At 59.0% G+C, this 55,771-nt stretch carries 53 protein-coding genes, 1 tRNA gene and 3 pseudogenes; 27 read left to right on the forward strand and 30 right to left on the reverse strand.

Annotated elements, in window-relative coordinates:
- Positions 1 to 1,795, reverse strand: a 1,795-nt coding sequence (locus ACPYOJ_RS17485; RefSeq protein ID WP_481417371.1) for a homocysteine S-methyltransferase family protein, incomplete at its 3' end; no start/stop codon positions are given.
- A gap of 171 nt (positions 1,796 to 1,966) precedes the next feature.
- Here ACPYOJ_RS17485 and ACPYOJ_RS17490 point away from each other — a divergent pair.
- Positions 1,967 to 3,226: an AGE family epimerase/isomerase gene (locus ACPYOJ_RS17490; protein WP_481417372.1), complete on the forward strand. Its 1,260-nt coding sequence runs from the start codon at positions 1,967 to 1,969 to the stop codon at positions 3,224 to 3,226.
- A 35-nt stretch (positions 3,227 to 3,261) separates the two neighbouring features.
- On the opposite strand, the gene ACPYOJ_RS17495 is transcribed toward ACPYOJ_RS17490, so the two are convergent.
- From ACPYOJ_RS17495 to ACPYOJ_RS17510, 4 genes are all read right to left on the reverse strand, one after another.
- The gene (locus ACPYOJ_RS17495) at positions 3,262 to 3,750 is read right to left on the reverse strand and encodes a heme-degrading domain-containing protein (protein ID WP_168830622.1); all 489 of its coding nucleotides are present in this window, start codon (positions 3,748 to 3,750) and stop codon (positions 3,262 to 3,264) included.
- 89 nt (positions 3,751 to 3,839) lie between these two features.
- Positions 3,840 to 4,241 (reverse strand): DUF4174 domain-containing protein, encoded by a 402-nt coding sequence (locus ACPYOJ_RS17500; RefSeq protein ID WP_481417373.1) that lies wholly within the window; start codon positions 4,239 to 4,241, stop codon positions 3,840 to 3,842.
- Between the two features lie 100 nt (positions 4,242 to 4,341).
- Positions 4,342 to 4,725 carry a BRA0787 family protein gene (locus ACPYOJ_RS17505; RefSeq protein ID WP_481417374.1) on the reverse strand — a complete coding sequence of 128 codons (384 nt, stop codon included), beginning with the start codon at positions 4,723 to 4,725 and terminating at the stop codon, positions 4,342 to 4,344.
- A gap of 235 nt (positions 4,726 to 4,960) precedes the next feature.
- On the reverse strand, positions 4,961 to 5,704 hold the full coding sequence (locus tag ACPYOJ_RS17510) for an SIMPL domain-containing protein (protein WP_481417375.1): 744 nt from the start codon (positions 5,702 to 5,704) through the stop codon (positions 4,961 to 4,963).
- Between the two features lie 154 nt (positions 5,705 to 5,858).
- On the opposite strand from ACPYOJ_RS17510, the gene ACPYOJ_RS17515 reads away from it, so the two are divergent.
- Together ACPYOJ_RS17515 and ACPYOJ_RS17520 are read left to right on the forward strand one after the other, a co-directional pair.
- Positions 5,859 to 5,934: transfer RNA gene (locus tag ACPYOJ_RS17515), tRNA-Ile, on the forward strand.
- A 346-nt stretch (positions 5,935 to 6,280) separates the two neighbouring features.
- Positions 6,281 to 6,460 (forward strand): hypothetical protein, encoded by a 180-nt coding sequence (locus ACPYOJ_RS17520; protein WP_481417376.1) that lies wholly within the window; start codon positions 6,281 to 6,283, stop codon positions 6,458 to 6,460.
- 27 nt (positions 6,461 to 6,487) lie between these two features.
- Here the strand turns inward: ACPYOJ_RS17520 and ACPYOJ_RS17525 are convergent.
- The 4 genes and pseudogenes from ACPYOJ_RS17525 to ACPYOJ_RS17540 form a co-directional block, all read right to left on the reverse strand.
- A pseudogene (locus ACPYOJ_RS17525) lies at positions 6,488 to 6,922 on the reverse strand (recombinase family protein); the annotation flags it as partial.
- Positions 6,923 to 6,937: 15 nt separating this feature from the next.
- Positions 6,938 to 7,471 (reverse strand): recombinase family protein, encoded by a 534-nt coding sequence (locus ACPYOJ_RS17530; RefSeq protein WP_481417377.1) that lies wholly within the window; start codon positions 7,469 to 7,471, stop codon positions 6,938 to 6,940.
- Positions 7,472 to 7,640: 169 nt separating this feature from the next.
- A complete protein-coding gene (locus tag ACPYOJ_RS17535) occupies positions 7,641 to 7,820 on the reverse strand; it encodes a hypothetical protein (RefSeq protein WP_481417378.1) in 180 nt (59 codons plus the stop codon).
- Positions 7,817 to 8,185 (reverse strand): hypothetical protein, encoded by a 369-nt coding sequence (locus ACPYOJ_RS17540; protein WP_481417379.1) that lies wholly within the window; start codon positions 8,183 to 8,185, stop codon positions 7,817 to 7,819. Before ACPYOJ_RS17540 ends, ACPYOJ_RS17535 begins: the two co-directional genes overlap by 4 nt.
- Before the next feature lie 888 nt (positions 8,186 to 9,073).
- On the opposite strand from ACPYOJ_RS17540, the gene ACPYOJ_RS17545 reads away from it, so the two are divergent.
- Positions 9,074 to 9,667 carry a type I restriction enzyme endonuclease domain-containing protein gene (locus tag ACPYOJ_RS17545; RefSeq protein ID WP_481417380.1) on the forward strand — a complete coding sequence of 198 codons (594 nt, stop codon included), beginning with the start codon at positions 9,074 to 9,076 and terminating at the stop codon, positions 9,665 to 9,667.
- Between the two features lie 19 nt (positions 9,668 to 9,686).
- Positions 9,687 to 9,812 (forward strand): hypothetical protein, encoded by a 126-nt coding sequence (locus ACPYOJ_RS17550; protein ID WP_481417381.1) that lies wholly within the window; start codon positions 9,687 to 9,689, stop codon positions 9,810 to 9,812.
- Between the two features lie 205 nt (positions 9,813 to 10,017).
- Here ACPYOJ_RS17550 and ACPYOJ_RS17555 read toward each other — a convergent pair whose 3' ends face one another.
- The gene (locus ACPYOJ_RS17555) at positions 10,018 to 10,323 is read right to left on the reverse strand and encodes an N-acetyltransferase family protein (protein ID WP_481417382.1); all 306 of its coding nucleotides are present in this window, start codon (positions 10,321 to 10,323) and stop codon (positions 10,018 to 10,020) included.
- Here ACPYOJ_RS17555 and ACPYOJ_RS17560 point away from each other — a divergent pair.
- The 3 genes from ACPYOJ_RS17560 to ACPYOJ_RS17570 all read left to right on the forward strand — a co-directional run bounded on the left by ACPYOJ_RS17560 (position 10,262) and on the right by ACPYOJ_RS17570 (position 13,050).
- Complete coding sequence (locus ACPYOJ_RS17560) at positions 10,262 to 10,648, forward strand: inositol monophosphatase family protein (protein WP_481417383.1); 387 nt, start codon at positions 10,262 to 10,264, stop codon at positions 10,646 to 10,648. The genes ACPYOJ_RS17555 and ACPYOJ_RS17560 overlap by 62 nt on opposite strands.
- Positions 10,649 to 11,080: 432 nt before the next feature.
- On the forward strand, positions 11,081 to 12,247 hold the full coding sequence (locus ACPYOJ_RS17565; protein ID WP_481417384.1) for an MFS transporter: 1,167 nt from the start codon (positions 11,081 to 11,083) through the stop codon (positions 12,245 to 12,247).
- A 263-nt stretch (positions 12,248 to 12,510) separates the two neighbouring features.
- Positions 12,511 to 13,050: a 3'-5' exonuclease gene (locus ACPYOJ_RS17570; RefSeq protein WP_481417385.1), complete on the forward strand. Its 540-nt coding sequence runs from the start codon at positions 12,511 to 12,513 to the stop codon at positions 13,048 to 13,050.
- A 554-nt stretch (positions 13,051 to 13,604) separates the two neighbouring features.
- Here the strand turns inward: ACPYOJ_RS17570 and ACPYOJ_RS17575 are convergent.
- Positions 13,605 to 13,790, reverse strand: a complete 186-nt coding sequence (locus ACPYOJ_RS17575) for a hypothetical protein (RefSeq protein ID WP_481417386.1) — start codon at positions 13,788 to 13,790, stop codon at positions 13,605 to 13,607.
- Between the two features lie 127 nt (positions 13,791 to 13,917).
- Between ACPYOJ_RS17575 and ACPYOJ_RS17580 the strand changes: the two genes are divergently transcribed.
- Positions 13,918 to 14,460 (forward strand): chloramphenicol phosphotransferase CPT family protein, encoded by a 543-nt coding sequence (locus ACPYOJ_RS17580; RefSeq protein WP_481417387.1) that lies wholly within the window; start codon positions 13,918 to 13,920, stop codon positions 14,458 to 14,460.
- Positions 14,461 to 14,537: 77 nt separating this feature from the next.
- Here the strand turns inward: ACPYOJ_RS17580 and pdxR are convergent, their stop codons facing one another.
- Positions 14,538 to 16,046: a MocR-like pyridoxine biosynthesis transcription factor PdxR gene (pdxR, locus tag ACPYOJ_RS17585; protein ID WP_481417388.1), complete on the reverse strand. Its 1,509-nt coding sequence runs from the start codon at positions 16,044 to 16,046 to the stop codon at positions 14,538 to 14,540.
- Between the two features lie 137 nt (positions 16,047 to 16,183).
- Between pdxR and ACPYOJ_RS17590 the strand changes: the two are divergent.
- From ACPYOJ_RS17590 to ACPYOJ_RS17610, 5 genes and pseudogenes are all read left to right on the forward strand, one after another.
- A pseudogene (locus ACPYOJ_RS17590) lies at positions 16,184 to 16,803 on the forward strand (hypothetical protein).
- A 31-nt stretch (positions 16,804 to 16,834) separates the two neighbouring features.
- A complete protein-coding gene (locus ACPYOJ_RS17595; RefSeq protein ID WP_481417389.1) occupies positions 16,835 to 17,902 on the forward strand; it encodes a D-alanine--D-alanine ligase family protein in 1,068 nt (355 codons plus the stop codon).
- Between the two features lie 188 nt (positions 17,903 to 18,090).
- Positions 18,091 to 18,609: an N-acetyltransferase family protein gene (locus ACPYOJ_RS17600; protein WP_481417390.1), complete on the forward strand. Its 519-nt coding sequence runs from the start codon at positions 18,091 to 18,093 to the stop codon at positions 18,607 to 18,609.
- A gap of 116 nt (positions 18,610 to 18,725) precedes the next feature.
- Complete coding sequence (locus ACPYOJ_RS17605; protein WP_481417391.1) at positions 18,726 to 19,223, forward strand: dihydrofolate reductase; 498 nt, start codon at positions 18,726 to 18,728, stop codon at positions 19,221 to 19,223.
- 426 nt (positions 19,224 to 19,649) lie between these two features.
- Positions 19,650 to 20,816 carry a sulfite oxidase gene (locus ACPYOJ_RS17610; RefSeq protein WP_481417392.1) on the forward strand — a complete coding sequence of 389 codons (1,167 nt, stop codon included), beginning with the start codon at positions 19,650 to 19,652 and terminating at the stop codon, positions 20,814 to 20,816.
- A 322-nt stretch (positions 20,817 to 21,138) separates the two neighbouring features.
- On the opposite strand, the gene ACPYOJ_RS17615 is transcribed toward ACPYOJ_RS17610, so the two are convergent.
- Positions 21,139 to 21,570 (reverse strand): hypothetical protein, encoded by a 432-nt coding sequence (locus ACPYOJ_RS17615; protein ID WP_481417393.1) that lies wholly within the window; start codon positions 21,568 to 21,570, stop codon positions 21,139 to 21,141.
- Positions 21,571 to 22,186: 616 nt separating this feature from the next.
- Between ACPYOJ_RS17615 and ACPYOJ_RS17620 the strand changes: the two genes are divergently transcribed.
- The 3 genes from ACPYOJ_RS17620 to ACPYOJ_RS17630 all read left to right on the forward strand — a co-directional run bounded on the left by ACPYOJ_RS17620 (position 22,187) and on the right by ACPYOJ_RS17630 (position 28,908).
- Positions 22,187 to 25,525: an adenylate/guanylate cyclase domain-containing protein gene (locus ACPYOJ_RS17620; protein ID WP_481417394.1), complete on the forward strand. Its 3,339-nt coding sequence runs from the start codon at positions 22,187 to 22,189 to the stop codon at positions 25,523 to 25,525.
- Positions 25,526 to 25,762: 237 nt separating this feature from the next.
- Entirely contained in the window at positions 25,763 to 27,973 is a 2,211-nt protein-coding gene (locus ACPYOJ_RS17625) for an adenylate/guanylate cyclase domain-containing protein (protein WP_481417395.1), read from the forward strand.
- A 200-nt stretch (positions 27,974 to 28,173) separates the two neighbouring features.
- Positions 28,174 to 28,908, forward strand: a complete 735-nt coding sequence (locus ACPYOJ_RS17630) for a class I SAM-dependent methyltransferase (protein WP_481417396.1) — start codon at positions 28,174 to 28,176, stop codon at positions 28,906 to 28,908.
- Between the two features lie 58 nt (positions 28,909 to 28,966).
- Here ACPYOJ_RS17630 and gcvA read toward each other — a convergent pair whose 3' ends face one another.
- Complete coding sequence (gcvA, locus tag ACPYOJ_RS17635) at positions 28,967 to 29,887, reverse strand: transcriptional regulator GcvA (RefSeq protein WP_481417397.1); 921 nt, start codon at positions 29,885 to 29,887, stop codon at positions 28,967 to 28,969.
- A 116-nt stretch (positions 29,888 to 30,003) separates the two neighbouring features.
- Between gcvA and ACPYOJ_RS17640 the strand changes: the two genes are divergently transcribed.
- Positions 30,004 to 30,927 (forward strand): DMT family transporter, encoded by a 924-nt coding sequence (locus ACPYOJ_RS17640; protein ID WP_481417398.1) that lies wholly within the window; start codon positions 30,004 to 30,006, stop codon positions 30,925 to 30,927.
- Positions 30,928 to 31,027: 100 nt separating this feature from the next.
- On the opposite strand, the gene ACPYOJ_RS17645 is transcribed toward ACPYOJ_RS17640, so the two are convergent.
- From ACPYOJ_RS17645 to ACPYOJ_RS17655, 3 genes and pseudogenes are all read right to left on the reverse strand, one after another.
- A complete protein-coding gene (locus tag ACPYOJ_RS17645) occupies positions 31,028 to 32,191 on the reverse strand; it encodes a M20 aminoacylase family protein (protein WP_481417399.1) in 1,164 nt (387 codons plus the stop codon).
- Positions 32,188 to 33,431: pseudogene (locus ACPYOJ_RS17650) on the reverse strand (allantoate amidohydrolase). The gene ACPYOJ_RS17645 and the pseudogene ACPYOJ_RS17650 overlap by 4 nt, the downstream one beginning before the upstream one ends.
- On the reverse strand, positions 33,428 to 34,639 hold the full coding sequence (locus ACPYOJ_RS17655; RefSeq protein WP_481417400.1) for a diaminopropionate ammonia-lyase: 1,212 nt from the start codon (positions 34,637 to 34,639) through the stop codon (positions 33,428 to 33,430). Before ACPYOJ_RS17655 ends, ACPYOJ_RS17650 begins: the two are co-directional and overlap by 4 nt.
- A gap of 106 nt (positions 34,640 to 34,745) precedes the next feature.
- Here ACPYOJ_RS17655 and ACPYOJ_RS17660 point away from each other — a divergent pair, with 106 nt between their 5' ends.
- A complete protein-coding gene (locus ACPYOJ_RS17660; protein ID WP_481417401.1) occupies positions 34,746 to 35,231 on the forward strand; it encodes an Lrp/AsnC family transcriptional regulator in 486 nt (161 codons plus the stop codon).
- Positions 35,232 to 35,454: 223 nt separating this feature from the next.
- Positions 35,455 to 35,832 carry a hypothetical protein gene (locus ACPYOJ_RS17665; protein ID WP_481417402.1) on the forward strand — a complete coding sequence of 126 codons (378 nt, stop codon included), beginning with the start codon at positions 35,455 to 35,457 and terminating at the stop codon, positions 35,830 to 35,832.
- 610 nt (positions 35,833 to 36,442) lie between these two features.
- Here ACPYOJ_RS17665 and ACPYOJ_RS17670 read toward each other — a convergent pair.
- Positions 36,443 to 36,583 (reverse strand): hypothetical protein, encoded by a 141-nt coding sequence (locus ACPYOJ_RS17670; RefSeq protein WP_481417403.1) that lies wholly within the window; start codon positions 36,581 to 36,583, stop codon positions 36,443 to 36,445.
- Between the two features lie 176 nt (positions 36,584 to 36,759).
- Positions 36,760 to 36,912 carry a hypothetical protein gene (locus ACPYOJ_RS17675; protein WP_481417404.1) on the reverse strand — a complete coding sequence of 51 codons (153 nt, stop codon included), beginning with the start codon at positions 36,910 to 36,912 and terminating at the stop codon, positions 36,760 to 36,762.
- A gap of 75 nt (positions 36,913 to 36,987) precedes the next feature.
- Between ACPYOJ_RS17675 and ACPYOJ_RS17680 the strand changes: the two genes are divergently transcribed.
- From ACPYOJ_RS17680 to ACPYOJ_RS17690, 3 genes are all read left to right on the forward strand, one after another.
- Positions 36,988 to 38,880: an acyltransferase family protein gene (locus ACPYOJ_RS17680; RefSeq protein ID WP_481417405.1), complete on the forward strand. Its 1,893-nt coding sequence runs from the start codon at positions 36,988 to 36,990 to the stop codon at positions 38,878 to 38,880.
- Between the two features lie 178 nt (positions 38,881 to 39,058).
- Positions 39,059 to 40,321, forward strand: coding sequence for a hypothetical protein (locus ACPYOJ_RS17685; protein WP_481417406.1), 1,263 nt, complete (start codon positions 39,059 to 39,061; stop codon positions 40,319 to 40,321).
- Positions 40,322 to 40,383: 62 nt separating this feature from the next.
- The gene (locus ACPYOJ_RS17690) at positions 40,384 to 41,121 is read left to right on the forward strand and encodes a hypothetical protein (RefSeq protein ID WP_481417407.1); all 738 of its coding nucleotides are present in this window, start codon (positions 40,384 to 40,386) and stop codon (positions 41,119 to 41,121) included.
- Positions 41,122 to 41,293: 172 nt separating this feature from the next.
- Here ACPYOJ_RS17690 and ACPYOJ_RS17695 read toward each other — a convergent pair whose 3' ends face one another.
- The 7 genes from ACPYOJ_RS17695 to pobA all read right to left on the reverse strand — a co-directional run bounded on the left by ACPYOJ_RS17695 (position 41,294) and on the right by pobA (position 48,499).
- Complete coding sequence (locus ACPYOJ_RS17695; RefSeq protein ID WP_481417408.1) at positions 41,294 to 41,680, reverse strand: hypothetical protein; 387 nt, start codon at positions 41,678 to 41,680, stop codon at positions 41,294 to 41,296.
- Between the two features lie 828 nt (positions 41,681 to 42,508).
- Positions 42,509 to 43,225, reverse strand: coding sequence for an ABC transporter ATP-binding protein (locus ACPYOJ_RS17700; protein WP_481417409.1), 717 nt, complete (start codon positions 43,223 to 43,225; stop codon positions 42,509 to 42,511).
- A complete protein-coding gene (locus tag ACPYOJ_RS17705) occupies positions 43,206 to 43,970 on the reverse strand; it encodes an ABC transporter ATP-binding protein (RefSeq protein WP_481417410.1) in 765 nt (254 codons plus the stop codon). The genes ACPYOJ_RS17700 and ACPYOJ_RS17705 overlap by 20 nt, the downstream gene beginning before the upstream one ends.
- A complete protein-coding gene (locus tag ACPYOJ_RS17710) occupies positions 43,967 to 44,971 on the reverse strand; it encodes a branched-chain amino acid ABC transporter permease (protein ID WP_481417411.1) in 1,005 nt (334 codons plus the stop codon). The genes ACPYOJ_RS17705 and ACPYOJ_RS17710 overlap by 4 nt, the downstream gene beginning before the upstream one ends.
- Position 44,972: 1 nt before the next feature.
- Entirely contained in the window at positions 44,973 to 45,836 is an 864-nt protein-coding gene (locus ACPYOJ_RS17715; protein WP_481417412.1) for a branched-chain amino acid ABC transporter permease, read from the reverse strand.
- Between the two features lie 97 nt (positions 45,837 to 45,933).
- A complete protein-coding gene (locus tag ACPYOJ_RS17720) occupies positions 45,934 to 47,106 on the reverse strand; it encodes an ABC transporter substrate-binding protein (RefSeq protein WP_481417413.1) in 1,173 nt (390 codons plus the stop codon).
- Between the two features lie 220 nt (positions 47,107 to 47,326).
- On the reverse strand, positions 47,327 to 48,499 hold the full coding sequence (gene pobA, locus ACPYOJ_RS17725) for a 4-hydroxybenzoate 3-monooxygenase (RefSeq protein ID WP_481417414.1): 1,173 nt from the start codon (positions 48,497 to 48,499) through the stop codon (positions 47,327 to 47,329).
- 117 nt (positions 48,500 to 48,616) lie between these two features.
- Between pobA and ACPYOJ_RS17730 the strand changes: the two genes are divergently transcribed.
- Complete coding sequence (locus ACPYOJ_RS17730; protein ID WP_481417415.1) at positions 48,617 to 49,507, forward strand: helix-turn-helix domain-containing protein; 891 nt, start codon at positions 48,617 to 48,619, stop codon at positions 49,505 to 49,507.
- A gap of 37 nt (positions 49,508 to 49,544) precedes the next feature.
- Here ACPYOJ_RS17730 and ACPYOJ_RS17735 read toward each other — a convergent pair whose 3' ends face one another.
- The gene (locus ACPYOJ_RS17735; protein WP_481417416.1) at positions 49,545 to 50,363 is read right to left on the reverse strand and encodes an anti-sigma factor family protein; all 819 of its coding nucleotides are present in this window, start codon (positions 50,361 to 50,363) and stop codon (positions 49,545 to 49,547) included.
- Positions 50,360 to 51,112, reverse strand: a complete 753-nt coding sequence (locus tag ACPYOJ_RS17740) for a sigma-70 family RNA polymerase sigma factor (RefSeq protein WP_481417417.1) — start codon at positions 51,110 to 51,112, stop codon at positions 50,360 to 50,362. The genes ACPYOJ_RS17735 and ACPYOJ_RS17740 overlap by 4 nt, the downstream gene beginning before the upstream one ends.
- Positions 51,113 to 51,396: 284 nt before the next feature.
- Here ACPYOJ_RS17740 and ACPYOJ_RS17745 point away from each other — a divergent pair, with 284 nt between their 5' ends.
- Positions 51,397 to 52,371, forward strand: coding sequence for an MBL fold metallo-hydrolase (locus ACPYOJ_RS17745; protein ID WP_481417418.1), 975 nt, complete (start codon positions 51,397 to 51,399; stop codon positions 52,369 to 52,371).
- Positions 52,372 to 52,392: 21 nt separating this feature from the next.
- On the forward strand, positions 52,393 to 52,872 hold the full coding sequence (locus ACPYOJ_RS17750) for a tetratricopeptide repeat protein (protein ID WP_481417419.1): 480 nt from the start codon (positions 52,393 to 52,395) through the stop codon (positions 52,870 to 52,872).
- A gap of 69 nt (positions 52,873 to 52,941) precedes the next feature.
- Here the strand turns inward: ACPYOJ_RS17750 and ACPYOJ_RS17755 are convergent, their stop codons facing one another.
- Positions 52,942 to 54,051, reverse strand: a complete 1,110-nt coding sequence (locus tag ACPYOJ_RS17755; protein ID WP_481417420.1) for an NADH:flavin oxidoreductase/NADH oxidase — start codon at positions 54,049 to 54,051, stop codon at positions 52,942 to 52,944.
- A 92-nt stretch (positions 54,052 to 54,143) separates the two neighbouring features.
- Here ACPYOJ_RS17755 and ACPYOJ_RS17760 point away from each other — a divergent pair, with 92 nt between their 5' ends.
- On the forward strand, positions 54,144 to 54,467 hold the full coding sequence (locus tag ACPYOJ_RS17760) for a hypothetical protein (RefSeq protein WP_481417421.1): 324 nt from the start codon (positions 54,144 to 54,146) through the stop codon (positions 54,465 to 54,467).
- Positions 54,468 to 55,031: 564 nt separating this feature from the next.
- On the opposite strand, the gene ACPYOJ_RS17765 is transcribed toward ACPYOJ_RS17760, so the two are convergent.
- Positions 55,032 to 55,771: GMC family oxidoreductase (locus ACPYOJ_RS17765; protein WP_481417422.1), on the reverse strand; the 740-nt coding region annotated here is incomplete at its 5' end.

Consider the following 55,771-nt stretch of genomic DNA (forward strand, 5'->3'; position numbering starts at 1 on the left):
GGTAGAGGAACACGGCATGCATCGCCTCGCGCACCGGCTCATTGCCGCGGAACGAGAAGGACAGGTTGGACACGCCGCCGGAGATATGCACGAGCGGCATCTCCTTGCGGATGGTGCGCGTCGCCTCGATGAAGTCGACGCCGTAATTGTTGTGCTCGTCGATACCGGTCGCAACCGCGAAGATGTTCGGATCGAAGATGATATCTTCCGGCGGATAGCCTGCCTTCTCCGTCAGCAGCTTGTAGGCGCGCCGGCAGATTTCCACCTTACGCTCGTAGCTGTCCGCCTGCCCTTTCTCGTCGAAGGCCATGACGACGACGGCCGCACCGTAGCGGTGCAGCAGCTGCGCGTGAGCAAGGAAATTCTCCTCGCCTTCCTTCAGCGAGATCGAATTGACGATTGGCTTGCCCTGAACGCACTTGAGACCCGACTCGATGATCGAGAACTTCGAGGAGTCGATCATGACAGGCACTCGGGCAATGTCCGGCTCGGCGGCAATCAGGTGCAGGAACTCGACCATCGCCTTTTCGGAGTCGATCAGGCCTTCATCCATGTTGATGTCGATGATCTGCGCGCCGTTTTCGACCTGATCGCGCGCAACGTCGAGTGCTGCTGTGAAATCGGCGTTGGTGATCAGCTTGCGGAAGCGGGCCGAACCGGTGACGTTGGTGCGCTCACCGACGTTGACGAAGGGGATTTCCTTGGTCAGTTCGAAAGGCTCAAGCCCCGACAGCGACATGAACGGCCGATGCTCCGGGATCGGGCGCGGCTTGTACTTGGCGACGGTTTCGGCGATCGCGCGGATATGCTCCGGCGTCGAGCCGCAGCAGCCGCCGACAATATTGACGAGACCTTCGCGCGCAAAGCTGTCGATCTGCGCCGCCATCAGTTCCGGTGTTTCGTCGTACTGGCCGAACTCGTTCGGCAGGCCGGCGTTCGGATAGGCGCAGATGAAGGCATCGGCGACACCCGAAAGCTCCTGCAGATGCGGGCGCATCGCATTGGCGCCGAGTGCGCAGTTGAGGCCGATGGTGAACGGGTTGGCGTGGCGGACCGAGTTCCAGAAGGCCGACGGCGTCTGGCCGGAAAGGGTGCGGCCGGAAAGGTCGGTGATCGTGCCCGAGATCATCATCGGCAGGCGGATGCCCTTGGCCGCGAAACGCTCCTCGCACGCGAAGATCGCGGCCTTGGCATTCAGCGTATCGAAGATCGTTTCGATGAGGATGATATCCGCGCCGCCGTCGATCAGGCCATCGATCTGCTCGCCGTAGGCAATGCGAAGCTCGTCGAAGCTGACGGCCCGGAAACCTGGATTGTTGACATCAGGCGAAATCGACGCCGTGCGGTTGGTCGGGCCGATCGCGCCCGCCACGAAGCGGCGGCGGCCATCCTCGCGCTCGGCGCGAATTGCCGCGCGCCGCACGATCTCGGCACCGTCCTTGTTGAGGTTGTAGACTTCGCCTTCCATCTGGTAGTCGGCCTGCGCGATGCGGGTCGAGGAAAAGGTATTCGTTTCCAGAATATCCGCGCCGGCCTTGGCGTATTTGTAATGGATTTCCTCAAGCGCATCTGGCTGCGACAGGATCAAAAGGTCGTTGTTGCCCTTCTGGTGACAGGCGCAGCCGATGAAGCGCTCGCCGCGGAACTGGTCTTCATTATAGCCGAGTCCTTGGATCTGCGTGCCCATGGCGCCGTCAAGAACGAGGATTCGCTCGCTTGCGGCTTTCCGCAAAGCTGCAAAGATTTCATTGCCGTCGCGTTTTGCCCCTTGGGGACCAAAGAGATTAGTGAACACGGGCGGACTCCTTGACAATCGTTTAAAGGCCAGAGCGACCAATCACATAAAGATATGTTTATGTCAATATATGCTTTGACTTTGTGATGGTTCGCGAGGCGGGGTGACAGACTCGGGCTCGGCCTATATAGGCTCTTTCGCAAGTCGTTGTTACGAAATCGGAGGAATGACATGGCATCTGTAACTGGCGACGCCGGCATTGGTCATTGGAGCACCCGCGCCTATCATCGCAACTGGCTTCTCGCCCAGGCAAACGGCCTCTTCGATTTCTTCCAGCACAATTCGATCAATCCTAAGGGCGGTTTCTACGATCTCGATGATCACGGCCAGCCGCTCGACGCCGACGGGCAGGTCCGCGGCATTCACATTGCATCGCGCGCGGTCCACTGCTTCTCGATCGGCACCCTTCTCGGCCGCCCCGGCGCGAGCGATGTCGTCGATCACGGCATGGATTACCTTTGGAACCATCACCGCGATACGAAGAACGGCGGCTATTTCTGGTCGCTGAACAATGATGGCCCTGTCGACTCCACCAAGCAGGGCTATGGCCATGCTTTCGTCTTGCTTGCCGCCTCCTCGGCAAAAACCATCGGCCATCCGCTGGCCGATGCCATGCTGGCCGACATTACCGAAGTCCTCAACACCAGGTTCTGGGAACCAATGCACGGCGCCATCGCTGAAGAGTTCACTGCCGACTGGCAGCCGCTCGACGGAGGTCGCTATCGCGGCCAGAACTCCAACATGCATCTCACCGAAGCACTGATGGCCGCTTTCGAAGCCACCGGCGACAGAGATTATCTCGCTAAGGCCGAAAGCATCGCCGATCTCGTTATCCGCAGGTCGGCCGGTTCCGTCGGCTGGCGCGTCGCTGAGCATTTCAGCGCCGACTGGGGTCTCGACAAGAGCTACTACCATCCGAACGAGATGTTCCGCCCGGCCGGCACCACGCCAGGCCATTGGCTGGAATGGGCACGCCTTATCCTGCAGCTCTGGGCACTCGGCGGCAAGAAGCACGACTGGATGCTGGATGCCGCCAAGGGCCTCTTCTCGCAATCGATGGCGCTCGGCTGGGACAACGGCAAGGGCGGTTTCTTCTACACGCTCGATTGGGACGATAAGCCGGCGAAGCGCAACAAGCTCTGGTGGCCGGCCTGCGAGGGTGCGGCTGCCGCACACTTCCTGAACGAGCATCTGCCGAGCGACTTCCACGAGCAAAGCTATCGCAAGATCTGGAATGTCATCGAGAGTGCCTTCATCGACCATAAGAACGGCGGCTGGCACGAAGAACTGACGGAAGACCTCGTTCCCTCTCACAGCCTCTTCCCCGGTAAGGGCGATATCTACCATGCCCTGCAGGCCTGCCTCATCCCCCTCTTTCCGGCGACGGGCAGCGTCACCAAAGGCATTATCGAGGCAAAAGGGAAGATTTGAGCAGGCGACTGCTGGCGCGTGGCCCGATGACCGCTTCACGCCAGCCGCAGGGAATCCAGATCTTTCGCCAGCATCAGCGACAGCGCCTCGACGACGAGATTGTGGTCGTCCCGCTGCGGCAGGCCCGAAACCGTGACCGCGCCGATGCAGCCGGTTCCCTTGACATTGATCGGAAAGCTGCCGCCATGCGCTGCATAGTCAGCGCTCGAAAGCCCGTTGTCTTCGACGGTCTTGCCGTCCTTCTGCAGCTTCAGGCCGCAGGCGTAACTGCTCTTTGAATAGCGGAATACCACGTTGCGCTTGCGCCGCACCCATTGGACGTTGTCGGGCGTAACACCCGGCAGCGCCGCGTAAAAAACCGGCATCGAGTGCAGCGAAACGTCGATCGCCACGCCAAGCCCGCGTTCCGTCGCGAGTTCCTGCAGCAGTTTGCCAAGCTGCCAGGCTGTCGTGAGGTCGAAGGCATCAAAGCTCAATACCTGTTCCTGCTCCGCAATCCGGCTGAGATCGTCCTCAACAGTCATAGGCCTTGCTCCTCCTGCCACATCGAACCGGCAGAGAGCATCCGCAAGCGGCAGTGAAAAGTAAAGCAACGTCTGGAGATTTCGACAGCTTAGTGCGCCACCGATGACAGTGAACCGATGATATCCTCCGGCGACATGGGCTCTTTCGAGCGTAGCAACACCGTGCCGTCACAGTCGAGCAGGAGAAGGCCGAATTCGCCGGGCCGCGGCCCCTGGAGATCGTCGCGGATTTCATCGGCGTCGAGGTCCTCGGATCCCTCGAAAGTGGGAAACACCCCGCCGCCGGCGACATTCAGCACCTCTATATCATTCTCGATGAGCGAAAAACGCGCCCGGCGCAGCGACTCGTCCTGCACCGTGGCACGGTCATCATCTGCATCCGCAAAAATGATGAGAACACGTTTCCGGCCGATGAATGGTTTGAGACAGTCCGGGGACGTGGGCGCCTGCGGCGCCGGCCCGATGATTTCGCGTATGATTGATTTAAGCATGATGCTCACATCCTTCGTTCTGTCTTCAACGATTGGAAGTGAGAGCGGTTCCCTTCAAAAGCAGAGGGGATCGCGGACCACCGCGATCCCTCGCGCGGCCTCATTCGGATGGTTTGCGCTCCGCCGGGCGGGTGGGAACGGCCACCACATCGGCCGTGCCGTTGGCAAGAAGGCGTTTGCGGACCAAGACGCGCATGACACGGGCGGCCGTCGAGAAGCTCATCTGGTCGAGCGGCCCCTCGCCTTCCCACGGCTTTGTCAGTCTTTCGGTAACGGCGCCGACAATGTTGTTCGGCACGATGTCGTCGCACTCGCGCATGGCTTCGAAGACGAGGCTGATCGGAACGACCCGCCCTTCGAAGGTGACGATTGGTTCTGTGAGTTCCGTATCCCATTCTTCGAAAGCATAGAGGGCTTCGCGGAAGAGTTCCTGAAGGGTGATCGGCGCGTGTCCGTTGTGAAGTGGCGGCAAGGCATTCGTCATGTCTGTCTCCTCTCTAGGATTAAGCCAGTTCCTCCTTATCGGCCGGATCGAATCAGAACTCGGAACTCGGGGCTCCTCCGGAACCGATAACACGATTCTTTTTATAGTGTAACACTCGCGTGATAAAGCGATTTATGCCCGCCGCGCCGTTGAGATGCGTTTCCAAATAAATAAGCCGTTGATATTCCTGAAGAACATCAACGGCTTTTTCCCGGAGTTTGAAAGGCCCTAGGCCTTACTGCTCGAGCGCGAAGGTCAGGTTGACGGTGACATGATAGGTGTTTTCGCCGCCCTGAATCGGCACGGAAGAGTCGCCCGCCTCCTTCGCCATCGTTGCGCGATAGGCTGGTTGCGGCATCGGCCGAACGCTGCTCTCGCTGATCTCGATGACGCGGCCCAATTTCACGCCGGCGGCCTCCGTCAGCGTCTTTGCCTTCTTCATCGCGGCTGCGACGGCATCCTTGCGCGCCGCTTCCATGGCCGCCTCCGGCTTGTCGTTGGTGAACTGGATGTCGCCGCCCTGGTTGACGCCGAGCGTCACCGCCTGGTCGATCAAGCCGCCCAATTCGCCGAGATCGCGCACGCGCACCGTCAGCCCGTTTGAGACCTGATAGCCGATAAGCTCCGGCGGCTTCGGCTGGCCGTCGTTGCTCTGCGGATAATTGTATTGCGGCTGCACGGAGAAGCCCGAAGTCTGCAGATCCCTGTCGGCGATCCCCTCTTTCTTCAGCGCCGCCAGAACGGCGGCCATCGCCTTGTTGTTCTCGTCGAGCGCCTCGCGGGCCGTCTTCGCCTGCTTGACGACCGCAAGGCTGAGGACGGCCATATCGGGCGCTGCCGCCGACTGCCCCTCGCCCGAGACCATGACCACCGCCTCACGCGGCCTCGAATCATCGGCAGCCGCCGCTGCCATCGGCAGGACGGCCGGCACACCGATCAGCACGCCGAAAGCCAGGTTTCTAATAGTCCGCAGCGCCATGTTTCACTCCTTGGTTGTCGCGACCCCGGCTAGCTGTTTGCCGATTGATTGTGAAGCTATTGCGGCAACGTCTTGTCGCTGCATCCGAATTGCGTTAGAGCGAAACCGCACCGGGGGACCATTGCCCCGCTGCCGGCGCGGCCAAGCCACGCACGGGCCTGTAGCTCAATGGTTAGAGCCGGCGGCTCATAACCGCTTGGTTGGGGGTTCGAGTCCCTCCGGGCCCACCATCTCGCTTTGTGCCGTTGCGATTCTTGCTAACACCTTGAATGGAAAGGTGGTATTGGCGGTTCGATAACCCGATTTCCGCGAGTAGCGAACAGGCTCCGCGAATACCAGCCTGAGGACTGCCCTTTTGAAGGGAAGGTCCCCATTATCGTATATATCCCAAGGGCTTGCTAATAAAGCGAGCGCCGGTTCGATAAATTCGTCCAGCCGGCGTGCCGGGGGCACGATTCGAGCTATCTTCTCTTCGAGAAGCAACTTCTCCCGTTCCAGCTTCTCGATCTTGTCCTCATAGGCTTTTATCACCGTCGAGTTTCCAGTCTCGATGATTCGGTCGAGGAGCGTCTGTATTTGCTTCTCGACACTACGGAGTTGGTTTTCGACTTGGCCCTTGCCCTGATGAGCTTCGGCAGCCCGCATGTTCCACGCATCAATGAACATCGTTTTAGCCAATCCAAACAGCTCGCGCGTCGGCTGAAGGCTCTGCAAAATCTCCGCAAACCCGCCCTCTATTTTCTCACGAGGGATTGATTTGCGGCTATTTTCGCAACCTTCTGTATCGCAAAGGTAGTATGGATAGTATTTGGAGCGGCCCTTCGACCAGCAAGCGGTCATTACGCGGCCGCAGTCATCGCAGAGGACGAAACCGCGCAGCGGGAAATCCTGATTGATGTCCTTCCGCACGGGAGCCTTCGGATTTTCGTTCAGGCGCTCCTGAATCCGCTCGAACGTCTCCAGGCTGATTAAAGGTTCATGGTGCCCTTTTCGTGGTGACACGCCCCACGCCGGCATACCGACGTAGCCCGCATAGATAATATTCGTTAGTAGGCGCTCAACCCGCGTGTAGTACAGTTTGCCGGTACTCGTGTCTTTAGGGAACGCAGGCCTTGCATCTAAGAAGTGCTTGAACTCGCCCTTTGACTGCAGATGCCCAGAAGCGAAGCTTTCCAGAGCCTCAACGAGAATGGACGCGACTGGCTCGACTCGAACCAAAATCTTCCCATGCTCTCAATTCGCGGCGTACTTATAGCCTATCGGCGGGGCGAACACCGCATAACCCCTTTCAAGTCTTGCTGTCATCTTCTGGATCACTTGACGTTGATTCTGGGACCGTTCAAGCTCTCCCGTAGCGGCGAACATCGTCTCTACGAACCTTCCCTCGGGGGTGTCTTCTAGTTTTAGGTTCAAGCACACGACGTCCGCTCCGCGCGTCCTAAACTCGCGGCGAAGCCTCCAGTGAAACTCCGTATCGCGCGCAAATCGCTTGAGATCATCGAAAATGATGACGTAGGGCTTCCCCGGTTGGGCATCGAGGTAACTCAAGAGTGCCACAATGCCAGGACGTTTCATGAAATCACCGCCACCCGTGATGTCATCGGGGAAAACAGCCGCGACCTCTAAGTCGTTTTGGTCAGCAAATTGGCGGCAACGGTGCTCCTGGCTCTCTAAGCCATGGCCTTCAATTTTCTGTCTCAGACTGGATACGCGGCAATAGATAATCGCTTGCGGCTTGCCGGTCGGCTCTACGCTTTTCTTTTTCATTCTACCTCCAGTACGCCCACGGGGCTCGAGCAAGTTGATTGTCTTTTACGGTCGGATTTCTTCGATTTTACCGTTTCGAAGGCCATATCCGATTCCACCGCGCCATCCGCGGAATTCTGTCAGCAGACTCCATGCAGTGGGTGAACGCCGAAACCGAGCTCGACGAACGTCATGACGATGGACCACGGCGACTGGCCTGGACCTTGTAACCTTTCAATTCCGCGTACTGGCAGCAACGGTGCTCCTGACTTTCCAGGCGGCTCCCCTCAATTTTTCGTCTTGTTCTGGATACGCGGCAATAGATAATCGCTTTCGGGATAACTGCCGCCTCGTCATTTTCCTTGTTCATTCTGCCTCCAGAACGCCCAGGGGGCTTGAATATGTTGATGGCCTTATACGATCGGCCTTCTTCGATTTTACCGCATCGAAAGCCCTTTTTGCTCCTACCGCGCCATTTGCGGAATTCTGTCCGTAGACTGCTTGCAGCGGGTGAACGCCGAAGCCAAGCTCGACGAATGTCATGACGATCAACCATAGCGACTGCGTGAACTCTTCCTTTTGCGCGGCGCTCAGGTCCGCAGCGTCGAACCAGGCTTGATACCTTTCGACATCCACGGTTACGATGGGCCGAGCCGACGCAACGAAGCCGTCGGGAAGACCGTTTCTAACAAGATTGCTTTCGCCTTTGTTTGTGCGGTTTTTCTTATCCTTCATGATGCAAGCCTTCCCACCGCCGACGGTGTCAAAGCCTCTCCCGTGCATACTTAGGACGCGGCGCTTTCCTTTGCGCTCCGACTCCGACCCTCGCATTGCCGACCCCTTTCCTGTTAGGTGCGCCTCTCTTTTTGAGAGTTCGAGGTTCTATTTTCGTACTGCAAGGCTATGTGTGTTTCTCCGACCGTCCGTTCCAAAGATGCGTTCTTGTCGGCTTAACGGCGCTACCGTCATTCACGTTAATCGCTGTTCGACTAGAAAGGCGGCCCGGGCAGTCTGATACTGGTCGTTGATATTGGAGTTCCTGACCGAATTTCACGTTAGCCAATACTAATAGATAAGATGAGAAAGAGTCAATAACTCATTGATTATAATCGGAGTCTTGAATTATTGTTTGATGTGAACGTGATTGGCTGAGCTGGATACATCCAACGATGTCCTGGAATTTTCTTCTTCAGAAGGTCGGAGTCTTTCGATACTTGTCGCTACCCAACTCTCGCAAAAGCTGCCACTGAAGCGGCACGAATTTTGCGACCTCGAGTTTCAGCTCTAGGACGAGCGATAGTTTCAATGGCAACATGACGAATCGCCTCGCGTCGATTAATTGCAAGAGCGTTGACGAAGGCTATCTCGCCGACGTCACAGGGTGACACGTGAAGGAATTGGAAGACATCGATTACAAGTCAGCGGCAAACGAAAGAAGCATTCCTATGAGCCTCGCAGCGTCTATAGCCAGCCGATCCATTTGAAGGTGAAGCTGGAGATATAATTCGAGAGCGGACACTTCGCGTTTGTGGGGAGCATATTGAATCGGGCCTCGCCGACAACAACTGTGAGCAACGGCTGTGCTCTGACGACCACTCGGTATTTTGGCAACAGTTTTCTGAAGTGCTCCTGGCGCATCAACTGAAAGCATCCGGATTGAAGCTGTCCCACGCTACGGAAGGTCCCGATTTTCTGGTCGAGCATGGCGGTCAACGCATATGGATTGAGGTGATTACGCCTGAGCCAAAAGGCCTGCCAGACGCCTGGATAAATCACACCATCGGTAACGTAGTCATCGTTGCCGACTACAACAGCGAAAAGGACCGCACGACGATCGAGGAGACCTTCAGGCGGCTGGTTGAACTTGTTCAAAGCCTCGACGAGGAACAGGAGCGGGCTGCGAGAGAGAACCTCTCGGATGAGGAACTGGCCGTATTCGACTTGCTGAAACGGGACGATCTGAACAAGACGGATCGTGAACGTGTCAAGCAGGCGAGCCGGGAGATGTTGGCCACGATCAAGCAGCAGCTCGCAAAACTCGAACGTTTTTGGGAAAAGGAGCAGACGAAGGGCGAAATGGAGACATTAATTCTGGATGAAGTCTTCATCAAGCTCCCGACGCCACCCTTCACGCCAGAGAAAAAACAGCTTGTTGCCAACAACGTCTACGCGCATTTCTGGCAGCAGGCGATGACTGGGGGATACGCGAGACTCTGACCATGTCCGCGAGGACGCCGTGCAGTCCCTGAGAAAGATCGGGCCTCAGGCCAAGGCTGCGATCCCGGCTCTGGTGGCAATCGAGAATGAGAGTTTCATCGGCAGCTACGCCAAGGATGCACTGAAGGAAATAAGGAGTCACTGACGACACCATCGTCTCCGGCCCATCGCCCGCTCCCCCCAGCTTGCTGAGCCCTCTCATCTACAGTCTCAAATGGCCATCGCGTCAGCGTGCAGCGGCTCCAAACGCGAGGAGCCAGTAGACTGCGAAGAGAAGCGTGACCCGCGTGAACGACCAGGCCATCCAAGATCAGAAAGAGCTTGACCCTAATGCCCGATTAGAGATGCTGTCATTGAATGGCTTGAGCATCTCGCGTCTTGTCGAGACGCATCATTACTTCGTCATGGAAGACGTCGCCGACCTTCAAAGCCGCCCTGTCCGTTGCCCACTCCCGAAATCCGACCTTGGAATAGAGGCGACGCGCCGCGTGATTACTTTCCGCCACCGCGAGGCGAACGGTGTGACAATGCTCGAAAGCATGTCCGATTGCTGCGTCAAGCAGATGTCTTGATATAAGAGATCGAGGAGCTTTTTTGAACGGCGAGCCAATTCGTCCCTCCTCGACGGACAGCCTCGCGCGCGCGGTTGTGAGCACGGGCTTTCCTCACGAAAAAAGCGATATCGCGCCACTCTTGCAACGTATCAAAGTATTTCTGACAAGTTCTCAGGATATCCGTCGAAGTTCGTCGCCAGTTCTGGATATTTCTTATGTCGCGTCAGGGAGGCTCGATGCTCATACAGAAACGTTGTTTCCATGGGATATCGTTGCGGCTGGGCTCATCGCAACTGAGGCCGGGGCAATTCGAAGCAATCTTGTCCCCGTTCCAGACCACATCCCTGCCGATTTATGGGGAGAGGAAGTCGTCTTTGCTTCATCAGAGATACACGGCGCACTTGTGGCGCATCTTCTAAGTAGCTGACGCACAAATGCGGTTTTCCGACCCTTGCGGGTCGGTGGCACGAAGCTAGGATGAAGGATCGAAACTGCAGGAACCGCTGGGTTTCAACAGGCGGTGCATAGCCTTCAGCACCTTGGACTGATTGGCCATGTTCATCATCGACATGAAGGCGTCTGTACTCCCTGCTCGATGACAACGGGAAACGAAAATGACTTCCCCAACGCCGTCTGGTCACCTCGCAAAACTGAATCAGTGCATTTCGGAGAACGAATACCTCGGGAATGGCAAACGGCGGGCGGCCAACGGATTGCCATACACCGCTGACTCATGCATCAAGCCGAAGAAAACTCTAGCCAGCCCTGTTATGTCCTCGATAAGGGGTCATACCGTCGCCTCCGTCGCCTGCCCTCGTCGCTCGTTCACGCCAAAGAAGAAGTATCCGGAGTCTCAAAAATGCGCATCGAGCCGGAGCAGCGGATTTATGTTTGCTTTTTCCTGTTTGCGACTTCGATGGGAGCGTTGCTATCCAGGCTACCTGATCTTCAGGTTGCGCTCGACATAAACAAGTCTGAGCTCGGGTTGACGCTTATAGGCGCGGCAATAGGAGCGTTAACATCTCTGACCTTTTCGTCGCCCATCATCGTCAAGCTAGGCGCACGAACAACGGCATTCGCTACCGTTCTGGGGACGTCGGCGATGATCGCGATCGTTCCATGGGTTGGCTACGCGCCACTGGTCTTCTTCGTGCTCTTTTGCGAGGGTTTGCTGGCCGGGGCCCTTGAGATCAACTTGAATGTCGAGATCGACCGTATCGAGGCTCAGCTTGGGCGCGGCGTCATGAACCGAGTCCACGGTTTTTGGAGCCTTGGATTCTTCGTGACCGCATTGGCCTCTTCAGCAATCAGGCAAGCTGGCGTTTCAATGCAGCTCCATCTGGCGATTACATTTGCGGTCGTTTTGATCGTGGGAACGATCGCCATAAAGGGAATGCGCAGTGCCTCGGCACCCCATCTATCACGACAAGCAGGTTCTTCCCATATTGCCCTGCCGACAGTAGCGCTGTTGCCGCTTTGCTTGATCGGGATCGCAGCGTTCCTTGTGGAGGGAGCAGGGATCGATTGGTCCGCGATTTACATGCGAGACGTTTTCGCGGTGGAGCCTTTCATTGAAGGGATGGGACTCACGCTTTTCACCTTCTTCATGGCCCTGGTCCGGCTATATGCAGACCCGTTTGTTGATCGCCATGGTTCCCGCGCGGTTGCCGCCGTCCTGCTAACGTTGGCTTCACTTGGCGTGTGCTGCGTTTGGCTGGCTCCTGTTCCGATCATCGCACTCGTTGGATTTGCCATGATGGGCGCTGGATGCAGTGCGGTCTATCCCTTGGCAGTCTCTGCGGCAGCACAGAGAAAGGATCGAAGCCCTCACTTGAACGTAGCGGCGTTGGCGCAGATGTCGTTTGTCGTTTTCTTCCTCGCTCCTCCGCTCCTGGGCTTCGCCGCCGAAACGGCAGGCATACGAACTTCTTATCTACTCTGCCTTCCGATAATTTTGACCGCGTTGTGGTCGGTGCGGTCACTCGCGCCACGCCGTCAAATGAAAGCATTCGGACTGGCTGAATGAATCCGACATCTCATACTTGCAGCCCATGTTGGAGACAGGCCGCCGCCTTAGTGGATTAGGTGGACGAATATATAGCTTTTCCAGATTCCGGTTGCAGATAGCATTCTGTGGAGGATGCTATCACCGCAATTGGCTGTAATGGATCATTCGCAGTCGCCGGACGTGCTTGCGCCCTAATTTATGCCTGATGCGGGCTACCCGTCTTGATGTTGGGCAAACTGTCACAACATTGCGGAGGACGGCATAAACGCTGATTATCCCGATTGATTGTTTTCTTGGATTTCGAGGCCTCATCTCTCAGTAAGAAAAGCTTCCCCATTGAAGTGGCATGGGTCTTTGAGAATGGCGAATCGCGATCGGCGCTGATCCGCCCTGCCCCAGACTGGACGGACTGGTCGTCTGAGGCCGAAGCTATCCATGGCATTCCACGCCAACGCCTTCTGGATGAAGGTGTGTCTGTCGATATTATTGCGGCCGAGATGATCGATGCACTGAGCGGACACAAGCTCTATGCCAGCGCACCGTCCTGGGATGGAAAATGGCTGAGTCTGCTCCTGAGGGCGGCGGGATATCCACGACATGCCCTCCGGCTTGCCAGGTCAGAGGAAGCTTTTTTCGACGCCGCGCGTATGGCCGCCGGAGCCAAACTTACGGACGCGGAAATTTCGGCGTTGGTCGCAACGATCCTCCTGAAGACCGACCCAATCGCCCTCGCTCACCGTGCCCTGCCAGATGCCGTGCTCGAATTGGATCGGTGGAGGTCGATCCGAGCTATCGTTGATGTCCGGACAGGCAAAATCTGAGAGCGATTGTTGCCTGCTCCGCCGGCCTTTCCGCGAACTCTGCCGAGCCGCCCGAGATCAGTTAACAGTCATCAAGTACGTGAGCTGCTCCCGCTTCCCGATCGGAGCATTGAAGCGGTCTAAGGTCACGCTGAGTGACTGCGGTCACTGGATTTTGGCGTTCTGCTGCTCGTCAATGCTTTGAAGAAGACGTTGGCGCGTTGATCCTCATGGAATTTTTGCCAATAAATTTTGTGATCAACAGCGTCGATAGCTCCTCCTGAGTTCGATGCCCTTGATTGAATAACTCAACTGCAGTGCTGCAGAGCAACTGTGAAGCCTGTTCATTCGGCGTCATTCGATAGTGGCGGTACCAAGCCTGGACAGCGTTTGACACGATCCTCAAGTCGCTCTCTCTCACCGATACACCTAGATCGATCATCTCATCCCCCTTGCTTAACAACTACTAATCTACACTACTAAAGTAGTAAGGTTCGTCAATGACGAACGCTCGTGTGCGTTTCCGCGAAATCCCCTCTCAAGGAAGGCGTACAAGCCTTAAGCTGTTGCACAGTTCATATTGATCGCCGCCTTGCGGCTCTTCGCTTAATTCGTTCCCAGCCCAAGCGGGGGTCATCAGGTGCAAATTGCCCATCGCGAAGCTTTTTTAACTTTGAGATCAGGAATTCCAAGCCTTCTTCATTAAAGCAGATGACAACTTCACCCTGTTCTAGCTTCTCTTTTTCTACGGTAAGCAGCAACTCGGCATCCTCTTTGACAGACTTCACTATATAAACGGCGACCACAGCGTCGACTGGATCGCGCCAACACCGGTCATATCGTTGTTACCCAACTGTACTAGCTCACCACGCAACGGCGGTGAGGTTCATGGCACAGATCATTTTCTTGCATGGTGCATCAAGCAGCGGAAAGTCCACAATCGCTGGGGCGCTCCAGGCTCGCATCGAGAAGCCTTTTTGGCACATTTCCATCGATCATCTACGAGACTCAGGGGTTTTTCCCATGAGCCGGTTCCGTAGCGGTGAGTTCCGATGGTCCGATGCCAGAGCAGCTTTCTTCGATGGGTTTCACCGTTCGCTGAAGGCCTATGCAGATGCAGGTAATGATCTGATCCTAGAACACATCTTGGATACGGAAGGCTGGTTGGAGACGCTTCGGAAGCTAATGGCGCAACACGACGTGTTCTTCGCGGGCGTTCACTGCCCGCTTGAGCTTCTAGTCGAGCGGGAAGCAGCGCGGGGCGATAGGCCGATTGGTAGTGCCAAGCAGGACTATGAGACGATTCATCTTGGCAAAACCTACGACATAGACCTGAACTCAGTCGATGGGACTGATATTAACGTGGATAAGGTACTCCTGGCTTGGCGGAGCGGCGATCGATCCTCAAGTTTCAGCTCGCTGGACCGCTGACGCACGACCGCTTAGGGCCGAATGCGGAAGCTCGTCCAATTCCGGAATGCGCCAACAGCGGTCATTCACGCTATAGTCTAGGCCTGGTGGGCGACAAACTCTTTACATCTGAAGACCTCGGCCAGAAGCCGCGTTCCCATATCCGCTTCCTGCTCCGAGAGCGCGGAAAACCCCAGCAGCAATCGCAATCTGTCCGTGGAGGTCACGTTCATCCGCGAAAGCGGCATGACGACAACACCTCTCTTCAGAGCCGCGGAAGAGACGGCGGTGTCATTGTTCCAGCTCCCGGTGCTTTTGATCGTGAGATTGATCCCCTGATCCGGCAGCAGCACTTCGATATGCTCGGCCATGCGTTCCATCAGGAAACCCGCCAACATGTCGCGTGAGGCACGAAGCCGTTCTCTCAGACGGCGGAGATGCGCAGGAAAATAGCCCTCTTCAAGGAAATCTGCGATCACACGCTGCTGGAAGGTCGGCGGGCAGCGGTCGACCGCCGGACGCACAGCCCTGAACGCGTTGACCAGATCGGTCGGAACCACGAGGTAGCCGATCCTGAGGCTCGGCAGAAGCGCCTTGCTGAACGTGCCGGTGTAGAGAACCCGATTGGCCTTATCGAGGCCATGCAGCGAGGCGATCGGATGCCCCTGGTATCGGAATTCGCTGTCGTAATCGTCCTCGACGATCCAGCAATCATTCTCCTCGGCATAGGCGAGAAGGCCGAGCCTTCGCGAAAGCGAGAGGACCGACCCGACCGGATATTGATTGGAGGGCGTCACGTAGAAGACCGAGGGAGGCGACATGACATCGGCCATCAGTCTTTGCGTGTCGATCCCATCCTGATCGACGGGGAGGCCGACAACGTTGATGCCGTTCAGCGCCAGGCACTGTCTGGCAGGCGGATAGCACGGGTCTTCGACGACGGCCGTATCGCCCGGAGTCATCAGCACGCGAAAGGCAAGGTCGAGCGCCTGCTGCGTTCCGGCCGTGATGAAGACCTGTTCGGCCGTGCAGCGGACGCCGCGCGAGACTGCCAGATGCGCGCTGATGGCGGCTCGCAATGCCTTTTCGCCCTGAATGTCTCCATAGCCTTCGAAGGCATAGTTCATGTGGCGGGCCGCAATGCGGTTCAGCAACCGTGCCGTTCGCTCGTCATGGGCGATGCGACCGGTGACGAATGGCAGGGCCTTCTGTGGCTCGAGGCTCGGTCCGCGGGTCAGGATCGCCGTTGCGGCGGCTGACACGCTGCGGCGGATCGGATGTGCGCGTTCCCCGCCGGGTCGGTAGTCGATGCGCGAGACACCATCGGGAATGGAGGATGCAATATAGGTGCCGGACCCATGGCGGGCCACGGCGAAACCCTCCGCGATCAGGATTTCATAGGCCTCTGCAATGACGCCTCGCGAAATCTTCCACTCTGTAGACGCAAGGCGCGTCGACGGCAGTCGTTGCCCGGTCGTGAGCCGTCCCTCGGCAATAGCGTTTCTGAGCGAGAGATAGAGTTGTCTCGGCAAAGGCGCGGCAGACGAAGGATCGATTGCGGGCCGAAACCTTGCGGACGGACCTTCCCGTCTCCTCTTCAGTGTCATGTACGACCCCCGAGTGGCCCATTTAGCATGGGAAGAGTGGACCTGTTAAGGGAGCCAAAATTGCATATATGATGGGCCACTTTCAAGCGGCAATCCCATCGACGGTTGCCGCATCTGCCATCTTTGACGGAGAAGACATGGAGCATCGGAACCTCGACGTGCCTTACTTCAGCCAGTGGGAGACGCCGGAAATGACGTTGCCTGTCCTGTCGGAAGGGGCGTCCGCCCTGCATCGCGATCCGCTCTGGCGCAATTCGGGCGCGGAAACGATCGAGGAATATGCGCGCTGGCGGTCAATGTCTGCGGCATGGCCTGCCTGAAGATGATCCTTGCCGCTCGCGGCGAGGCGCATCCGATCCTTTCGCTTGCACATGCCTGCACCGGTTATGGCGGCTATGTCGTCAATGAGGCCGAGGCATCGATTAAGGGGCTGATCTACGCCCCCTTCGTCTATTTCGTCCGCGAGCGGTTCAATCTTTCGGCGGTTGTCCGGGCAGATGTTCCGGCGGCCGGAATTCCCCCGATCCTCGCCGGACATCGCTTCTTCATCGCCTCGGTCAACAGCGCCATCCGCTGGCCAGAGCGCGAGCCGCCGTCGAAGGGCGGCCATCTCGCCCTGGTGACGGCCGCCTCGCAGGAGAGCATCTGTTTTCACAATCCCTCCGGCCACGACCGCGCCAGCCAGGCCGACGTCGTGCTGCCGCTCGCCATCTTCGACCGCTTCTTCGCCAACCGCGGCATCGCGGTCGGCTTCTGATTTCTGACCGGCCTTCCTTCAGGAGATTTTCATGAGCCCATCCATGACCAGGCTGCGTATCGCCGTGCTTTTCGGCGGCCGTTCCAGCGAGCACGACGTCTCCGTGATGTCGGCCATCAACGTGATGCGGGCGCTCGACCCGCAGAAATATGATGCGCTGCCCGTCTTCGTCACCCGCGAGGGGCGGTGGCTGCAAAGCCACTTCAGCGACGGCGAACTCGACAGGCCTGCGGCCGGCGTCGAAATCTGCCTCGTGCCGGGCGGACACGGCCGCATCCTGACGATCGGGCTTGACGGAAAGGCCGCCGAGGGCGGTAGGATCGATATTCTCTTTCCGGTCCTGCATGGCTTGCACGGGGAGGACGGCGCGGTTCAGGGGCTCTCCGAGGTGGCGCGCGTGCCGCTGGCCGGCTGCGGCATTCTCGGCTCGGCAGCCGCACTCGACAAGGATATCGCCAAGCAGCTTCTGAAGGCGGCGGGACTGCCGGTCGCCCGCTCGGTGACGATCCATCAGGACGCGCCGCCCGCCTTGGAGGCGCTCGAAGGCCAGCTTGGCCTGCCGCTTTTCATCAAGCCCGCGCGGCAGGGTTCGTCAGTTGGCGTCAGAAAGGTTTCGGGCAGCCAGGAATTCGCGCCCGCGCTCGCCGAGGCGTTCCGGCATGACCGCAGGCTGCTCGCCGAAGAGTTCATTGCCGGGCGCGAGATCGAATGCGGCGTGCTGGAAGATACAAAAGGCGGCCTCTTCGTCTCCCGTCCCGGCGAGATCGTGCCGGCCGCAAGCCACGGCTATTACAGCTATAACGCCAAGTATATCGATGAGAACGGCGCGGCGCTGAAAGTGCCGGCGGAGCTTCCCCCGGAGGTCGAAGGCAGGATTAGCGAGATGGCGGCCCGCGCCTTCCGCGCGCTTGGCTGCGATGGCATGGCACGCGTCGATTTCTTCCTGATGGAAGACATGCGTTTCGTCGTCAACGAAGTGAACACCATTCCGGGATTCACCGACATCAGCATGTATTCCAAGGCAATGGCCGCAAGCGGCGTCGGTTACGCGGAAATCATCGACCGGCTAGTAGAGCACGGCTTGGCGAGAGCGGCGTGATTCCAATCTGACAACAAATGTAACGTCCGCAATAGGCCGACAGACGACGGCCACCTTGGCTGGAATGCGCCAAAAGTAGAAGTTATCGCGGAAACGGCCGGTTTCCGCTTTCGGCCCGAAGCAGACGTCATGTAACTGTTACACTCTCGCCTTAGCCGGAGAGCGTAATTGGATTGGACTGAACTTTCATGCAAAAACTCCTTGTTCGCCCCCTCTCAATCAACGACGCACTAGCATTTCGTGACATCCGCCTTGAGGGGTTGCAAAATCACCCTGAGGCATTCGGCGCGGACCTCGAAGAGGAGCGTAAACGACCCATTGAATGGTTCGCAGACCGCTTGAAGAACAACTCCGTGTTCGGCGGCTTCAACGAGGTCGGCGAGTTGTCTGGAGTGGTAGCTGTCGCGCGCGGCCAGAGTGCAAAGACACGACACAACGCTTCAATTTGGGGCATGTACGTGAGGGGCGTTTCCCGAGGCACGGGGCTATCGAGGCATCTGCTCGACGCAGCAATCGAAAATGCTTTCGAGCATTGCCAAACCGTTCGCCTCACGGTGGTAGAAAGTAATCACGCAGCCCGTCGCCTTTATTCCAAGGTCGGCTTCCGGGAATGGGCAACTGACACTGCGGCTCTAAAGGTTGGCGACGTATTTCATGACGAAATCATGATGCGCCTCGACAAGCCACAATCTGCGCAGACGACCTAATGTCTCCTATTGGCGCGCCATTAGCGGCCATTGCGATTCCATTTGATCCCGCTACTATCCACCCCGACAAGGGGACAAATTCAACGGCCTGTCCACTCAGTCACCAGAAGGTAGCCATGAAACCGATCGTTCTCATCGCAGCTATGGATGCAGACCGTGCTATCGGCAGAGGAAACGATATTCCATGGCACATCCCTGGCGAGCAGAAAGTTTTCAAGCAAGTGACGATGGGCAATGCCCTCATTATGGGCCGCTTGACTTACCTCTCCCTGCCCGGCCCGCTGCCGGGGCGGTATTCCATCGTGCTATCTCGTTCGTTCACTTCTCAAACAGCCGGTGTGCTCTCGGCGAGGTCGCTCAACGAGGCACTTTCACTGGCATCGGAGTTGCCGGGTTCAGAGATAACTGTAGGCGGTGGTCAAGAGATTTATAAGCTCTTCCTTCCGCTCGCCAATCGGATTCATCTGACGGTGCTGGATGCCACATTCGGCGGCGACCGCTTTTTCCCATTGTTGCCCGAGGATGAGTTCTCGGTCTCCAGTTCAGAGCGGATTGAAGGCCCATTGCCATACACACACTTCATCTACGAACGAAGCTCCGGATTTCCCAACTAGCTGCGTGATGACTGCAAAGGGCCGAAAGCAGAAGAACACCTCGGCCGGAAAGCGCCAAGGGTCCCCCGAAATCGCGGGACTGAGGGCCTGCGATGTCGATCCCGATGACGGCCATGCGGTTTTACCGCCGCTTTACGCCTGAGTCCTGACGTATGACGCGACAGTCGCCAGAGTCTACGACTCCTAATCCGTTGTACTATACAAACGAATTAACCCTTTCGCATCCTCGTGGCGAATTCTACTTTGTGTTACAATTTTGCGGTGGTGTCATAGAGATCGTGCAACATGCAGGGCGGCATATCGTCGGTTGCTAATGCACGAGCCAGCGACTGAGCGCGGAAACTTTCGCCCTAAAAGACACCTATCTCTGCCGGAATCTTCTCTGCTCGATTCCGGCGGCAATTTTTTTGCCGGAGGAGAAATTCCATGCATCACATTCCACGCCGCGAATTCATTATTCAAGGCAGTGCGGCCCTCGCCTCGCTGGCGTTCCTCCGTTCACGGTTTGCCCACGCCTTTCCAAGCCGGGCGGGTGAGACCGTGATCCCATGGCTTGATCAGCCGCCGCCCAATCCCGTTCCGGCGGTCATCCAGAACCAACTTGTCTGGGAGGATATGGATTCATGGGTGACACCCAACGACAAGTTCTTCAGCATCGCGCATTTTGATCGGCCAACCATTGACGCGAATGCCTGGAACCTGGAAATCGATGGGTTAGTGAAGAAGCCCCTGAGCCTTTCGCTCACCGATCTCAAGGCGCGGCCCCGCCAAGAGGTGGTTTTCACAGTGGAATGTTCGGGCAATCACGGTTTACCATTTTTCACCGGCGGCATCGGGAACGCCCGCTGGGCTGGCACGCCGCTAGCTGCCATACTTGAAGAGGCAGGCGTGAAAGAAAACGGCATCGAAGTTGTTTTTTGGGGCACTGACGTCGGCGACATCGCTCTTAAGGATGACACTCGTGACGTCAAGATGCATCAGAACTTCGCCCGCAGCATGTCGCTCGCCGATGCGATGAGCCCCAACAACATCCTCTGCTACGAGATGAATGGGGCCGCCCTGCCGGAACCCAACGGTTTCCCGTTGCGGCTCATCGCACCCGGCTGGTACGGCATCGCCAACGTCAAGTGGCTAAAACGCATCGAGATACGCAACACGCGCTTCATGAGTCTGCTGATGGGCCGAAACTACGTCACCATCCGCGAAGAAGAACACAATGGCGAGACGGTGTGGGCCGAGACCTCGGTCGGCCGTGCGTTGCTGAAGTCCGCGCCTGCCAGAGTGACGCGCAGCGATGCCGGATACCGGATTAGCGGTGCGGCCTGGGGTGCTCCCATCGCCAAGGTCGAAGTGAAGGTTGATGATGGCCCATGGCTCGGGGCGATGATCGACTCTACCGAAGAGGCCGAATTCGCCTGGAAGGTGTGGTTTTTAGACTGGAAAGACCCGCCGAAAGGCGAGCACACGGTCACCTCGCGCGCCATTGATATGGCCGGGCAAATCCAGCCTGCCATGGATGATCCCTGGATTACCAAGAAGCATACCTATTGGGAGAGCAATGGTCAGGTAACGCGCCGCGTTAGCATTGCGTGAGAAGGTTCACCGGTGGTCGCAGCCGTAAGCAAGCAGACGCGGGATCGAGGTGACCTCATGCCAACTTATGCGGCGTTAGGCAGCAAAGACCACCAAAAGCGGCTTCCCAATTGAATAAAGGAGCATCTTCGGCCCCTCCTGCGGAACGCGCCGTGAGGAGACAATCATGGCCGCGCGTTTGCCGCTCGAGTGGATCGACCCGGTCGACTGATCATGAGTAAAATGAATGCTTTGTCAGCGCGCGAGTATGCATGAATATCTTTGCCGCTATATCGCCGGTGTAAGATGTGGGCGTTCCTGTCTTGAATTTCGCCATAAGGTTTCAACGCCTTCGCAGCTGGAAACGCTGGCCGATAGCAACGGCGAGCTCGTCGATCGACTTCGATCCGTCTGCTTCGATGATATCGCGTCCGAGTGTCTGCGCCTCCACACGAAGCCGATCAGCAATAATTTGATCCCGCCGTCTGAGATTGTCGGCTGCGCGTTGAGGATCGCTTACCTCACCGCCAAATTGTCCCTTGCCGCGCTTTTGCATCGAATCGTCTTTGAATTCATCTGACGGCAATAGGCAGACGAATTGCGATGGATCGCCCAATAGCGGTGACACGAGGCGCGGCGTCAAACCATAGCCTTCGGCGATGACCGGCATGCCATTCGGCAATGCCAGGGTGGTTAGGTCCTCCAGCACGAACGGGAAACGGTCGTGAAAGGATTGCCAGGCTCGCGAGGCCAGGTCTTCCGGTGTAGGCCGCATCCACCGCTCATCCAGCGTTTGCCGCAGAAAGACTGCATATCTGGGTTCCCGTTCCGCGAGCCGCTGGTGGTGACGGAGATCATGAGCATCGTAGTGATACACGGGCACGCGATATTTGCGAGCCAATGCGAGCGCGATGCTGGTCTTTCCCGCGTCTGTCGCCCCAGCTATCCAGCAGACTTTCGAAAGTTGGTCTTCGAATTGCTCGTACATAAACCATCGTTGTAACCTGAAGCCGGCCTTTTTATGGGCAACGAACCGGTCACATCGTTCTGTCCTGAATCAAAAACCCGCCACCGGGTGGTGACGGGCGGTGAGTAAGCGTCTCTTCAGCGCGGTTTGGGCGACGATAGTCCATTCTCCCTTCCGAGTTCACGAACGATCCCGCGAACTAGGTCACGCAAAGTCCAACCTGTCATCGCCTGGCCATAGCCGCCTCGAGGCTCATAGGACTGCGATTTTCGATTGATGCTGCTCTTTGCATCGGGTATCCGGCTCGACACTGCAGATGAGAATGAGTGATGATCGTCGGGTGAGCGCACTTTAGGAAGTGCATAGCGCTTATGTGCCGCGCGACCACAGTTGTGGTATTCTTGCTTACAGGGAGGTAGTTGTCATGCCGGACATCGCCTCATGGCTGGCCCGCCTCGGGCTGGACAAGTACACAAAGGCGTTCACCGACAGCGAAGTCGATTTCGATGCGCTTCGGCATCTCAGCGAAGACGACGTGAAGGAGCTGGGTTTACCCCTCGGCCCGCGGCGCAAGGTTCTGGCGGCGATTGCCGCACTGGACACAATGTCGCCAACGAGTTCCCCACCAGCGCCTTCGCCAGTCGAAGCCGAGCGGCGGCAGTTGACAATGCTGTTCATTGATCTCGTGGGTTCGACCGCGCTGTCACAGCGGCTCGATCCGGAGGAAATGCGCGACGTCCTGCGCGCCTATCAAAGTGCGGTGTCGACGGAGATTGCACGGTACGATGGTTGCGTTGCCAAGCTCATGGGCGATGGCGTGCTCGCCTATTTCGGTTGGCCAAGGGCGCATGAAGACGATGCTGAGCGGGCAGTGCGGGCGAGCCTGGCGGCAGCGGCTGCGACCGCCAGATTGACATCGCCGTTGGGCAAATCGCTGGAAGCCCGGATAGGCATCGCCACCGGTCTCGTCGTGGTCGGCGACCTCATTGGCGAAGGATCAGCGCAGGAAGAGGCCGTGGTCGGCGACACGCCCAACCTTGCGGCGCGCTTGCAGGCCTTGGCCGAGCCAAACACCGTCGTGATCGCCGACAGCACGCACCGGCTGGTTGCCGGGTTGTTTGAGATGATCGATCTCGGTCTCCAGCAGCTCAAGGGCTTCGCAGCTCCCGTCCCGGCCTGGCGCATCACCGGCGAAGCCGATGCCGAGGGACGTTTCGATGCGCTGCACGGCATACCGACGCCGCTGGTAGGGCGATCCGAGGAATTGGAGCTTCTGCTTCAACGCTGGCAGAAGGCCCGGACAGGAAAAGGTCAGGCGGTGATGCTGTCGGGGGAGCCCGGCATTGGCAAGTCGCGCCTGACAGCGGCGTTGGAAGAGCGCCTGAGCACCGAGCCACACACACGGCAACGCTACTTCTGTTCCCCCTACCACGTAAACAGCGCACTCTACCCGGTGATCCAGCAGCTTGGGCGCGCTGCCAGACTTGGAAGGACCGACAGTACAACCGCGAAGCTGGACAAGATCGAGGCGCTGATGCTCCGATCGACCCCGGACATAACCGAAGCTGGCCGGCTTCTGGCAGCTCTGTTGTCAATCGACACCACTGGCCGCTATGCGCCGCTGACGCTGACACCGCAAGCGCAGAAGGCCCGTACGCTCAGCGTTCTCATCCAACAGCTTGAAGGGATCGCGGCGAACCACCCCACTACGATGGTCGTAGAGGATGCGCATTGGCTTGATCCGACGACAGCCGAATGGCTCGACATGCTCATCGCACGCCTGCCCGATCTGCCGGTGCTTCTCATCGTCACATTTCGTCCCGAATTCCGCCCGCCTTGGCGGGGATTGTCACATGTGACGGCCCTCTCGCTTGGCCGTCTCGAGCGCGATCAAGGAGCAGCGATCGTAGACCGGGTAGCCGGCGGCAGGACTCTGCCTTCGGACGTCAAGAACCAGATTTTGGCCAGGACGGAGGGCGTGCCGCTGTTCGTCGAGGAGTTGACGAAGACCGTCCTTGAGTCCGGCTTCCTTGTCGACGCCGGCAATGATTATCGATTGAAGAGTCCATTGCCAGTGCTTGCGATCCCATCGACTTTGCAGGATTCACTGATGGCCCGCCTCGACCGACTCTCTTCGGTCAAGAACATGGCGCAGATCGGCGCGTGCATCGGTCGCGTCTTCCACTACCGGCTGCTGGCGGCAGTCGCCGGATGCGATGCCGCCAGGCTCAGGGATGATCTTTACAATCTCGAAAAATCCGAGTTGGTCCTGCGGAATGGCACCGCCCCCGAGGCGACCTACGTCTTCAAGCATGCACTGGTGCAAGACGCGGCATATCAGAGCCTTCTCAGGAGCCGACGGCATCAAATCCACGCGAACATCGCGTCAACGCTGGAGGCGCAATTCCCGGAAGTCGCCGAGACCGAACCCGAGACGCTCGCATACCACTACACGGCCGCCGGGCTGGCTGATCAGGCCGGGGATTACTGGCTGAAGGCAGGACAGCAGGCGCTGAAACGATCGGCGAATATCGAAGCCTTGGCCCACCTCGCCAGGGGATTGGAGGTGGTCGCGTCGGTGCCCAGCACGGAGGCCCGCTTAAAGCGTGAAGTTCATTTACAGAATGCCATGGGGGTGGCCGCAATGGCTGTCAAGGGCTGGGGCGCGCCGGACGTGCTTCACGCCTTCTCATCGGCACGCAAACTCTGCGAGAGGCTGGACGACAGCAACGAGCTCTTCGTGGCGGTTCGGGGCGAAGCCTCATACCAACTGATATCCGGTCACCTGCGCGAGGCAGACGATCTCGGTCGCCAATGTTTGCAGATCGCCCAGTCGGCGAATGATTTAAGCCTCCTCCTCGAGGCGCATCATCAGTTGTGGGCAAGCAAACTCTTCCTCGGGGATTATCGAGCCGCCGAGGAACACGCAAGCTGGGGGATCGCGAATTACGATTGCGAGCGAGATCATCGCCTGACTTATGTCTATACGGGTCATGACCCCGGCGTCTGTTGCAGGAACTACTCTTCGGAGATTCTCTGGATTCGCGGTTACCCCGACCAGGCTCTGGACCGCGTTCGAGAGGCGGTGTCGCTGGCCAAGCGCGTGTCCCATTCCGTGAGCATAGCCACCGCGCTGAGTAACTTGGCCATAATCCATCTCCTGCGCCGTGAACCTGGGGCAGCCCGCGAAGCGGCACAGGAGCAGCTTGAAGTATCCACCGAATTCGACTTGCCACTAATGGCCGGGGTGGCGCGGTCCAAAATCGGCTGGGCGCTCGCCCAGCAAGGGAAATTGGAAGAGGGTATCCGGGAAATGCGCGAAGCGGTTGAAGCCGTTGCGGCTACCGGTGCAGACATGGGCATGGCGTTCCGCCTCGGCGTCCTGGCCCAAGCGCATGGGCAGCTCGGCGAGGCAAACGAAGGGTTAATCTTGCTGGAGCAGGCGTTCGACATCACCGCCAAGACTGGATCGAAATATCAAGTGCCCGAGCTGCTGCGCACCAAGGGCGAACTCTTGTCGCGCATGGAACCAAATGATGGCGCTGCTGAGAGGTGGTTTCGAAAATCGCTGGCGATGGCGCGCGCCGAGGGGACGAAATCGACGGAGTTGAGAGCTGCAATAAGCCTCGCCCGCTTCTACGTCGACCAGGGCCGGGGCAAAGAGGGTCGCAAGGTTCTCACCCCCATCTACGCTTGGTTCACCGAAGGCTTCGAGACTGGAGACCTTGTCGATGCCAGGGCGCTGCTTGACCGCCTGCGGTAGGCGCAATCGCAAGCGGTCAAGATCGGATCACGCAGGGTCTCCCTCCCGCGCAGCTGCTGAATACGGTGGACGATCGAAGTCAAAGCGTCGGCATTCATGGTGACATCGTTAGAGCGTTCAACTTTGTCGTCAACCTGGCCGGAGTAAATCACGGCTGTCCAACCAACAGCAGGCTGGGATGTGAACCGTAACTATCCTATAATTGCAACAGACGCCGTTCTACACCCGGAGCATTTCATGCAACGGAAGCTCGCGGCGATTCTGGCCGCTGACCTCGCTGGTTACAGTCGCCTCATGGAGATCGATGAGGCGGATACCCTGGCGCGGCTTGGAAGCACCCGCGAGAACATCATCGACCCGAAGGTTGCTGCTCACAATGGCCGGGTGGTCAAGCTCATGGGCGATGGCGCACTGATCGAGTTCCCCAGCGTGGTTGACGCTGTCAGGTGCGGCGTCGAAATCCAGCAAGCGATGGCCGAGTGCAATGAGGAGCTACCCGCTGATAAACGGCTCGAGTTTCGCATCGGTGTCAACCTTGGTGACATTATCGTCGAAGGACAGGACATCTATGGCGACGGCGTGAATGTCGCGGCACGACTCGAGGGATTGGCCGATCCGGGAGGCGTCCTGATCTCGGGAACGGCGTACGACCACGTCGAGAGAAAGCTGGACTACGCGTTTGATTTCGTGGGTGAGCAGCAGGTCAAGAATATCGAAAAGCCCGTTCGCCTCTATCGGATTCGCCTTGGCGATCATCCCCGAACCACGGCCGCCTTGAGGCGGCGCAAACCTTACCGTTCATGGCTCTGGCTCTCGGCCGCCGCAGCTCTCGTGCTGACAGCCGGAAGCGTGGTTTTCTGGAGCAGCTCCCGCGCACCGCAAGTCGAGTTGGCCTCAAGGGCGCGGATGGAATTCCCATTGCCGGACAAGCCATCCATTGCGGTCATGCCATTCACCGACATGTCCGGCGAAGCGGGGCAGCAGCATTTCACCGACGGCATGACAGATAGCTTGATCACCGATCTGTCGAAGATTTCCGGTCTCTTTGTCGTCGCCCGAAACTCGACATTCGCATATCAGGGCAAGCCAGTGACTGTAAGCAAGGTCGCTGAAGAGCTAGGCGTCCGATACGTTCTTGAGGGCAGCGTTCAACGTGCGGGCGATCGGCTCCGCGTCAATGCCCAACTGGTTGATGCACTCACAGGAGGTCATGTGTGGGCCGACCGCTTTGACGGCAATGTTGCCGACGTTTTCGGCGTTCAGGACGCATTCGTCACCAGGATTGTCGAGGCGCTGGAGGTCAATCTGACGCGAAATGAGAGGATGGAGATCGCCCGCGGCAGGACGGACAGCCTGCGGGCGAAAGAGGCATTTGACGAGGGTTGGAGTCTTTATCTTCGTTTCAACGCCAATGACAACGCGGCGGCTCTCGCGCCGCTCAAGAGAGCTATTAAACTCGATCCCGAGTACGGGCGCGCCTATGCCGCGCTCGCCTTGGTCTACCTTAGAGTCGAAGACTACGACTGGTACGATGAGGCTCTCTTCAGAGACGACGAATCGGTCTGGAATCAACGATTTGGAGCATCTCCGAAGAGGGTCGTGTGGCAAGGTCATGTGCAACTGGACAACGCCATGAGATACCCGACGGCTCTCGGCCATACGGCCCAAGCGCTGGACCGTCTGCGTTTTGGTGAAGATGCGCGCCGCGAAGCCGGCCGGGCGATTGAGCTCGATCCTAACGATCCTGAAGCGCAAATCGCCATGGCTTGGGCCTTGACGGCTTCAGGTAAGCCGAGCGAGGCCCTGGATTTCGTCCAGAAAGCGCTTCGCCTCAATCCGAACTTCCCGAGCCATTATGTTCTTGCCCACGGGGTTGCGCTATTTGCTGCTAACAATTTGGAACAGGCGGCGGAGGTCTTCGACCAGGGGGTCAAGAAGAATCCGAATGCAACCGCACTCATGCCGCCGTTCGCATCCGTACTTGCTGGCCTCGGTCGCCGGGACGAGGCAAGGCGCAGGCTTCTGATGTGGCGGCCAGGAACACACCAGGCCGCTCTCGAAGACCTCGCACGCGACTATACGTTCCCCATTCGATGGGCCCCCGAACACAAAGGGGTGCGAGAGCGCCTGCTCGACGGTATCCGCGTCGCTGCCCTGCCGATGGACGTGACCGTTTCGAGCCTCACAGCTGAACTGACGCGGGGCGATCCCGCAAGCCGGCGGAACGCCGCAAAGCGTCTGGGTTGGTTTGGACCGGCAGCAGCGGAAGCCGTGCCAGCCCTGGTTATGCTGCTCGAAGACGTCGGGGTCCGTGAGGAGGCCGTGCAGGCCCTGAGAAAGATCGGGCCTCAGGCCAAGGATGCGATTCCCGCGCTAGTAGCGATGGAGAGCGAGAGTTCCATCGGCAGCTATGCCAAGGATGCACTGAAGGAAATAAGGGGCTACTGAGCGACCCCATTGTCTCCAGTCCACACTCGCACGCTCCCCCGAGCTTGCTGAGCATCTCATCTACGGTCTCAAGTGGCCATCGCGTCAAGGAGCGGATGACTGCAAAGGGCCGGGAACGGTCATCCGACGATGTCGCCTTCGCGCCAACAGCTGACATGTCAAATGTCCGGTGCTAAGGCTTCATGAAATGGAGGGTTTTCATGAAGCACGAGGATTTGTGGGATGTCGAAGCGGCCGAAAGTTATGATACGCCGGGAACCGGGATGTTCGCTCCTGAAGTTCTCGATCCCGCCGTCGACCGACTTACCTCTCTCGCGGAGGGCGGTGCAGCTTTGGAATTTGCGATTGGCACCGGCCGAGTAGCCATCCCGCTCTCTGAAAAGGGCATATCCGTCAGTGGTATCGAAATCGCGCCAGCAATGCTTCGGCAATTGCGAACGAAGGCGAGCGAGAATGATATCCCTGTGGTTCTTGGCGATATGACTATGGCGTTCGTGCCAGGACAATTCAATCTGGTTTACTTGGTCTTCAATGGCATCTCGAACGTTATGTCCCAGCAAGAACAGGTCGAGTGCTTCCATAATGCCGCGCGGCACCTTCGTCCGGGCGGACGCTTCGTCATCGAACTTTGGGTTCCGACCATTCCGCATTGGTCTGATGCACAAGCTGTTGTCGGGCAGTCGCATGACGGATACATGCTCATCAACACATGCGACCCTGTCGCCCAGCACGTCGTTTCGCACCATTTCAACTTCCGCGACGGCAAGGAGGCCCGTCTCTTCCGGTCGCCGCATCGATACATCTGGCCCTCTGAGCTTGACCTAATGGCTCAAATCGCCGGATTTAGATTAGAAAGCCGTCATGGCGATTGGATCGGCACTCCGTTTACTGCGTCATCCAGATCACACGTTTCAGTTTACCGGCTTCCGCAATAGTAGGTCCGCAATGGGCCGAAAGCGGAAGATCGGAATCGGCTGCATTGCGCCAAAGCGGTCAACGCCGTCGCTGCGCTTCAACGACGGCGTTGAACTGTCGCACCTCGTCAGCGATCCAGTCTCTAAACGCGCAAACCTTGGGATGGCCCTGGTTGCCAATCCGATAGACAAGATCATACCCCCATTCGACCTCTAGCCTAACTTCGGGAAAGAGTGGCACGAGGCGACCTCCGGCTAGGTCTTCTGCAACGAGCACACTGCGCCCGAGAGCTACACCTTCTCCCCTAATCGCAGCCTCGATGGACATGCTTCCATGACTGTAGGCGGGGCCACGCGTCCGGGCCGGTGCAAGCCCGGCCAGTGCGAACCAGCGCTCCCAGTTGGCCTTCATCCCATTCTCGTGAACAAGCTGGCAGCAGAGAAGTTCATCGGCGGAACGCAGTCCGCCCATCCTGTTGCGGTACTCGGGAGTGCATACGGGTGTTACGGTCTCGTTCATGATCCGCTCGGATGCGGTGTTGGGATACTGGCCGCTTCCGTACCGGACCGCCACGTCGACATGACCCTTCGCGAAATCGACGTCAAGGTCGTTCACTTCCAGGTGGATATCGAAATCCGGAAATCGGGCCATCAACCGATGGAGGCGCGGCGTCAGCCACTTGCTTGCAAACGAGACGCCCGTGCTTACGACAAGACGCCCGGCATCGCTCCTTCGGCGAATGTTCTCAGCCTCACGAGACAATTCGGAGAGAAGACGGGTGACGACCGTGAAGAAGGCAGAACCCGCCTCAGTCAGTTCAATCCTGCGGGTCATGCGACGGAAGAGCTGAACGCCGAGATGATCCTCAAGGGTCTTGATGTGGCGACTTACCGCACCATGCGTCACGCTAAGCTCGTCCGCCGCGAGTGTCATGCTAAGCCGCCGCCCAGTGGCTTCGAAGGCGCGAAGGGTCTGTAGGGGTGGAAGTAGGTTCGGCATGACATCGATATGCGTGAGTGGTAATCACGCATCATGTGACGACAAATGATTTGTCGCAAGGGGTAGCTGGCCTTAGATGTGGTGCGATTACACCTCCCGACGGATTGCGAAGCACCATGAGCCAGGTCGCCACCGAACCCGCCCCTATTGCCCCTGCAGTCGCCGAACGCCGAGTGACACTTGCGAGCTTCGGAGCGATGCTACTACTTGCCTTGATGTGGGGCTTGTCAATCCCGGTCACAAAACTAGGCCTGGTCACGATGCCGCCACTGACACTGACGGCCATCCGGTTTGCATTTGCTATCCCATTCATGATGTTCTTGCTCATCGGGAAGCAGCCCTTGCCCCGGATGGCCCTGCCACCCGTTGCTGCACTTGGCATTCTCGGAATCGGAGTGGGACAGGTCGCGCAAACGTTTGGCGTGAAGGGCACCTCCGCCTCGGTTGGAACGATCCTGTCGGCGACGATCCCCCTGTTCATTGTCTTCTTCGCTACGATCCGGCTCAAGCAGACGGTCTCACGTCTGCAGCTTCTTGGCGTGGCGGCCGCATTCGCGGGCATCGTCGTAGTGGCTTCGGGCAACGGAGATGAGGCGGGAACTTCCGGAACGACGGTCGTCGGCCCTATCTGGATGCTGATCTCGGCATTGGCGGTCGCCTTCTACTACGTTTGGAGCGTCGAACTCACGAAACAGCACGGCACCGTCGTCGTGGCTACTTGGAGTACCTTCTTCGGTTTGGTGGCGCTAATGCCATGGGCGGGCTGGGAGGCATACCGCACGCCATTTCAGATCACCGGAGAAGCGTTGGGAGCGGCGGCTTACCTCGGCTTGGTCGTTACCGTGGCAGGTCTGTTCCTGTGGCTGAACATTCTCCGTGACGTACCTGCACCCATCGCCGCAAGCGTTCAGTACCTCCAACCCGTATTCGGAATCACCGCGTCTGCAGTCATGTTCGGCGACAGGCTCGGCTTGCTGTTCATCACGGGTGTCAGCTTCATTCTAGCAGGTCTTGCACTCGCAGTGAGACCACGCGGTTGAAATTGCCCAATGGCAGCTTAGGGCCGATAGAGGACATACCGCCGCAGAAGGTAATGAGGCTCGGGAGACTGATCTCGGTTCGAATTTCCTCTTCGCCGCGTTATCTATCCGCGCTCAACCGACGCCGGACGATCGCGACGTGGAAGTTCGCCCCGTGCATCAATCCGGCGTCGTTGAAATCATAGGTGGGATTGTGCAGTGGCGAGGAGTTCTCCCCATTCCCAAGGAAAGCGAAGCAACCAGGCGCGCGGTCGAGAAAGCGCGCGAAATCCTCCGACGCGGTCATCGGTTCCCGGCGTACCTCGACATGATTGGCGTCGAAGGCACTTCGGGCGGCGGCGAACGCCTCCTCCACCAGCACCGGATCGTTCAGCAGTGGGACGAACTCCCGCGTGTATTCGACCTTGGCTGAAACATTGTGCGTCAGCGCAGTTCCCTCCGCGATCACGCGCATCTGCTTTTCGATCTCCGCGCTGACCTCAGGACGGAAGCTCCGCGCATCCCCGAGTACGCGGGCCAAACCCGGCAGCGCGTTGCGGGTGCCGTCGGTCACGAGTTCGGTCACCGACACGACGCCGATGTCAGTGGGATCGAGACGTCTGGAGACGATCGTTTGGAGGTTCGTCACCAGCGCACAGGCCGCGACCAGGACCTCGTTGCTGGCGTGTGGCCGCGCCGCGTGGCCACCGACGCCTTCGAGCACGATCTCGAAGTTGTCCTCGGCCGACATGATCGCACCCGCGCGAGTCTGGAACAGGCCCACCGGAAGACCAGGCATGTTGTGGATGCCGTAGATTTCGTCAAAGGGGAAGCGCTCGAAGAGACTGTCGTTGAGCATGGCAAGCGCGCCCCTGCCCCATTCCTCGGCGGGCTGAAAAACGAACCGGACGGTGCCGTCGAAGCCGCCTTCCCGGGCGAGCATCTTCGCTGCGCCGAGGAGCATCGCCGTGTGTCCGTCATGGCCGCAAGCGTGCATGACACCATCATTCCGCGAACGGTATTCGTGATCTCCCTGCTCCGCGATCCGAAGGGCATCCATGTCCGCCCGCAGCGCGATCGTCCGGTTTCCAGTGCCCCTCCTGAGTGTGCCGACCACACCCGTCCCGCCGACACCTTCGATGACCTCGTCCAATCCGAACTCACGGAGCTTGCCAGCCACGAACGCCGATGTCCGCGTTTCCTCGAAGCCGAATTCCGGATGGGCATGGAGATCGTGCCGCCATACGGTCATCTCGCGATGCAGTGCCTGTAAGTCCAAGCTCATTCGGTTTGCCCTTCAGCTACCAGGGCGCGGACGACGTCAAGCAGGATGTTCGTCCCGGCGACGAGATCGGCGTCAGGCGTGAACTCCTTGGGACTGTGGCTTATGCCGTCCCGGCTGGGAACGAATATCATGGCGCTCGGCGCGATGCGAGCCATCATCTGGGCGTCGTGGCCCGCGCCCGACGTCATTCTTTTGCAGGCGAGCCCGCGCTTTCCGGCGGCTTGTTCCACCAGGCGGACGATGTTCTCGTTGAACTTCACGGGTTCGAAGCGGGCCAGCCGCTCGGTCGATATCTCCACCTTCTCCTCGGTCGCGAGCGCGTCGAGGAACAACGCGAGCGCTGCCTCCTCCTCCTTCAGGCGGCCCTCGTCGGGGTCGCGGAGGTCGACCGTGAAAGTCGCCCGCGAAGGGATGACGTTGATCGCGTTCGGCTCGAACCTGATGGTTCCGACCGTGGCGACGGTCGGGGTGTTCGAGGCCTTCGCGCGGTCACGCAGGAACGAGATCACCCGCGCCGCCGCGTATCCGGCATCTCGGCGCATGGAGATCGGGGTTGTCCCCGCGTGGTTGGCGTAGCCGTCGATAGTGACCTTTTGCCACGAGATGCCCTGGAGGTTCTGTACCGCTCCGATCGGGACGCCTTCCCGATCGAGGACGGGGCCTTGCTCGATGTGGAGTTCGACATAGACGTGCGGCCTCAGGAAGCCGGGCTCTTGCGTCCCGCATAGCCGATGCGGGCGAGTTCCTCGCCGAGGACCGCGCCATCGGTGCCGACGGTCGCGAGCGCGGCGTCGGTTGCAAGACCGCCGGAATAGACCAGTGACCCCATCATGTCCGGCGCGAAGCGGACGCCCTCTTCGTTCGTGAACGCCGCCACCACAATCGGCCGAGCCGGTTGAAAGGCCTCACCCTTCAACGTCTCCACGACCTCGAGACCCGATAGTACTCCGTAGCAGCCGTCGTAGATGCCCGCGTTGATGACGGTGTCGATATGGGAGCCGAGCATAATTGGACCGCGCGCGATTCCGTCGGGATTCCAGATGCCGAAGATGTTGCCGATGCGGTCGACGGCGACTTCCAATCCCGCCTCCCGAAGCCACGAAACGAACCTGTCACGCCCCTGCTTCTCGGTGTCGGAAGCGGCAAGGCGGACAAGTCTCCCCTGGGCGTCTCGGCCGATGTCCCCGAGCGTGCGGAGCCGGCCGAGCAAGCGTTCCGCATCGATCGAATGTCCGCTCATGCGTGCGCTCCTTTAAGGTTCTTCGCCGCCACGGCCGCGGGCGATAAGCCCACGATCTCCTCGTATTTTGACGGATCGGTCGCGCCTTCCGTGTTGATGACGAAAACCCGCGAGGTGGCGTCCAACAAAAGCGCCTTTTTGATCTCCGGGTCGGCCATGGCTTTGACCAAGCCGGCAAGACCGACGCCGCCACTTTCCCCCGCGACGATCGCCGGGTCTCCCGCGATAGGATTCGCGAGACGCATAATGATTGACGTCGCGTCCTCCTCGTCGACGGTCAGGAACGCGTCTGCGACGCGCGAGAGAACCCGCCATGCGACCAGCGACGGCTCATAGCATTCGAGCATCGCCATGACCGTCGGGTCTCCGTGGGCGATCGTGACCGGATGCCCGGCTCTCGCCGTCTCGAACAGGCAAGCCGCCCGCGCCGGGTCGACGACGGTGAACATCGGACGCCGGTCCCCAAACTCGATCGCCAAATGTCCCGCGACGGCAGCCGCTATCCCGCCGACACCGGACTGCACAAACACGTGGGTTGGCGGATTCGGTAGCCTCCGCAAGGCCTCCCTCACAAGCGCGGTGTAGCCCTGCATGACCAATTCGGGTATGCGTTCGTAACCCGGCCACGAGGTATCCGAGACGATGATCCAGTCGTTCTCCCGGGCGATGCGCGCCGCCTCCTTCACCGAGTCGTCGTAGGTACCCTGCACCCGGATCGTTTCCGCGCTATAGCGCGCGATGGCGGCGACCCGCTCGTCGCTCACTCCGGAATGGACGAAGATCGCCGCCCGAGCGCCGACCAGCTGCGCGCCCTGGGCGACCGAGCGCCCGTGGTTGCCGTCGGTCGCGCAGGCGACCGTCATGGCTTCCGCGACGACGCGAACCTCGGGTGCGGAAAGTTCGGAAATGTCGACCGGGCGGCCGAGTTTTTTCTCGGCCTCTTCGAGGACCAGCCGGATCACGGCGTACGCGCCGCCGAGCGCCTTGAAGCTGCCGAGGCCAAGACGGTGGCCTTCGTCTTTGACATGGATGGCCGCGACGCCCAGTTCGGAGGCGAGCCCTGGCAGCGATACGAGCGGTGTCTCCGCGTTTCTGTCCCGGAATTCCAGATGCCGTTCGACCGCTGCCGCAGCGTCCTTGCCAAGCGTCTCCGCGTCCCCTGGGTCAAGTGGCTGGCGGTATTCGATGGTGGTGTTCAGAAGAAACATTGGGTCGCCTCGCTTGAATTGCGATTTGAAACATATTGCAAAGCGAGCGAAAAAAGGGCTGTATTTAAGGGCATTTTTTGCAAGTTTGTTTCGTTGAGGGCGAGTATTGACCAAGCCACCGGCTTCTTACGGCCTCGACGCCTTCGACCGGAAGATTCTCGCGATCGTGCAGAGGGACAACATGACGTCCCAGAGGAGCATCGGAGAGGCGGTTGGCCTTTCTGCGCCTGCGGTACAGCGGCGGATCAAGCGGATGACCGAGGATGGCGTCATACAGGGAAACGTCGCGGTCATCGACCCGACGGCGGTGGGACAGTCCATTACCATCTTCGTCGAGGTGGAAGTTATCAGCGAGACCGCCGACCAGATCGAGGCGGCGAAACGGGAGTTCTCCGTGGCCCCCGAAATTCAGCAATGTTACTACGTCACGGGAGAAGCGGACTTCGTCATCGTTGTGATCGTTCCTTCGATGACGGACTACGAGTCTCTGACACGCCGGCTCTTCTTCGGCAACAACAATGTCAAGCGGTTCAGGACGTTCGTCGCGATGGACCGGGTCAAGGCCGGAATGGCAGTGCGTGTTCTAGGTTAACCGAGATGCCAGGGACGATGTTCACCAGCATAACAACGACCATATCAGTCACGGTGCCTATGTCGTTTTCCAGTCTTGAACGCGACAAAACTGGCGAGCGGTCAAAAAGTAATGGATGAAGCCGTGCCACTTCGGCAAACGCAGGTCAGCCGCGCCACCCTGCTCTAGCGCTCTTCACTCCTTGCTCCAGCGTGAACATTTTGAGAACAAAGGAGCTCAAAATATGCGGATGCATTTTCATCAAGAGGATATGGAAAGCATGATGGGCGCTTTTGCGTTCGTCGATCGGAAGGGCGCTCTTGGCCTTTCCAACCAGATCCCCCGCTATAACGGCGCCCCTTCCCTCGACTATCCGATCATCACCAAAGACCTGATGCGCGAGCCTGTCACGATGGGAACCGTCTTCGTCAGTGCCCGATGGGGGTTGAAGCCAGGATGGATGAAGCCCGGCGGAAGGCCGCCGCCGATTCAGCGCGGTTTGTGTGCTCTTCACTTATTAATCGAGGTAAAAGGTCCGAATAATCGGGCAACCTCGCTTGTTATAAAACTCCGCACGCATGGGACCTCTGCGAGTCATTCCATCAACTGCGACAGAGTTTGACGAGTAGTTTACAATGCGCCCGCGGCGGATACCACGGTCACGCGCCTTGTCCATAGCAAGGTCGGGATCACAACGGCGGCTGGCTCGACGGTCATCATAGCGATCTCTGTCATAGATCCGGACCCCGTCTGGACCAATACGCAACTCTTGAGCGGCACCGATTGACGGAACGGCAGCGAACGAAGTGGCAATCGCTGAAATGATGAAAAAGGCGCTTATGGAACGACGCATTGAAATCTCCCGGATTATGGCAGCTAGCAAATGCTTCTACAGCTAAACTGGTTCCGTAGGCTACCCCACCCGAAGAAGTGGGGATGGTGCGCCATCAGCGCGGGGACTTCTGCGGCGTCCACGGCTGCGACACACGCGGCACGGCCCACCTCGCTGGCATTGCGCGCGATCCGGTCGGCTGACCAGTTATTCAGGATCTCTTCTTGAGTCATATCTCGATCTGGCTTGGGTGAGAGAGCGGGAGCAGGACGCCGGCAAACGGGAGGCAGCGTCACGCTGACCACCTTCGTCACGACGATAGGCTCTGGTTTAATCTGGGAGCAGGCTGACACGAATCACGGGAAAGGCCGATATCGCCGCCATGAGGCAAAGCCGCATTTCATTTCCTCAGTTCTTCAAGTTGCTGTGATGCCGCATTGATGCGCTCGGACGCCTCCGCCTCGATCTGCAGGGCGGCCTTCGCCTGGTCGGCGATCTTCTGATTGGCTTGGGCGTTCGCCTTCTCGATCTTGCGGTCCATTGAGCATCGGAGAGTTCAGTGGCGCTTGCTGCCGCCTGATCGACCATGGAATGGACTTCACGAACGGCGAGATACGCAATACGAACTGCCAAAAGAAGCAGGAGACTGGCAGCGATTGCGGCCACCAGGCCAAGATCATGGCTTCACCTCAACGGTCGTATCGGCCTCGCCTTGCTCTACCGCCTGCTGGGCAACTGCCACCCTGCGTTCGTCTCCCACACCGCGCCGAAGACATAGCTGCCGATAATGCCGCCGAAGAGCAGGATCAGGTTCATGGCGATCGTATCGCTGAGTGCGATCGGCCGCCCCCAAACAGCCACGTAGGTCACACGGCGCTTCAGGCTTGTCAGGATCTTGGAACACAGCTATTCGGTGAAAATTTCCCGCTAAGGAAACAGCCACCAGTGCTTCAGAAAACGAATGCCGTCCGATCTGTTTCCTACCGCGCCGATATCGACGGACTGCGAGCGGTTGCGGTCATCGCCGTTGTCATATTCCACGCCTTTCCCAGTCTGTTGCCTGGCGGTTTTCTCGGCGTGGATATCTTCTTCGTCATTTCCGGCTATCTGATCACGCGTATCCTTGCGCAGGACATCGCCGCACAGCGCTTTTCGTTGCTAGCGTTCTACCAACGCCGCATCCGGCGAATTTATCCCGCACTCATCGTTGTTATCGCGGCTTCACTGATTGCAGGCTCTTTGATCTTGGCGCCGACCCAGATGCGGCAATTGGAATGGCACACCATGGGGGCGGCATTCTTCATCCCCAATCTGCTGCTATGGAGCGAGGCTGGGTATTTCGATGTAAGCTCGTTGAGCAAGCCATTGCTGCATTTGTGGTCGCTTGGGGTAGAAGAACAGTTCTATCTCGCATGGCCGGTACTTTTATGGGCGATAGCACGTACTCGCTTGCCGTTGTCAGCCGTCCTGGCGATCATCGTCGTTGCTTCCTTAGCCTACAATGTCTATCTGGCGAGCCACGCACCGACCGCAGCCTTCTACTCGCCATTGAGTAGAGCGTGGGAACTTGCTTTCGGAGGCTTGCTGGCAGCCAACAAGTCCATCGGCCGATCTGCCCGCATCGGAAACACGCTGTTTGGCTTAGGACTCGCGCTTGTCATTGCTGGCTTCGTCTTTGTCCAAGAGGCAAGCTTCATGCCATTGTCCGCGGGAATTTCGGTCATCGGCACGGGGCTTTTGCTAGTCTCCGGCCAAGACAATGCACTTTCTCGCATAACGATTTCGACCCGGCCGTTCGTCGCGGTTGGCCTTGTTAGCTATCCGCTCTACCTTTGGCACTGGCCGATTTTGGTATTCGCAAGAGCTTTAAACGATCAGATTGCACCTTTAGTTACTTGCATGCTGATGGGCCTCGCAGTTGCACTAGCTGCAATAACCTACTTGTGTCTAGAGCTCCCCCTGCACGGCATCAAAGCAGCCAAGTTAACGCCGGCGTTGCTTTGCACACTGGTAGCCCTCGGAGTCTTTGGAGCCATGAACAGCAGGGTCGACATGCGAACGCTTTTCTATCCCGAGAAGATCCGAGAGATCCTTGCGTTCTCGAAGTATGATTTCCGGTCTGACGCTCGCATCGGCAGATGTTGGCTATATGATCGTAGCCAAAACTACTCCGACGATTGCGCCCTCAAGGGCAATGCATCGCTGCCGAAGATCGCTGTGTGGGGTGACTCTCATGCAGGTCGCTTTTTCCCTGGTCTCGCGATCGCTGCAGAAGGAAAAGCTGAGGTCACCGGGTATGCCGCTGACGCCTGCCCCCCAATTCAAGAGTTCGGCTCATGCCAAACGTTCCTAAACGGAGCGCTATCCGCCTTCGTTAAAAACAAGCCCGATATTGTCGTCCTTTTCGCCAGGTGGCCGCGCTACTCTGGCGACTATTCTTCTGGATCATCCATGGCGGCGGGGTTAATAGACACAATCGACGCCTTGGAGCGAGTAGGCATCAAGGTCGCGATTGTTGGTCCGTTCCCAACCTACACTGAGAATTTGCCGGACCTTGTCTATAAGCAGTGGCTCGCAGACAAATCAAAAGGGATACCCAAAAGCATTTCTAATATGCCTTCTCCCGACGTCGCCACCGTGGATGCTGAGCTCCGCTCCTTAGCGGAACAGCGGCACCTCGATTACCTTTCCCTCATAGATATGTTCTGCAGCGACCGTGCTTGCGCTACGACTTGGTCGGACGATCCGGCGGATCTTCTATCGTGGGACTATGGTCATCTAACCACGAAAGCAGGCAGTTTCATTGGCGGAAAGTTGCTGGATAGACTAACTCACTAGCGACCGGGTCGGTCGCCGCAAGAAAGCGTGCGGCCTCTCGTCAGCCTGCGATGTTTGGAATTGCGCGTGTTATATACTGACGCTTTGGGCCTGGGTGCCCAAGCTTGCTTTACCAGATACGTGATCTAATCCAACTGCTGCCGCAAATGGCTGTGGTTTTCTTTACTTCAACCACGACATGAATATTGAAACCAAGGATTGGAAATGCGACACCCCTCATACCGCGGGGTGTATTTTCATGAAGCAACAGCTAAAATTCTTCTACTCACTCGATGGAGCAGCGCGCGAAATAGCATTGACCTGGTTAGCGCTATCCAGCGCGGCCTTTGCCTTAACAATGCTTTTTGGATCCACGGCCGCCTCGGCAGCTCTCTACCTTGTTTACCAAGCACTGTTCGTGGCACTGCCGGGGGCGTGCCTGGTTCTTATGTCGTCTAAGAGGCAGCTCACGCCGATCGAATTCACCGCTAAGGCGATAATCGTCGGCCAATGTCTTGAAATGAGCGCCGGCTTACTCTTTACCGTGGCGTCGATGCAGTGGGCATATACCTTCTTGCCGCTGCTCTATTCAGCAGTGGCGTGGCTGCGACGAAACCAACTCGTTCCCCTCATCGCGCCGAGTTCAGACCGACCAGCAACGCTCTTAACGTGCTGCGCCGCGGCCCTCTTTTTGGTGTTCGCAGCCTCGCTGTTCAATTTCAACCTGATCGTTGATCAGCACTTCACGTGGGTTGCAGCCTTCGCCAACTCTGTGACAGGCAAGTGGCCTCCCATCGAACCATTCCTAATGGATGTGCCTCTGCACTATCATTACCTTTACAATGTGCACGTCGGGATGGCTGCCACGACCATGGACATCCCGATTATCCTGGTTGCATCGCGCTTGGCGATCGTCTTTCACAGCCTCTCGTTTATTCTCTGTCTTTTTGCGTTCTCTTCCTCAAGATTTGGAATGGGTATCGCGGGTGTAATCGCATCTGTAAGCATGCTCCTCACCTTCGGTTACTCCGGGGTGATGTGGAAAATATATCACCTTGCGACGGCATCCATCATGTATCGCGTGGCGTCCACGCTTGTCGCGTTTCAGATATTCATTTTTCTTCTCGATGAAATCCTTTCACCTAGAAGATTTCGGATGAGTACCCTGCTCCTGTGTTTGCTAATCTTTGTTGGAAGCGGCACACGGGCAATGATGCTCCCAATGCTAGCCGCCGGGGTGGGGCTGCTGGGTCTCGTCAACATCAAAGATCGGGCAATGGTGTGGGATTATGCCAAGCTGCTCGTCATGATTGTTGCCGGCATAGTGGCTGGAACAGTAGTATTCCTCGGCCTTGGCGGCGGCCACTCGGATGGCACGAAACTGGTACTGATCCATCCTCTGAATTTGGCTGTTTCACAATGGAAGGACGGCATGTATCACCGCTCGCTCAAGGCCTTCTAAACTGGGGTGTCCCGGCGTGGGGAGCTAGCCTAGTATATCTCCTCGTCGCGCTGTGCGGCCGGATGACCTTTGTCTTGCCGGGATTTGTTTACGCTATATTCACAAAGACTGTGGATCGGGATGTCAAAGTCCTGCTCGGTGGGGTGGCACTAGGCGGCATAGCCTTCCTTATGATGGTCGAAACCGTCGTGCCGCAAGAGATCTGGGCATTTTACTGGTACGCGGACATTTCCTTGGCTCTTCTTGGAGCGTTCGGACTCAACGCCATGTTTCGTGCTCGTCTGAAAGACCACTCAAGAGCTGCAATGATTGGTTTGAGCTTATCTGGAGTGCTTTTCGTCGCCCAAGCTGTGGAATTCTCAATAGGCTTCGTCCCGAAATTTTTGCACACGAACTTCCCAACGCCGACCCCCATTTTCCAAGACGCCAGCTTCCACAATGTGGAGCAAAAACTCGGCGAAGTAATCAACCGTGGTGACGTTCTGGTGACGGGCGGAAGCTTCCAGTCATTCGACGAACGACCTCTGGCCGGCAGCGTCCCTGGCCTTCAGCTGTATAGTTCTAGATACATTCTTGCCGTGTACGCCAAGCGAACGGAACTTGACCCTCGCGTCGCCTCGCGTCTGTGGTTGCTCGACAATGATCTTTCGGCTGGTGGCGATCGAGACAAAGTGAGGGATGAAGTTGGAACTTCTCGCTCTCTGTATTTTCTCTGGATCGGCGCCAGTGATCCATCGGACACACGCGGGCTCTCGCGCATAGCGTCTTGGACAGGAATGTCGCTCTGGAAGGTAGATTGACGGCTACCGCTCCTGGCAGCCATCAAAGACGCGATGCTGCCAGGAAGAATCCATTGACCTGCTCGGACGCGAAGCCCATAGCCGAAAAGCCTGCCTGCATCATCTCGGACGACTTCACAAAGGATCCGCTGTACTCATAGGCGATCTGCGTTGGGTCGTCCGGAGTGGCGACCTACGCGTCCACTTGGGTTTTCAGATTCATAATGGCGAGTTGCGGCTTGAATTGTCGCGCTGACACGGGCTCAGGCGCGACCTCTGCCTGCGTTAGATCGGGCAAATCCTCCTCGTCATAGGTTACTGTGCCGTCAAGGCCAATCTTTGCAACTTGCACCATTCTCAATACTCCGCATAGAGGGGTGTAGGTGCCGGCATCTGGGAGCTCAGCCCCGCCAACTGTAGTTAGGCGAATGCCATCAAGCACGCCTGCAAGGATCTTGGAGCCACCACCCGCGATGCCCGCCGCTGCGTGGCTATACCCATCCGTCACAAAGGCTTCCCATGTATTGCCATCTTGCAAGATCAGCTCGATCTTGACGTGATGTACATAGTTCGCAGCCACCGGAGAGTTGCCAGATATAGTAAACCAGATGACAGGTTGACGGCTGCGGTTGATGGAGCCGCTGAGGCTACACCACCAGCATATCCGGAAGTCACCGCAACGCCTCCAGCCTTGAGCTGAATGATCGGGGAAAACGTGCCGTTTGTGCTGAAGGCCGAAAGAAGCAACAGATACCGGCGAGCACCTGAGGCTGCCGCGAAGTCTACCGCTGCGTTTGCCGGAACGTTGCCCTTGGACAACAGCACCATGCCGACCGTCATGTCTCGGTCTTGGAAGGTGATCGTCCGGGCCCCAACACGTCGCAGGCGACTTTCTCGTTGGCATGAACGGAGACACGCCTGAGTGGTATTTTTCTGGCTCCCGTTTTATAGCAGCTATCGATAGCCAGTTTGACTACAAGCATGAGCGGCAGTCACGGCTACAAGAGATACAAGCATTGAGGAACTCCAAAGTATTTTTCTAAGTTGAGTTAATAGACTGGACGCTTGTCGTATGGCCAAATTTAAAACCCCGCTCGATAATACGGGAAGACCTATATCAGCCACCGTTGCGGCGCTTTCAGGAAGAGCAATTCCAATCCTTGAGAGTGACACAAAAGTTCACCCGTTTCGATCCATCTCTGTTACTGGAAGCCGGTTCGCTGACGCACTAAATGATTTTTTAGAGGTACTTACCCCCGCAAAAGCCAGACCCGCTCGACCCGGGGATGGCACGCATGACTAATACCCGAGAAATTCGAGGCGCTGTGCTACAGAGTTTCCGAGCTCTTTGAGGTTTTCGAAAAGCTGCCAAACGTTGTGAACTTCCGACCCGCTTTCTGTTGGCGCCTTATTCCAATCCGCCGACTCCGAGCAGGCGTTCAACCGTATCGTGATCCTTCGCCAGCTCCGATGGCGTGCCCGCCCAGGCAAGCCTGCCGCGCTCGAGGATGATGACGTGATCGGCGAAGTCCAGCGCGCTCTGGATGCGCTGCTCAACGAGCAGAATGGTCATGTCGCCTGCCTTGGCGAGCTCGGCGAAGGCCCCCATCAGCTCTTCGCAGATAACGGGAGCAAGGCCCTCGAGCGGCTCGTCGAGCAAGAGCACGGACGGGCGGCCGAGGATCGTGCGGGCGGTGGAGAGCATTTGCTGCTCGCCGCCTGAAAGCTGGCTGCCGAGATTGCGGCGGCGCTCCTTCAGGCGCGGAAACATGACATAAGCTTCTTCGAGCGCGCTTTTCGGCCGGCCCTTGAGGCCGACGAACAGGTTCTCCTCGACCGTCAGGGTTGGAAATATGCAGCGCGCCTGCGGCACATAGCCGAGCCCATGGTGGGCACGGGTGGCGCTCGGGGCCATGGTCAGATCCGCGTCGCCAAGCCGGATGCGGCCGTCATAGCGCTTCGTCTGGCCTGCAAGCGTCGCAAGCAGCGTCGTCTTGCCCATGCCGTTGCGGCCGAGGACGGCGAGGCGCTGGCCGGCGGGCGCAGAGAAGGAAACGCCCTCGAGCACTTTTGTCGGGCCATAGCCAGCGGAGAGATTTTCGACCTCAAGCGACAGGGCTGGCATGGGCATAGCTCCCGAGATAGGCCTCGCGCACGCGGGCATCCTTGGTGACGTCGACCGGCAATCCGTCGAAGATGATGGTGCCTGCCGCGAGAACGATGACGCGCTTTGCGAAACGGAAGACGAGGTCCATGTCGTGCTCGATCATCAGCACGGCAAGATCGGCGGGCAGGTCGGCAAGCGCCTGCTCGATGCGGCCGGTATCGCTTTGCGGCACGCCGGCCGCGGGCTCGTCGAGAAGAAGCACCTTCGGCTTCAAGGCGAGCGCCAGCGCGATTTCCAGCAGCCTCTGCTGGCCGTAGGCGATCTCGCCGACCTTGCGGTGCATCAGGGCCGCCAGGCCGAGTTTGTCGAGAAGCTCATCGACCTCGGCCATCACGTCGGGCATGGCAAGGAAATTTCCGAAGAGCCGGCCAGTGCGCCCTTCCCTGCGAAGAACGGCAAGGGCCACATGCTCCGCCGGCGTCATATCCTGGAAGAGACGGGTCACCTGAAAGGAGCGCACAAGCCCCCGCCGGACGCGACCGATCGCATTGACCTTCGTGACCGTTTCCCCGCTTAACCGGACTTCGCCCGAATCCGGCGGCAGGTTGCCGGTGACGAGGTTGACGAAGGTGGTCTTGCCGGCGCCGTTCGGGCCGATCAGCGCGATGCGGTCGCCGGGCGCCATCGCGAGCGACACATCGTTGGTGACAGCAAGGCCGCCAAAGGCCTTCCTGAGGTTGGAGACTTCGAAAACCGGGTTCATGGGCGCGCCTCCTTGCCGCGGGCGATATAGGCGGCGGCCGTTCCGTAGATCCCCTTCGGCGCGAAGAGCACGACGGCAATCAGCAGTGCCCCCAACATCGTCAGCCAGTGGAAAGGATTGGCGGCGGAGACGTAATCCTCGAAGAGCATGAAGATGATCGTTCCCGACAGCGCGCCGAAGAGCGAGCCGGTGCCGCCGAGCACCAGCATCACCAGCGCCTCGGCCGACTGGGTGAAGGACAGGCTGTCCAGGCCGACGACCTGCGTCGAGATCGCGTTCAGCGCACCGCCGGCACCCGCAACCACGCCCGAGATGACATACATCCTGAGGAGAGCCGCCGTCGGCGACGCCCCCATGGCACGGATGCGCAAGGAATCTTCCCGGATCCCGCGGCACAGCATGCCGAAGGGCGAGCGCACGAGAATGCGCAGCAGCACGAAGGTAATCAGAAGCAGGGCAACACCGAAGAAATAGGCGGTGTGGCCGTAGAGATCGAATTCGAAGGTGCCGAAGACAGGATCGGGCGAGATGCCGGAAAGCCCGTCGCTGCCACCCGTCCACGAGGAAGCCTTGTTGGCGAATTCATGGAAAAGGTAGATCAGCGAGATCGACAGGACGAGCTGCGGCAGCCCGTGCGCGCGAAGGATGATGGCGCCGCACAGAAGGCCCGCGGCCGCACCGCCGGCCAGACCGGCAAGCGTCATCGCCAGCGGATCGTTGATCCCGTAATGCGCCGAGAGAATGCCGGCGGCATAGGCGCCGGAACCGAACAGGGCGGCATGGCCAAGGGTTGCGATGCCGCAATAGCCGGTCACGAGGTCGAGGGACAGCACCAGGAGGGCCATCGCGATGATCCGGGTGAGAAGCGCCAGATTGTCGGGAAAGAGGATATAGCCGATCGCCGCTGCGACGGCGATCGCGGCAATGCCGGCAAGATCGCGGCTGAGCGCCCGGCGGCGGCGCTGAATGAGGACAGCCTTGTCGTTCATCGCAAGCGTCATGTCACCGCACCCGTCCGCCGAGGCCGCGCGGGAAGATGCAGATGATCCCGATCACGGCAAGATAGAAGAAGAACTCGCCGAATTCCGGCATGAGATAGCGCCCGGTCGTATCGATCGCGCCCAGAAGCAGGCAGGCAATCAGGGCGCCTGGGATGGATCCGGCCCCGCCGACGGAGACCACGACAAGGAACGTCACCATGTATCGCAGGGCGTAGTAGGGCTCGATCGGCAGCAACTCGGCGCCGACGACGCCACCGAAGGCGGCAAGGCCGACAGCGACAGCGAAGCTGACGGCATAGATGATTTCCGTGCGCACGCCGAGCGCAGCCGCCATGGGGGCATTGTCCACCGAAGCCCGCAGCTTCACACCGAAGCTCGTCCGGTCGATCGTGAACCACAGCGCCAGCGCCACGGCAAGCCCGCAGACGATCGCAAAGAGGCGGTGAACGGGGATCGTGCGGAAACCGATATCGGCTGATCCCTGCAGGGCCGCCGCAAGCGGAATTGTCTTCAGCGTCGGCCCCATGAGGTAATTCGCAATGCCGATGATGCAGAAGGTGATGCCGATCGTCATCAGCACCTGGGTGAGCTCAGGCGCGCCGTAGATCCGGCGATAGAGAAAGCGTTCGATGGGGATGGCGATGACGATGGTCGCAGCGACCGCCGCAACCACTGCCGCAGCGTAGCCAAGTCCAAGGTCACGGGCGACATAGGAGGCGACATAGCCGCCGATCATCGCAAAAGCGCCGTGAGCAAGGTTGACGACACGCATCAGGCCCATGGTAACCGAGAGGCCGATGGATATGACGAACAGCACCATGCCATAGGCAAGCGCGTCGACGGCTATGCTGAAGACTGTCTGCATGGAAATATCCCGGTGTTACGCGGCGACCTCGCCTGCCCATGCGGTTCCGGCGGGAATAGATCCCGCCGGGTCCGTCGCAGTTTCGAGGGGCCAGATATTACTTCGCGGCCGCAAGGCCCGGATCGCCCTGCTTTTCGAAGGTCTGGACTTCCTTGTTGATGTAGGTCCCGTCAGCGGCCTTGGCGACCTCGCGCAGGTAGATGTTCTGCGTGATGTGGCGGCTTTCCGGATCGATCGAAACCGGACCGCGTGGGCTCGTCCAGGAAAGCCCCTTCACGGCATCGACAGCCTTCTGCGCGTCCTGCTTGCCGCCGGTCGCCTCGATCATCTTGTAGATGACATACATGCCGTCATAGGCGCTGACGGCCGGGAAGGAAAGCTCGGCCTTGTCGCCGATCGCCTTGGCTGCGGCCTCGACGAAAGCCTTGTTCTCCGGCGAGTCGTGCGAGACGGCATAGTGGAAGGTCGTCTGGATGCCGAGCGCCGCATCGCCGAGCGCCGGCAGATCGGATTCCTGCGTCAGGTCGCCCGGGGCGAAGAACTTGATGCCGGCGTCCTTGAGGCCGTTTTCGTTATAGGCCTTGACGAAGCCGAGCGTCGTCGGGCCGGAGGGCAGGAAGGCGAAGACTCCCTGCGCGCCGGAATCCTTGATACGCTGCATGATCGGGCTGAAGTCGTTGGTGGTGAGCGGCATGCGGATCGCCTCGACCACCTGCCCGCCGGCCTTTTCGAAGCCCGCCTTGAAGGCGTTTTCGGCATCGACGCCCGGGCCGTAGTCGCTGACCACCGAGATCACCTTTTTCACGCCACTGTCGAACGCGACCTTGGCGATCGGCGTGGAGGTCTGCCAGGTGGTGAAGGAGGTGCGCACGACGAGCGGGCTCTTCGTCACGATCGCCGAGGTGGCGGCGTTCATGATCACCATCGGCACGTTGCCCTGCTTCAGGATCGGGGTGACGGCCATGGCATCCGGCGTAAAATAAAAGCCGGCGAGATACTGCACCTTCTCTTTGACGATGAGATCCTGCGCCTGCGCTTTCGACTGGGCCGGATCGGCCTGCGGCACATCGCGATAGATGATCTCGACGGTGTCATCGCCGACCTTGTTGCCGTTCATCGCCATGTAGGCGTCGATGCCGGCTTTGAAATTCTTGCCCTGCAGCGCGAACGGACCCGAAAACGGTCCGATGACGCCCACCTTGATCGTGTCGGCGTAAGCTGCGCTGCTCATGACAATTGCCGCAACGGCGGCGAGAACAAGCTTCTTCATGGTTCCTCCCCTGGATACTTGACCGGCTGGCGTGGAGCCAGCCGTGCTTGGTTTCAGTCTGTCATTCAAAACGGTAATGTAAAATGAAATAAGCCCCTGAATTCATAATTTTGCGGTGATGATTTCAGGTGCATCGGAAGTGCCGGGCCGAGCGGAAACGGTCTCCCGTTTCCTCGCGGTCGGCAGCAGACGATCTCGATCGGCGGAAGGCGGGACATCATCAATAGGCCAGCCCCACGTAGTTTTCCGCCAACGCCGTCGAGGCAGCGCGGGAATGGACGAGATAATCGAGTTCGGCCTCTTGGATCTTCTGGTCGAAATCGCTCGTATCGGGAAAGCGGTGCATCATGGTCGTCATCCACCAGGAGAAGCGGACAGCCTTCCAGACACGGGCGAGCGCACGCGCCGAATAGGCGTCGATGCCGGTGTTGGAATGGTCCTGGTAGTGTTCGACAAGGCCCGAAAAGAGATAGTGTACGTCGCTTGCCGCGAGATTGAGCCCCTTGGCGCCGGTCGGCGGCACGATATGGGCGGCATCGCCCACCAGGAAGAGCCGGCCGAAGCGCATGGGCTCAGCGACGAACGAACGGAGCGGAGCGATCGACTTCTCGAAGGAAGGTCCGGTAAACAGCGCCTCGGCATGGTGGACAGGCAGGCGCCGCCGCAGCTCGTCCCAAAAGAGCTCGTCGCTCCAGTCCTCGATCTTCTCGTCGAGGGAGCACTGGATGTAATAGCGGCTGCGGCTCGCCGAACGCATGGAGCAAAGCGCAAAGCCCCGCGGGTGGTTGGCGTAGATCAGCTCGTGATTGACGGGAGGCACGTCGGCAAGGATGCCGAGCCACCCGAAGGGATAGACCTTTTCGAAAGTGCGGATCGATTTCTGCGGTACAGCCTTGCGGGAAACGCCATGGAAGCCATCGCAGCCTGCGATGAAATCGCAGTCGATCCGATGCGTTATGCCGTCTTTTTCATAAGACACATAAGGAGAATGCCCGTCAAAATCGTGCGGCTGGACATTGGCGGCCTCGTAGACCGTCGGGGCACCGCTGATTTCGCGCCGCTCCATCAGGTCGCGGGTCACTTCCGTCTGACCATAGACCGTGACGCGCTTGCCGCCGGAGAGGCCATGAAGGTCGATGCGATGGTCCCGCCCGTCGAAGGCCAGTGAGAAGCCATCATGCGGCAGGCCTTCGGCATGCAGGCGTGCACCGGCCTTCGCTTCGTCCAGCAGGCCGACCGTGCCCTCTTCCAGCACGCCAGCCCGCACGCGGCCGAGAATGTAGTCTTTGCCCACCCGATCAAGAATGACGTTGTCGATGCCGGCTTCCGTCAGAAGCTGACCGAGCAGCAGACCCGAAGGTCCCGAGCCAATGATGGCGATCTGGGTCCGCAACCGTTTCCTCCCTGCAACCCCGCGTTTTGACAAACTCTGCCCGTTAGCGCTGGAGGCAACAATGGACATTCCAGCCGAAAAACTGCACTAATCGAACATTCGTGGCGGAGGAGACCAATGGCGAGACATGTTCCGACCTATGAGCTTTACGGCGAAAACACCGGCAAGGAGCCGTATTTTTGGCTGCATTGCGAAACGATTCCCTCTCGCAGCAGTCTCCACCACTGGGAAATCCGGCTTCATCGCCATGAGAGTTTCTTTCAGATATTGTACATAGAGGCCGGATCGGGCGATGCGATTTTTGGCGAAGTCAGCCATGCCATTCGCCCGCCTGCGGTCGTGACTGTTCCTCCGAGGCTCAATCACGGTTTCCGCTTCTCGCGCGATATCGACGGCCTGGTGATCACGATCGTGAGTTCTCAGCTCAGCCATCTGCACAGTCATCGAAGCCGTCTTGGCGAATGGCTCGCCGCACCGCATCTCACGCCGCTCGATCCAGGAAGTGCCGATGCCGCCTATGTGATGCAGACGCTCGAGCGTCTCGGCAAGGAGTATGAGGACCGCCGCAGCGGCCGGCACGAGCTGCTCGATTCCTATGTTTCCATGGCTCTGCGGCTCACGGCAAGAATCTCGCACGAAGGAAACCCAAACCACCTTTCAACAGACGAAAACGAACGCCGCATCGAGCTTCTGAACGGCATGATCCTGCAGCACTTCCGTTCCCATAAGCCGGCCTCCTTCTACGCCAAGGAGCTTGGCGTCTCGCCGACGCATCTCAACCGCATCGTGCGGTCGGTGACCGGAAACACCGCAAGCGAGCTGATTGCCGGCAAACTCATCGATGAAGCGAAACGGGAACTCGTCTTTACGCTCGGATCCGTGCAGGAGATCAGCTATCGGCTCGGTTTTGCAGATCCTGCATACTTCTCGCGCTTTTTCTTCAAGCATACAGGCGAAACGCCGCGGGCCTGGCGCAGAATGGAAAAGAGCAGGCTTGATAGAGGTTGATCTCGATTACGCGCACATCTTCCGCCAATAAGCGGCATTAGGGAAGCACTTCCCCGGGGCTGGCCTGTGCCCTGAAGCTGTCGCGGAACACGGCAAGGTCTTCCGCACTGATATCGGATATCGCCCAGAAGACCAGACCATCGCTCGACCATTCGCTCATATTGTAACCGTCGCGCGCGACGCGGCCCTGCGTCGCCGGCGCATCCGGCCATATGAAGAGATTGATCACGTGGCCGCGGGCCCGGTAGATGAGCGCCGCGACGACCTTTCCGTCGACGTAGTCGACCCTGCCTCCAATCAGGGGAAAGCCCTGCCCTGCCAGATCGACAACCGGCGGCGAAAAATCGATCTTGCCGTTGAACCAGGGCTTGACCGTATGCCGGTCCGAGGTCTGCACGTCCGCCAGGTGATCGGCAAGCAGGGAGCGGACATGGCTGGCGATAATCTGATCCTCGATGGCAGCATCTCGATGCGGTGCATTGATGAACAGAAAAACACTCGCCGCCAGTGCTGCCAGCGACGGCACGAGGCTCCATTGCCGGATAATGCGCAGTGCGCGCGCCCAGATGCCTCCATCTGCCGCGGCTGGGTTCCACCCGCTGCCCGTCACGGCATGTTCCAGTGATATGCCGCCGAGCACCCGCGCGCGCACCTCTTCGGGCATGCTCCACTTGACGCCGGGCTGGCCTACGACCCTCCGCATCGCCGCAACCCTTTCCAGCTCCGCCCCGCAGGACGCGCAACCCGCGAGATGCGCCTCGAACTGCGCGGCATGAACGGCATCTAGCTCCCCATCGACGAAGCCGTTGAGCATGACACCCCATTCGGGGCAGCCGTTCTGTTGCTCGCCGCTCATCGCTTCGCCTCGCCCTTTTCCAAGGCCAGCCAGGCATTGCCGAATTCGTCGCGGGCCCGTGCAAGCCTGGACATGACAGTGCCGATGGGCGCGTCGATGATTTCCGCTATCTGCCGATAGGAAAGGCCTTCGAGCTCCCGCAGCACCAGCACCTCGCGCATGGGATCGGAAAGAGCGCCGATCACCTGCCGCACACGTTCCGCCTCGCTTCTGCGAATGATCGACATTTCCGGCGTGTCGTCATCCGATGGGACCTGGTATGTCGCGGAATCGGCCTCGTGGGCATACGCATCCTCCGCCATCGGCACTTCGAAACGTGCCTTCTGCCGGCCATCAAGCAACCAGGCGCGATAGCAGTTCCTTACGATCGCGAACGTCCAGGCGCGCGGATCACCGCCCCGATACCCCTCGAAGCCGCGATAAGCGCGCAGGAAGGCTTCCTGAACGATATCGCCCGCCGCATCGGCGTCGCGGCTGAGAAAACGGGCAAAATTATAGGCGTCGTCAAGATGCGGGAGGATGGTTCCCCGGAACCGCTGCATCGTCTCGGTCGATGCAGCCGGCATATGCGCCGCCGCTTTCGCATCCCGCGACGATCGCTCCGTCTCCACTGACATCGTAACGGCAGCGGACACAGCCTCGACGAGCAAAGCCGCTGCCCGGATGGCAAGCGCAATCGGCCGATGGTGGCTCCATGCGAAAGGCCGGCGCTCGAAGGAGAACGGATTGATCTCAGCCTCTGTCATCATCTTCCCGGACTCCACCGCTCCGTTCGCTCGACGCACGCATAGGCATATCTTCTGCAGGCTAGATCACTCGGCCTGTTATTTTATTCCGTCCAGATACCGCTTTTTTGAGGGCCGGCAGCCGCGGTTCCTATGCCGTTGAAAAAATCTCCCATCCGTTTCATCGGCTTATGCAGATTGCCCGATATCTCGGGAATAACGGTTGAGGGTCGCCGATCTTGTTCGAACAGCGGCACCCGTTCCGGGGCTTCCGCTGACGCAGTTCACGCAACGAGAGGAGACTTGCGATGTTCACCATGACGCGCCGTACCGTTCTCAGCACCGCTGCCGCAGGGGCGGCTTTCGGTTTTGCTTCGAAACTGGAATTCGTTTCGCCGGCCTTTGCCGATAGGCCTGACGAACCAGAGGTCGGCTTCTACAGATACAGGGTCGGATCGGTCGAGGTCACCGCCGTCTATGACGGCATCTGGCGCAAGCCGCACGACCCGGCCTTCATCAAGAACGCATCGATCGAAGACACCAAGGAGGCCCTCGCCAAAGCCGGACTTCCGACCGAGTTCATGCCGATTCCGCTCACCGTCGTCGTCCTGAAGATCGGCGATCGGCTGATCATGATGGACGCCGGATCGGGCGTCGGCCAGTGGCAGGCGAACGCCACGCATCTGCCCGCCAACATGATGGCGGCCGGTATCGACTACACGAAGATCAACACGATCGCGATCTCGCATTTCCATCCGGATCATGTCTGGGGGTTGATGGAGAAAGGCACCAATGCGGCCGTCTTTCCGGATGCCGAGTTGATCGTCAACGCGGCGGAATATAATTGGTGGACGGAGCCGGGCCGTGTCGAAAAGCTCGCGGAAGGCAGAAAGCCGGCAGGCAAGCGCATCGCCGAGGTATTTCCGAAATGGAAGAACTGGAGGCTTGTCGAGGACGGCGCCGAGGTGGCGCCCGGCGTCCATATCGTCGCCGCGCCGGGGCATACGCCCGGTCACTCCGTCTATCTGGTCGATGACGGAAGTGAACAGCTGATGGTATCCGCCGACATCATGTACGTGCCGGCGCTGCTCGCTCCGCATCCGGAATGGCAGGGGGCCTACGATCAGGACGGACCGATGGCGATCGACACGCGCCGCAAGCTCGTCGACCGCGTGATCGCCGACAAGATCGCGATCTGCGGCTCGCATTTTCCGTTCCCGGGGTCCGGCACCTTCGTCAAGGACGGCAACGCCTACGGCTTTACCCCTACCATCCAAGCTTAAGAGACCGAAGGAGAAAAGACCATGAAGAGGCATATTCTGGCTGGAGCGATCATCCTGCTGGCGGCCGTCGCCGCGGTTTCGGCGGTCAAGGCCGTCCCGGCCTTTGCCGTCGACAACATCGAATCGACGACGGCACCGGATTTGACGTCGGTGCGCGCCAAGATCGCTGCCGGGGATTATCAGGGTGCGCTCACAGAGCTTCGCGGCCTTGCGGAGGATACCCAGCAGGCCGATGTTTACAACCTGCTTGGCTTTGCCCTGCGCAAAACAGGCGACTACAGGACATCGCTCACCTATTACACCAAGGCGCTGGAGCTCGAGCCCGACCACAAGGCCGCCCGCGAGTATCTGGGCGAGCTCTATGTCGAAACCGGCGATATGGCCAAGGCCAACGAACAGCTCGAACGGCTGACGAAGCTCTGCCCGAACGGCTGCGAGGAGCGCGACGATCTGGCCAAGGCAATCGCCGAGAAGGTCGCGATGCAAAAGGCGAGCAACTGACGATCAGCGAGAGCAGGCGGTGCGCCGTCTGCTCTCGCCCCCGAGGGCCGCAGTCAGCAACGGGGGCACTCAGCCCCGATGGTCGAAGAGCGTCTTGTACTGCCGTGGCTGGGATCGCAAATATTGATCTGGCGCCGCAACGGTCTCGTTGAAATGCGCAGCCGCATGCCAGGGCCACCTGGGATCATAAAGGATCGCCCGCGCAAGAGCGATCAGATCCGCGTCGCCGGTACTGACGATCGCCTCGGCCTGTTCGAACTCGGTGATCAATCCGACGGCGATCACGGGCATCCGCACTGCCGCCTTCACCTGTCTGGCGAACGGTACCTGGTAGCTCGGGCCGATCGCAATCTGCTGGTCGGCCGAAAGGCCTCCGCTTGAAACGTGAACCGCACTGCACCCGCGCGCTTCGAGCGCCTTCGCGAATTCGATGGTCTCCGAAACATCCCATCCGCCGTCGACCCAATCCGTCGCAGACACTCTCATGGTGACAGGGCGGCCGGCGGGAAAAGCGTCCCGCACGGCATCAAACACTTCCAAGGGGAAGCGCATCCGGTTTTCCAGCGAGCCTCCGTATTGGTCGGTTCGCTTGTTGGACAACGGCGATAGAAACTGATGAAGAAGATATCCGTGTGCGCCATGGACCTGAACCGCGTTCAAGTCCAGCGCCGCAGCCCGTCTGGCGGCAGCCGCGAAAGCGGACCTGACTCGCTCCAGCCCGTCGCGATCCAGCGCCTCCGGGCGATCGTATGACGGCTGGAACGGAAGGTCGCTTGGAGCAACCGTCTTCCATCCGCCGGGTTTGCCGGGAGGAATTTGGCCGCCGCCCTTCCATGGAACCTCGCTCGAGGCTTTTCGCCCCGCGTGGCCGAGCTGTATCGCGATCGGCATATCGGACCAGCGGCGTACGGAATCCAGCACGCGTCCCATGGCAAGCTCGCACTCGTCCGAATAGAGCCCGACATCGCCGTAGGATATCCTGCCTTCCGGCGTCACGGCCGTGGCCTCGATCGTCAGAATGCCAGCGCCGGATGCGGCCAGGTTGCCGAGATGCATGAGATGCCAGTCGGTCATCTTGCCGTCTTCGGCCGAATACTGGCACATGGGAGCAATGACGATGCGGTTCTTGAGGGTCAGCCCGCCGATTTCGAAAGGCGAAAAAAGTTTCGTTCCGCTCACCTGATTTCTCCAAACATTTCGATTCCAACCGTCGTTCGACAGCAAGCTGCGCTTCTACGCCCGACCGCGCAAAGGAGCAACGACACGATGCTGTGAGCGGCGATATCGACCGTAGCGCAAGCACCGGATCATTCGATGAGAAGGCGATCCCTGGCCGGCAATCAGATGTGATTGGAGAGGAAGGAAAGCGGCAATCACCGTCGCGAACGCACCCCGTTCCCTTTCGAGAACGGAGCGGCATTCATTTCAGGAAAGAAAAGCCCGCCTTGGATGGCGGGCGTTTCATTACTGCTGCGCTGGCGGGTTCGCCGGTGGCGTTGCTGGGGTCGCCGGTGGCGTTGCTGGCGCTGGCTCCGCGGCCGGCGGAGTTGCCGCTGGCGGAGTTGCTGGCGCTGACTCGCTTGTTGGCGGAGTAGCGGGCGCAGTCGACGTGGCCGGCGGTGTGGTTGTGGTCGTTTCGCCGGCGGGCGGCGTGGCTGGCGTTTCGCTTCTGCGAGGCCAGTAGATCGCTGCCAGGGCGATGATCAGAACGACAACCGCAATACCGATCCACATTGTCCATGGCGAACGACGCTCGGTGGTCGGCGTCGTACGCAGATCGGGGCCGGGTCGATTGAAATCATTTGTCATAGTAGTCCTCCTGTACACTCTGAAACTACCAAGTGCATAAAAGGTTCCATACAATGCTACGAAGCGAGACCTCGGATCCGAGAGCAGCCCGATTCGCAAGGTCAGTATACCATCTGCCCTTCTCCTCCCCACCACAAAAAAGGAGAAATTCCACAGTAGAAGGATGATTAATGTCAGCATCGCTACTGCGACGGCATCCGCCTGCAATGTTTCCGGCTCCGGCGGTAGCGTATAATTTCAAGAACCGAAGCCCGTGGAGAAAAGCATGTCCGATCAGTGGCCGATGTTCATCCTGCAATCGATCGTCATTTTCGGCCTTGTCGGGGCGCTCTTCATTCGCGCCTGACGCTTTACTGAACCTCCGCCCTTGCTCTTGGCCGCGTATCGTTGCGCTCCCACGAGAAGATGGCGCGTGGCAAGGGCTCACGCCCGCGGATGATATCCGCTCCTTTTTCGCCGACCATGATCGTCGGTCCGTTGGTATTACATGAAGGAACACGCGGCATCACGGAGCTGTCGCACACACGCAGCCCTTCCAGTCCCCTCACCTTCAGGTCGAGCCCGACAACCGCCGCGCCATCCGTGCCCATCTTGCAGGTCCCGACCGGATGGTGGTCTGTCTTGGCATTGGCGCAGCCATAGTCGAAAAGCTGCTCGTCGGTGACGACGCCGGTTCCCGGAAGCCTTTCTTCCAGCACATAGGGTTTCAACGCCGCTTGCTGCATGATCTCGCGCGCGATCTTCAGGCCTTCGAGCGACATTGCCCGGTCATGCGGGTCGCTCCAGTAATTCGGATCGATCAGCGGCCCCGCTGCCGGATCGGCGGAGGAGAGGCGAACGGTGCCGCGCGAGCGGGGATGCAGATAGGCGGAGTTCAACGTCACCCCAGCGTTCTTCAGTCTGGCAACGCCCGCCTCGATGCCGGAGCCGAGGCCGAGATGGAACTGGATATCGGGCGAACGCGCATTCGGATCCGCATACCAGAAGCCGCCGGTCTCAAACAGCGAGGATGCCACGGGCCCCGAGCGGAAGAGCACATATTGTAGCCCTGCCCAGAGCGTGCGGTGCAGCTTGGCGACGCCGTCATAGG

Source organism: Rhizobium sp. SVR5-9E (assembly GCF_056755095.1).

Bases quoted from the DNA above. Each gene is read 5' to 3' on its own strand.
- ACPYOJ_RS17490 (WP_481417372.1), top strand. From the start codon at position 1,967: ATGGCATCTGTAACTGGCGACGCCGGCATTGGTCATTGGAGCACCCGC.
- ACPYOJ_RS17495 (WP_168830622.1), bottom strand. From the start codon at position 3,750: ATGACTGTTGAGGACGATCTCAGCCGGATTGCGGAGCAGGAACAGGTA.
- ACPYOJ_RS17500 (WP_481417373.1), bottom strand. From the start codon at position 4,241: ATGCTTAAATCAATCATACGCGAAATCATCGGGCCGGCGCCGCAGGCG.
- ACPYOJ_RS17505 (WP_481417374.1), bottom strand. From the start codon at position 4,725: ATGACGAATGCCTTGCCGCCACTTCACAACGGACACGCGCCGATCACC.
- ACPYOJ_RS17510 (WP_481417375.1), bottom strand. From the start codon at position 5,704: ATGGCGCTGCGGACTATTAGAAACCTGGCTTTCGGCGTGCTGATCGGT.
- ACPYOJ_RS17530 (WP_481417377.1), bottom strand. From the start codon at position 7,471: ATGAAAAAGAAAAGCGTAGAGCCGACCGGCAAGCCGCAAGCGATTATC.
- ACPYOJ_RS17535 (WP_481417378.1), bottom strand. From the start codon at position 7,820: ATGAACAAGGAAAATGACGAGGCGGCAGTTATCCCGAAAGCGATTATC.
- ACPYOJ_RS17540 (WP_481417379.1), bottom strand. From the start codon at position 8,185: ATGAAGGATAAGAAAAACCGCACAAACAAAGGCGAAAGCAATCTTGTT.
- ACPYOJ_RS17565 (WP_481417384.1), top strand. From the start codon at position 11,081: ATGCGCATCGAGCCGGAGCAGCGGATTTATGTTTGCTTTTTCCTGTTT.
- ACPYOJ_RS17580 (WP_481417387.1), top strand. From the start codon at position 13,918: ATGGCACAGATCATTTTCTTGCATGGTGCATCAAGCAGCGGAAAGTCC.
- pdxR (WP_481417388.1), bottom strand. From the start codon at position 16,046: ATGACACTGAAGAGGAGACGGGAAGGTCCGTCCGCAAGGTTTCGGCCC.
- ACPYOJ_RS17595 (WP_481417389.1), top strand. From the start codon at position 16,835: ATGAGCCCATCCATGACCAGGCTGCGTATCGCCGTGCTTTTCGGCGGC.
- ACPYOJ_RS17600 (WP_481417390.1), top strand. From the start codon at position 18,091: ATGCAAAAACTCCTTGTTCGCCCCCTCTCAATCAACGACGCACTAGCA.
- ACPYOJ_RS17605 (WP_481417391.1), top strand. From the start codon at position 18,726: ATGAAACCGATCGTTCTCATCGCAGCTATGGATGCAGACCGTGCTATC.
- ACPYOJ_RS17610 (WP_481417392.1), top strand. From the start codon at position 19,650: ATGCATCACATTCCACGCCGCGAATTCATTATTCAAGGCAGTGCGGCC.
- ACPYOJ_RS17615 (WP_481417393.1), bottom strand. From the start codon at position 21,570: ATGCGGCCTACACCGGAAGACCTGGCCTCGCGAGCCTGGCAATCCTTT.
- ACPYOJ_RS17620 (WP_481417394.1), top strand. From the start codon at position 22,187: ATGCCGGACATCGCCTCATGGCTGGCCCGCCTCGGGCTGGACAAGTAC.
- ACPYOJ_RS17625 (WP_481417395.1), top strand. From the start codon at position 25,763: ATGCAACGGAAGCTCGCGGCGATTCTGGCCGCTGACCTCGCTGGTTAC.
- ACPYOJ_RS17630 (WP_481417396.1), top strand. From the start codon at position 28,174: ATGAAGCACGAGGATTTGTGGGATGTCGAAGCGGCCGAAAGTTATGAT.
- gcvA (WP_481417397.1), bottom strand. From the start codon at position 29,887: ATGCCGAACCTACTTCCACCCCTACAGACCCTTCGCGCCTTCGAAGCC.
- ACPYOJ_RS17640 (WP_481417398.1), top strand. From the start codon at position 30,004: ATGAGCCAGGTCGCCACCGAACCCGCCCCTATTGCCCCTGCAGTCGCC.
- ACPYOJ_RS17645 (WP_481417399.1), bottom strand. From the start codon at position 32,191: ATGAGCTTGGACTTACAGGCACTGCATCGCGAGATGACCGTATGGCGG.
- ACPYOJ_RS17655 (WP_481417400.1), bottom strand. From the start codon at position 34,639: ATGTTTCTTCTGAACACCACCATCGAATACCGCCAGCCACTTGACCCA.
- ACPYOJ_RS17665 (WP_481417402.1), top strand. From the start codon at position 35,455: ATGCGGATGCATTTTCATCAAGAGGATATGGAAAGCATGATGGGCGCT.
- ACPYOJ_RS17670 (WP_481417403.1), bottom strand. From the start codon at position 36,583: ATGGACCGCAAGATCGAGAAGGCGAACGCCCAAGCCAATCAGAAGATC.
- ACPYOJ_RS17685 (WP_481417406.1), top strand. From the start codon at position 39,059: ATGAATATTGAAACCAAGGATTGGAAATGCGACACCCCTCATACCGCG.
- ACPYOJ_RS17690 (WP_481417407.1), top strand. From the start codon at position 40,384: ATGACCTTTGTCTTGCCGGGATTTGTTTACGCTATATTCACAAAGACT.
- ACPYOJ_RS17700 (WP_481417409.1), bottom strand. From the start codon at position 43,225: ATGCCAGCCCTGTCGCTTGAGGTCGAAAATCTCTCCGCTGGCTATGGC.
- ACPYOJ_RS17705 (WP_481417410.1), bottom strand. From the start codon at position 43,970: ATGAACCCGGTTTTCGAAGTCTCCAACCTCAGGAAGGCCTTTGGCGGC.
- ACPYOJ_RS17710 (WP_481417411.1), bottom strand. From the start codon at position 44,971: ATGACGCTTGCGATGAACGACAAGGCTGTCCTCATTCAGCGCCGCCGC.
- ACPYOJ_RS17715 (WP_481417412.1), bottom strand. From the start codon at position 45,836: ATGCAGACAGTCTTCAGCATAGCCGTCGACGCGCTTGCCTATGGCATG.
- ACPYOJ_RS17720 (WP_481417413.1), bottom strand. From the start codon at position 47,106: ATGAAGAAGCTTGTTCTCGCCGCCGTTGCGGCAATTGTCATGAGCAGC.
- ACPYOJ_RS17730 (WP_481417415.1), top strand. From the start codon at position 48,617: ATGGCGAGACATGTTCCGACCTATGAGCTTTACGGCGAAAACACCGGC.
- ACPYOJ_RS17735 (WP_481417416.1), bottom strand. From the start codon at position 50,363: ATGAGCGGCGAGCAACAGAACGGCTGCCCCGAATGGGGTGTCATGCTC.
- ACPYOJ_RS17740 (WP_481417417.1), bottom strand. From the start codon at position 51,112: ATGATGACAGAGGCTGAGATCAATCCGTTCTCCTTCGAGCGCCGGCCT.
- ACPYOJ_RS17745 (WP_481417418.1), top strand. From the start codon at position 51,397: ATGTTCACCATGACGCGCCGTACCGTTCTCAGCACCGCTGCCGCAGGG.
- ACPYOJ_RS17750 (WP_481417419.1), top strand. From the start codon at position 52,393: ATGAAGAGGCATATTCTGGCTGGAGCGATCATCCTGCTGGCGGCCGTC.